This is a genomic window from Solemya velesiana gill symbiont (assembly GCF_002020805.1).
In the GTDB taxonomy this organism is placed as follows: domain Bacteria; phylum Pseudomonadota; class Gammaproteobacteria; order Chromatiales; family Chromatiaceae; genus Sedimenticola_A.
Map to the genome: position 1 here is coordinate 1 of NZ_MPRJ01000006.1, position 49,509 is coordinate 49,509.

The window sequence follows — 49,509 nt, forward strand, 5'->3', positions numbered from 1 at the left end:
CCCTCTAGCGTGCTGCGCACACGACGGGCAAGCAGTGCGGCCTCACGGCTACCGGGGACTAACCGCCTCGGCTTTCAGCCTTCCATGGCGGTCAGCGGAAGACCTGGACGCAGTGTCTTGGTATAGCGGCCAAAGCGCTCAACTGTGTACTCCATACCCTGGGGAATCCGTTTTACACCGAGCACCACCACCGTCACAGCAAGCACAACGACTACAACAGCAAATATCTCCGTCCCTCTACTCCTGTATTGGACATTTATTATCAGGGCAGTATACCCCGTTCATTTTGCTACATTAACCACAACTGCCCACTCTCCATAACCGGGGGATTGGAACAGCCAATCCCCCGGGAGTTTTCTGACCCAGACGTAAAGGAACTATAGCAATAGGAATTTCAGGCAGATGCCTGCCTTATGCCTCATCTTGAAATGGCAATAAAAATATATTAAATTAGATTTTTATTATATTCCGATTTATGGGTACCGGCATGATAAGCCGAATCACATTTCTATTGACCCTTGGCCTCTCCATGGCAGCCCAGGCAGGCACCGCGCTTGAAACCGCCACCGCAGAGAACAGAGAGACCCCAAGGGAGTACCGCCTCGACGGTGTCGTCGAAGCAGTGAACCAATCCACCGTCTCAGCCCAGACCCAGGGGCAGATTGAAGAGATCCTGTTCGATATTGACGACTACGTGAAGCGCGGCACCCTGATCGTGCGTCTCAAGGACACTGAGCAACGCGCACGCCTGGCCCAGGCCGAAGCGGACTTGAATGCCGCATCGGCCCAGCTCAAGGAAGCGCGGAACGAACACGCCCGCATAGAGGGCATTTTTGAGAAAAAGCTGGTATCCCGGTCCGCCATGGACAAGGCCAACTCGGCCCTGAAATCCGCCCGTGCGCGCCATGACGCGGCCAAGGCAGGCCAGGAACAGGCCCGGGAGCAGTTCGAATATACCCGGGTTCGCGCCCCCTACTCCGGTATCGTGACACACCGCCACATTGAGATCGGCGAGATGGCAAACCCCGGCCAGAAGCTGATGAGCGGCATCTCTCTTGACCAGTTGCGGGTCAACGTGGACGTACCACAGAGCCTGACCCCTGCCATTCGAAAAATCGGCAAGGCCAGCGTCCAGCAACCTGGCAACGGTTATATCCCCGCCTCGAAGATCACCATCTTTCCGTACGCACACCATGGCAGCAACACCTTCAAGGTACGCCTGGACCTCCCCGAGGGGAGCCAGGACATGTTCCCTGGAATGTTCGTCAAAACCGCGTTCATCACAGGCACCCGCAAGCAACTGCTGGTTCCCGCCAGTGCCGTTGTCTACCGCAGCGAAGTCACCGGCGTCTATGTCGTAAGTAATGACGGCAGGATCTCGTTGCGCCATGTTCGGGCAGGCCATCCGACCGATGATGACCGGATCGCCATACTCTCGGGACTGAGCGAGGGGGAAAAGGTTGCCCTGGATCCCATCGCCGCCGGTGCACGCCTGAAATCCCAGGTAAAGGGAGCCTCCCATGAATAAACTGGGCATCGCCGGCAGGATTGCGGAACGCTTTCTCAGTACAGAGATTACGCCTCTGCTGGCACTGATTGGCCTGCTGATGGGCCTGTTTGCGATTATCGTCACCCCGCGTGAAGAAGAGCCGCAGATCAACGTGACCTTCGCCAACGTGTTCATCCCATTCCCCGGCGCCACCGCTTCCGAGATCGAGCACCTCCTCTCCACGCCCGCCGAGCAGGTGCTTTCGGAGATCGAGGGGATCAAGCATGTCTACTCCATCTCCCAGCCCGGCATGTCGGTACTGACCATCCAGTACGAAGTGGGCGAGGGCCGCACGGATGCCATCGTGCGCCTCTACAACAAGATCTTCTCCAACCAGGACTGGTTACCCAGAAACCTTGGCGTAGGCCAGCCCATCATCAAGCCCAAGGGCATCGACGATGTTCCCATCGTTACCGCCACCCTCTGGTCCGAAAATGAGGGTTTCGGTGCCTATGAATTGGGCCAGGTGGCCCATGCCATCGAATCCGAACTGAAGCGCGTCCCCGGGACCCGTGACATCTACACCATCGGAAAGCCCGAGCAGATCACCTCTGTACAGCTCGATCCCCAGGCCCTGGCAGGCTACGGCATCGACTTCCAGAGCCTGAGAATGGCCCTGCAGTCCGGCAACACCACCCGGGACAACATCCACCTGACCGCTGACAACAGCGAGATCCTGGTCCAGGCGGGCACCTTCCTGACCAGCGCCGAGGAGATCGGCGACCTGGTGGTGGGCAGCATCGATGGCCGCCCCGTGTTCCTGCGTGATGTGGCAACCATCTACCAGGGCACGGAACAGCCCGAGCAATATGTCTGGATCGGCGCTGGCCCAGAGAGTGGAGTAAAGGGCATCGATCTTACAGGCACCACACCCGCCGTCACCATTGCCGTCGCCAAAAAGCCCGGCACCAACGCGGTGGATATCGCTGATGCGGTAGTTAGCCGCTTCGAACAGCTCGAAGGCACCTTCATCCCTGACGGGGTGCAGGTAACCATCACCCGTAATTACGGCGAAACCGCCGACAGCAAGGCCAAGAAACTGATCAGCAAACTGGCGTTTGCCACGCTCTCGGTCGTACTTCTGGTCCTCATTGCCCTGGGCTGGAGAGAAGCCTTCATTGTTGGCGCTGCTGTCGTGGTCACCCTGGCGATCACGCTCTTCGCCTCCTGGGCCTGGGGATTCACCCTCAACCGGGTATCGCTGTTCGCCCTGATCTTCTCCATCGGCATCCTGGTGGACGACGCCATCGTTGTGGTCGAGAACATCCACCGCCACCTGGCCCTGGGGGCAAAGCACCTGCTGGAAGCGATTCCCAAGGCTGTGGACGAAGTGGGGGGACCAACCATCCTGGCCACCTTCACCGTGATCGCGGCCCTGCTGCCCATGGCCTTCGTTTCCGGCTTGATGGGGCCCTACATGAGCCCGATCCCCATCAATGCCAGCATGGGCATGTTCATCTCCCTGGCGGTCGCTTTCGTCTTCACGCCGTGGATGACCAACCGGGCCCTGGCCAACACCACACCCCACCTGGCTGCCCATGCCGAAGGTGAGAGTGACGACAGCGCCCTGTTCCGCTTCTTCAACCGGGTGATGAAACCTTTCCTGACCGGCCGATCCGGCCGCATCAACCGCTGGATTCTCCTGGCCACCATCCTGGTTCTGATCGCAGGATCAGTGAGCCTCATGGCCACCAAGTCAGTTGTTTTGAAGATGTTGCCCTTCGACAACAAGTCCGAGTTCCAGGTTGTGCTCGACATGCCCGAGGGCACAAGCCTCGAACAGACGGCCCGGGTGCTCAGCGAGATGGGCGACTACCTCTCGGGTGTACCCGAGGTAACGGACTACGAAGTCTACGCCGGTACAGCCGCCCCTATCAGTTTCAACGGCCTGGTAAGGCAGTACTACCTGCGCGAAGGCGCAAACCTCGGTGATATCCAGGTCAACCTGGTGGACAAAGCGGAGCGGGTGCGCAAGAGCCACGAAATCGCACTTGCCGTGCGCCCCCCCTTGCAGGCGATCGCCAACAAGTACGACGGCAACGCCAAGATCGTGGAAGTGCCCCCAGGCCCACCGGTGATGTCGCCCCTGGTTGCCGAGGTATACGGCATCGACTACGCAGGCCAGATTGCAGCCGCCAAGCGCCTGCGCGAGATATTCAATGGCACTGACGACATCATCGATGTGGATGACTCGGTGGAGTTCCCATCCAGCAAGGTGGTTCTGAAAGTGGACCGTGCCAAGGCAGCCCGGCTGGGTGTATCACAGAGCAACGTGGTACAGGCCCTCTCCACGGTACTCGAAGGGGAGGACACCAGTTTTCTGCATGGAGAAAACAGAAAATACCCGGTACCTATCCGCCTGGAGTATTCCGAGGCTGATAAGGTCGATCTGGAACAGGTCCTGGCCCTGAAAATACTCAGCCGGAGCGGTAACCTGGTACCGCTGTCGGAGATCGTCGAGCGCGTGGACAGCACAAGGGAACATGCCACCTACCACAAGGACATGCTTCCCGTGGTCTATGTCACTGGCGACATGGCAGGCGAGACCGACAGCCCGCTTTACGGCCTGTTCGACATCTCCGGCCAGCTCGAGAAGCAGGGAGAGATCGAGCAGTGGTTCCTCAGCCAGCCCGACAACCCCTATGTCTACAGCATGAAGTGGGACGGGGAGTGGCAGGTCACCTACGACACCTTCCGCGACATGGGCATCGCCTACTCCGTTGGCCTGGTGCTCATCTACCTGCTGGTGGTGGCACAGTTCCGCTCCTACCTGGTACCCCTGGTGATCATGGCGCCCATCCCCCTGACCGTGATCGGCATCCTGCCTGGCCACGCGCTGCTGGGCGCCCAGTTCACCGCAACCTCGATGATCGGCATGATCGCCCTCGCCGGCATCATTGTTCGCAACTCGATCCTGCTGGTGGATTTCATCAACCAGCAGGTACGTACCGGTGAACGATTCGAAACCGCGGTGATCCGCTCGGCTGCCGTGCGCTCCAAGCCCATTGCCCTGACAGCTCTTGCAGCCATGGCGGGGGCCTTCTTCATCCTGGATGACCCGATCTTCAGTGGACTGGCAGTCTCGCTGATCTTCGGCCTGTTCGTCTCGACGGTATTGACCCTGGTGGTGATCCCCGTGGTCTACTATGCCGCCATGCTGAACCGTGTCGACTTCATCAGGGCCAGCGATTAGCCTGCCGGACTATTAACCCGGCACTATGATGAAAGCCCCGCAGCAGCGGGGCTTTTTTGGTTCTTCGCAGATTTGCGGGAGCGTAAGTCAATAGCGTAGGAGCGCTGTCCTCAGCGCGATCAGGTATCAAATGCACAATCGCGCTGAGGACAGCGCTCCTACAATCATCATTCAATCTCCCGGAAACTGCGAAGGCCCTTTTTTTATTGCTACGTCTTATAATGTGTCGCAGGATACAGGCGAACAGGGTCGCGCCGACAAGCTCCAGGGAGGGATCGATTTCGGTTCTGGAGGCATTGAATGTTGCATGCAGCAATCAACCGGACAACCAGGCTGCTGGTAATTACCGGCCTGCTCTCTCTTTTACTTGGGTGCGTCACCACGCAACCCGTCACAACAACCGAACACTCGGCAGCCTCGGCTTGCCACACAAGCGACAACCCGAAACGGCAATTGGTCATCGATACCGCCATTGCCATGATCGGCAAACCATACCGCTATGGCGGCACATCGCCCGGACAAGGGTTCGACTGCAGCGGTCTTGTCCGCTTCAGCCACAACCAGGCAGGCATCCATGTACCTCGGACCGCTTCACAGCAGTTGAAGCACGCGAGGCGTATCCGCTATGAACAACTGGAGCCCAGAGATCTGCTCTTTTTCCGTATCGATGAGAAACCCAGCCACGTAACCATCTATCTCGGCGAAGGGGAATTCATACACGCCCCATCCAGCGGTGGACGGGTGCGTACCGAGCAACTTGCCCAGCCCTACTGGAATGACCGACTCTACGGGATCGGCAGTTACTTTTATTAATTGACCAAGCGTTCGAAGATCCGAAAGCCGGCCAGGTAGGTTCCCACCGCGGAACCCAAGGTACTGAACAGGAAAACCAGGAGCGTGCGTGATACACGGTTTTTCCACCACCCCTTGAGCTGGGTTGTGTCATGCCGCAATTCGCTGAAATCACCCACCCTGGGCTTGCGCAGAAAGATCTCCATCGCGGCGGTAACCATTCCCGCCCCAACAGTCGGATTCAGAGATGTAACGGGAGCCGCCAGAAATGCGGTAACCACCGTCAAGGGATGCGCCGCCGCTATCAATGCACCCAGGGCAGACAGGCTGCCGTTGATCAGTACCCAATCAATAACCAGCTGCCAGCCCAGGTCGGGGCTTCTCGAAAACCCTATTCCGAAGCCGAGCAATACCAGCCCCACGATGACCCAGGGAATCACCTTCGGCCAACGACTCGGCTTCGGCAGGCGATCGAGTTCCGTAATCTGTTCTACCGGCCGATCCAGCCCTTGCTCCAGGTAGGATTTGATACCCTTCAGATGACCCGCCCCGATAACCGCCAGCACGTTCTCATGTTCATGCTCGGCCACCTCCTGGAGCAGCCTCGCCGCCATGTAGCGATCCCGCTCATCGATGAGCGGTTCATAGAGGTCACGCCGATCCTCCGCAAACTCGGCAAAAGTGGTCTCCAGCATGTCACCCTCCTTGAGGGCTTCAATCTCCTCTTCGCTGACCTCATCCCTGGATATGACACTGGTCAGCAGGCCGCCAAACAGCCCGAACCTTTTCCACCAGCTAACGCTGTGCAGCACCCGCTTGAGGGTGACACCGATCTCCCGGTCGATCAGCAGCACAGGTTTATGGTGCTCTTGGGCATGGTCGATGGCGGCGCGCTGCTCTGCACCCGGCTCAATGCCGAACTGCTCCGCAAGACGCTGCTGATAGGCACCCAATGCGAGACTGGCTGCCACCATGCTGGCCTTGCCATCTTTCAGCACCTTGAACAGATCCATTCGCGCAAAGGCGTCGGGGTCGATTATTGCGTTATAGCGGCTGGGACAGAGCTCCACAGCCACGGCGTCGTAGCCACCTGACTGAAGCAGGGTCTCCACCATCTCGGCACTCGCCCGGGACACGTGCGCAGTACCCAGCAGAACGATGGTGCTGCTGCCTATCCTGACTTCCGCCAGCGGTTCCTGTTCCTGGTATTCACTCATACGTACTCTCCATGCCCGCGGAGACGATTCACCACGGGCAGACGCATCATAACAACTGCTTCACCCCAGAGACACTAGCTTGTAGAGGGAGAGTCGCTTAACATGCCTCTCAAATTGGTACAAAAAGGCGGAATTCGTGGTTACACACAAGACACAATTCACTTTTCTCCTGCTGCTCATGTTGACCCTAGCATACACAGGCTGCAGAAGCCTGGGTATTGACCTGGGCAAGATGTCAGAAACTGATGCAGAGAAAACGCTCACAAAGGCACTCCGGACCTACGGGGCAACCATACGCTGGGGGCTCATTGGCCAGGCTTACAACTTCCTTGAGCCTGAGCTGAAAGCGGTAACCAAAATCCCTGACAACCTCGACAATATCAAGGTCGCCCACTACCAGGTTCTCCAATCTCCCATAATGACCGGTGAGGGCGAGGCCAAAACCGCAACCCAGTCCGCCGTAATCCTCTACGTCTTCAAGGATCGCCAGGTTGAGCGCAAACTCCTCGACGAGCAGGCATGGAGATACATCCCTGAAGAGAAAATCTGGGTACGCACGAACCCCATTCCAGAGTTCAAGTAAATCCCCCACATGGACCATTCTGCACAAGGAAACCGTAGCGGGCTGATGCTCACCCTGGCCGCTTTCGTGATCGTAGTGGCCGGGATGCGCGAGGCCCAGGACATCCTTGTACCGTTTCTGCTCTCCGGGTTTATCGCCATTATTGCAGCGCCTGCCCTCTTTTTTCTCAAGGACCACAAAATCCCCACCGGCATTGCGCTGATTCTGGTTATCCTCAGCATCGTCGGTATCGGTGTACTATTGGGCGCCCTGGTAGGCAGTTCCGTGGATGATTTCTCGGCCCTGCTGCCGAGTTACCAGGAGAAACTAAAACTTCAAATCGGTGGCCTGCTCGAATGGCTCTCCGGTATGGGCATACCGGTTCCCGAGCCCACACTGTACAAGTACCTGGATCCGTCAAAAGCGATGCAGATGGCCGCCCAGGGACTGAGCAGCCTGGGAAGCCTGCTCACCAACACCTTCCTGATCCTGCTGACTGTCATCTTCATACTGCTGGAGGCATCCAGCTTCCCAACCAAGCTGCACCGCATTCTGCCCGACCCGGAAGACTCGTTCAGCCACTTCCAGCAGTTCGCCGAGAACATCAAACGTTACATGGCCATCAAGGGGGCCACCAGCCTGCTGACAGGTGTCGCTGTCTCCATCTGGCTCTGGGCCGTGGGCGTGGATTATCCCCTGCTGTGGGGCGTACTCGCCTTTTTCCTCAATTTCGTCCCCAACATCGGCTCTATCATCGCAGCCATACCTGCCGTGCTTCTGGCCCTGGTCCAACTGGGAAGCGGAGGAGCACTCTGGAGCCTGGCGGGCTTCGTGATCATCAACAATGTCGTCGGCAACATGATCGAACCCCGCTTCATGGGCAAGGGACTGGGCCTTTCCAGCCTGGTGGTTTTCCTCTCCCTGGTGTTTTGGGGCTGGGTTCTTGGCACCGTGGGCATGTTCCTGTCGGTCCCCTTGACCATGACCATCAAGATCGCCCTGGACAGCAGCGAAGAGACCCGCTGGCTGGCAGTACTGCTTGGCCCCGACATCAAGGACGAAGAAGGCGGAGACAGTATGTTAAAATGGCTGCCCGATAAAACCTCCGAAGAAAGCAACGGATCACAGCAGTAGCCTATGACTCTCCTATTCAGCACAAAGCCCGGACGACGGGAGCGCCACCTTCTGCGCAAGCGCAACAACCCCCTGTTTCAGGAAACCCAGCGACAGATCTCCACCGCTGACCTGCAGGAGGCCCAACGCCTGGACCACGAGGAACTGGCGGATTTCATAACGGAGTTTCGCAAGCTGGTCCACCAGGCCGTGTCCCTCCAGCCCAGTGAAGAGAGCGAAGTGGTCCTCAAGCTCAAGGAGAGCCTGGACAAGGCCTACGAGCAGGCCTGTGGTCTGGCGGACGATCAGACCGAAACCAAGGATGCAATTAAAAAGCTGGTGGCGGTGATCATGAATGCAGTGCGCTCAGGCGCCGAAAACGACCCGGTAGCCCTGGGCGAACTGCAGCAGGAGAGTACCGCACGGGATGCTCACTTTGAACTGCTCGAGCACCCCCTGATTGCAGACATCCTCTACCCGGAATCGGTCATCAGCGAGGAGGATCTCGTACCCACCCTGCTCTCCTCACCACCCGAGGAGTTCGCATCCGCACTGACCCTGTTCGATACGAACCAACTGCAACTGCTCATCGAGGGCGCAGAATCTTACCTGGGTGAACAGGCAGGATTGAGCGACGAAATTGCAAACTCCGCCTCCGAGCGTATCAGCGTAATGCGCTCACTGATGGACGATCTGCTCTCAGATTAAACTGCTTCTACTCCACGTCCAGGGCACGCATCAACGGCCCGAGATGGTTCTCGTAGTTCCGCCAGCGCTCCACGGACTTGGTATAGATCGGCTGGCGGGCCTGCCAGATACTGGCCGTCTTCACAACACGCTCTGTCTTGTGGAATTCAAGACAGGCATCTTCCCACTCAAGGCCCACGAAATCCACGAGCCTGCGACTCATCTCCTCCTGGTTTGCTACAAGCTCCTCGTAGTTTGAATCCAGCATGGGGTTGGGAAGCACCTGTCTCCAATGATCCATCAACCGCTGATACTGCTTGTAATAGAAGCCGAGGTTCTCAAGGTCATAGGCGTAGGGATGGTGGCCGCCGAAATCCTGGAAATAGATCGACAGGCAGGCATCCATCGGATTTCTCTGGCAGTGTATGATCTTCACATTGGGGAAGAGCAGGGCAATCAAACCGAGGTGCAGGAAGTTCCCAGGCATTTTATCGACCACCCTGAGAGCCGTTGCATCTTTCTCTGCCAGGTGGTCTAAGAAATCCGCTGCCAGTTCATCGGCCAACTCTCCACCTATCTGATCTAGACAGGAAGGATACGCCTCATCGCCACCTATCCTGGAACTGACATTGCGTTGAAGATTACCAAAATAATCCAACTCGCCAGCGCCGAAGACTTGGCTGTGACTTGCCAGAATCTGCTCTGTAAGTGTCGTACCGGAACGGGGGGTACCGACCACAAACACCGGGCGCTCTGAACAATTGCCAATCCCATTCCACTTCTCGAAGTACTCTGCGGAAAAGAATTCAATCATGTCAGTAATCAACTGTTCATAAGCTGGCTGATCAAAACTTGCATCCTTGAGGGCGTTACCATTGCCGTAATAACCAAAGGCCTTGTCGAATAACCCGGCTTTATCGCAAACCTCGCCGAGCGAGAATTGAATCCTCCTGGAGGTCTGGTCAGGTAAATCCGCTATCTCCAACATACTTTCTAACTGGGAAATAAGTTTTTCCGCGTCATTATTTCCCGAAATAGTCGACAAGCCGGCTAACGCATCTGTGAATGTCGGATCGATGCTAAGGACTTTATTGTAATAATCGGCAGCTTCTGAAAAACGCCCGAGACGGGAACATGCCCTGCCGAGCCCCAAATTCACGAGAACCTGGTCGCCTCCATGTTCAGCAGCTTTTTGAAAATACGTCATCGACTCATCAATGCGCCCTCTTTCCATCAACAGGTTTCCAAATATCATTTGGCAGCGGAAATCATTTGGCGCCTTCTTTTCAATCTCCCTTAGTGCCCTTTCGGCATCCTCAAATCTCCCCAATTCCATTCCGGAGACTGCGACATTGAAAAGAATACCCGTGTCATTCGGGGCAAGTTTCAACGCCTTGTGGTATTGCTCCATCGCCAACTCGGCATTTCCTGCCCGACTATAGGCGCTGCCCAGGTTTTTTACTGCCTGGACGAAACTTGGCTGCCTTTCAACTGCCACGGTCAGTTTTTCTATCGCTTCTTCGGTTCTGTCACACTCCAGCAACGCCAATCCCAGGTTGTTGTAGGCCGCCACGAAATCGGGATTCTTTGATATCTCCCGGTTGTAGAACGGTATCGCTTTTCCATGGAGTTTTCGTCCGCTCAAGGACATCCCGATACCGGAATTTGCGCTTGGCATCCCTGGCTGCAAATCGAGGGCTTTCCGAAATGCTTTCTCCGCCTCTTCGAACTCCCCCATTGTATTCATCAAGTTTCCGTAATTGAGCCACAGGTGGGAGTCGCGACGATTCAGGGCAAAGGCCTGCTCAAAAAATTGACGACTGTCTGGGTGATTGCCGGTCTGAAATGCTATGAGCGCGGAGAGGTGCAAGGCATGAAAATTCTTCGGATCACGCTTCAAAATGGACTTCAGCATCTGGTCAGCCTTGCCGACATTGCCGCTGCGCCACATCCTTTCGGCCTGTTGAATTTGAAACATTGCACTTTGATTCATCGCTATTCCATCACCAGCGGAAATTCACACACTCCGCCCCTTGTTCATACTCGATCGATATAACGCCACCTTAAGCGGCAGACCATCACTGTAGGCCAGGGTGCCTTATAAAATTACAACAACATCTGCTCTATCCCGCCCCTGGTAACCCGCTCCACGAAATCCTGCTGCCAGTTGATTCCGAAACGGTCGCGCACCAGCTCTTCGACGATGTAGCTCACCTCCAGGCCGGTGGCGTCCCTGTAGCGGTTCAGCCCCTGCTGGCAGGCCGGGCAGGACGTCAACATCTTCACCTCCCCAGCCGACACACTCTCCCTGCCGGTCACCTGGCTGATGCCACTGCGTAGCTCCTCCTCCTTGCGGAAACGAAGCTGGTTGGCGATATCCGGCCTTGAGGTACCGAGTGTGCCTGCCTCACCGCAGCAGCGGTCGGAGAGCAGCACGTCACTCTGTGTAAGCCGCGAGGCGACCTCCACCGGGTTGTGGTGCTTGATCGGGCTGTGGCAGGGGTCGTGGTAGAGGTACTTGCCCTTATCGCCATCACCAAGTTGCACGCCCTTCTCCATCAGGTACTCGTGAATATCCATCAGCCGACAGCCGGGAAAGATCTTCTCGAACTCGTACTTCAATAACTGGTCCATGCAGGTGCCGCATGAAACCACCACGGTCTTGATGTCCATGTAGTTGAGGGTATTGGCTACCCGGTGGAAGAGCACACGGTTCTCGGTGGTGATGCGATACCCCTTCTCGTAGTCTCCGGCTGCGTTCTGGGGATAGCCGCAGCAGAGATAACCCGGAGGCAAAACCACCTCGGCACCCAGGTCGTAGAGCATGGCAATGGAAGCCAGCCCGACGTCACTGAAGAGCCGTTCGGAGCCACAGCCGGGGAAATAGAAGACGGCGTCGCTATCGTCGCTTATCTTGGCCGGGTCGCGAAGGATCGGCACGGTGGTCCGGTCCTCGATACCCAGCAGGGCACGGGTGGTCTTCTTCGGCAATTCAACCCGAATGGGGCGGCGCACCAGTTCAACCACCTGGGCCTGCAGTTCCGGCTTGCCGGTGGTGCGGGCAGGGATGCGCTTGTTGCGCACCAGCAGCCCCGTCTTCTTGAACACTTCGTGGCCCAGGGTAAGCCCCTTGTAGCCCCACTCCAGCATGCTCTTACGCATGGCGCGGATGGTTCTCGGGTCGGTGGCGTTCAGGAAGGCCATTGCCGCCCAGGTGCCCGGGTTCTTGCGCTTGTGCCCCTGCTCGGAGAGGATCTTGCGCATACGCGTGGTCACGTCACCGAAGTCGATATTCACCGGGCAGGGCGTTTCGCACTTGTGGCAGACGGTGCAGTGATCCGAGACGTCGTTCATCTCTTCGAAATGGTGCAGGGAGATGCCTCGCCGGGTCTGTTCTTCGTAGAGAAAGGCCTCGATGATCAGGCCGGTACCCAGGATCTTGTTGCGAGGGGAATAGAGCAGGTTAGCTCGGGGCACGTGGGTCTGGCAGACCGGCTTGCACTTGCCGCAGCGCAGGCAGTGCTTCACATCGTCGTTGAGCTCACCCAACTCACTCGCCTCGAGAATGATCGCCTCCTGCTGAACCAGTCGCAGCGAGGGGGTGTAGGCCGTATCAAGGCCGGAGTCCGGCATCAGCTTGCCCCGGTTGAAAACGCTCTCCGGATCGACACGCCTCTTGTACTCCACGAACGCCTTGAGCTTCTCCTCTTCCAGGTACTGGATCTTGGTCAACCCGATGCCGTGCTCGCCGGAGATGACGCCATCCAGGGACTGGGCCAGTTCCATGATCTGGTCAACAACCCGGTCGGCCTCGTGGAGCATGGCATAGTTGTGTGAGTGGACAGGGATATTGGTGTGCACGTTGCCGTCGCCGGCGTGCATGTGCAGGGCAACGAAGAGACGACCGTCACGAATCTCGGCATGGATGGCATCCAGCCTGCTGCGCACAGGTTTCAGATCCTGTCCATCGAAGATCTCGTTCAGGCGGGTGGCGATCTCCTTGCGGTAGGAGTGCACCAGGTCCTGGCGCAACATCATGTCCAGCAGGCTGTCGCCGGGCTGCGCCTTGGGCTCCTCTTTCTCTCTTAGCAGGGTCACGTGATCCGCGACAGGTGCATCCAGGTTATCCAGGATCGTCTGCCAGCGTTCACGGGCTGTGTGAACCACCTCCCTGGCCGCATCCCGCTTCGCCTGCATGATGGCGGTGTTCTCTTCGGAGTCCTCGTACTCCTTGGCCTGGCGCAGCTCCGGCATGTCGCCCGCCAGGTAATCCAGCACCTCGTCCATGATCTGCAGCTTGTTGCTGATGGACTGCTCGATATTTATCCGCTCGATACCCCGGTTGTACTCCGCCAACCGCTCCAGGGGAATCACCACGTCCTCGTTGATCTTGAAGGCGTTGGTATGAGCCGAGATCGCTGCAGTACGGGCACGGTCCACCCAGAAGGTGCGGCGCGCCTCGGGGCTGACGGCAATAAATCCTTCCGCCTCCCTCGCATTGGCCAGCTTTACCACTGCAGAGGCAGCACTGCCCACAGCCAGTTCGTCGTCGGAGGCCAGGTCGGCGATCAGCACCATCTTCGGACGCTCCCGACGGGACGCCTTGGTGCTGTACTTCACCGCCTTGATATAGCGCTCGTCCAGGTGCTCGAGTCCGGACATCAGCACCCCTTCGCTCTGCTCGATGAAATCCTTGATCTCGACGATAGCGGGGACCGCCTTGGAGAGATCGGTGCCGAAAAACTCCAGGCAGACCGTACGCACATGCTTGGGCATCCGGTGGAGCACGAAGCGTGCGGATGTGATCAGGCCGTCGCACCCCTCCTTCTGCACTCCCGGCAAACCGGATAGAAACTTATCGGTGACATCCTTGCCAAGCCCCTGCTTGCGAAAGGCTGCGCCGGGCAGCTCCAGCAGTTCAGGCTCTCCAACTGGCGTAACACCATCCGCCTCGTAGCGGGAAATACGGAAGCTGACCAACTCCTGGTCGTGAATCTTTCCACGGTTGTGGTTGAGGCGCTCCACCTCCAGCCATTTTGCATCGGACATCACCATGCGCCAGGAGGCGAGGTTGTCCAGGGTGGTACCCCAGAGCACCGCTTTCTTGCCGCCGGCGTTCATGGCGATGTTGCCGCCGATGGTGGAGGCGTTCTGGGATGTAGGGTCAACGGCGAAAGCCAGACCATGCTCCGCCGCCAGGTCGGAGACCCGCTTGGTCACCACACCCGCGCCGGTAGGCACCGTGGGCACCTCACCCTCGACACCCGGCAGGGAGAGATACTCCACCTCCCCAAGCTGTTCCAGCTTCTCGGTGTTGATCACCGCACAGTGGGCATCCAGGGGAACAGCCGAACCGGTATAGCCGGTACCACCGCCACGGGGGATGATGGTCAGGCCGCACTCGATGCAGGTCTTGACGATGGAAACCACCTCTTCCTCGTGATCCGGACTGATCACCACGAAAGGCACTTCCACGCGCCAGTCGGTGGCATCGGTGGCGTGAGAGACCCGGGCCAGACCACCGAAATCAATATTGTCCCTGCGCGTGATTCGTGAGAGCTCACGGGTCACCCGCCGGCGCAGCTCGTTATTCTGCTCGAAGCAGGAAGCGAATTTCTCAACCGCCCCACGGGCCGCGTGAAGCAGATCGATGGCCTGCTGGTTGCCGTTGGTGCGCCCCTCGAACTGATCCAGTCGGTGGTGAAGCGCATCAACCAGCGCCTTGCGTCTGCCCTCGTCCGCCTGCAAATCATCCTGCAGGTAGGGATTGCGGGCAACCACCCACATGTCACCCAGCACCTCGAACAACATCCGAGCAGAACGACCAGTACGGCGGGTCCCCCTCAGCTCCTCGATGGTTTTCCACATCTGCTCACCGAGAAACCGTATGACGATTTCGCGGTCTGAGAAGGAGGTGTAGTTGTAGGGTATCTCGCGGATACGCTGGGCTTGTGTCGCGCTCATTACCGTCCGTTTCGCACCGAAACCAATTAAAAACGCCCGTGGGCAAGAACCCCGGGCTTGATGAAACAGGGATTTTATCCTAAACCGACCAAAAGCTGTATGACTTATGAACCAAAAACCACTAAAAATCAATAAATAAACCAAAGGAGCATGAGATGAGAGTATCAAATTTTGCGGTTGCTGCAATAGCACCCCTGGCTTTCGCCACACAAGTTGCAATTGCCGACAGTCACGGCAAGGCAGTGGAGTATCGCCAGGCGGTGATGACCACCTACGGCTGGAATTTCAAACCAATGGGCGCCATGGTAAACAACAAGGCGCCATACGATGCCGAAAAATTCAAACATCACGCAACGGACCTGGCTGCGGCCGCCCACCTCGACCTGCTCAGCGGCTTCCCGGAAGACTCGGAGCATGAAGAGAGCGACGTGAAGAGCGAGATCTGGCTGAACTGGGAAAACTTCGAGCAGAAGTATCGCAACTTCCAGGAGAAGGCGGCTGCACTCAACGCAGCCGCCGATAGCGCCGACCTGGACAAGATACGCCCCACCTTTGGCGCCACGGCCAAGACCTGCAAGGACTGCCACAAGGCGTTTCGCGAATAGAGCCGCCCCAGGGGTAGAATACGTTTTTTCACCTGATGGAATAGCCCAATGCCCAAAGCTGTATTTCTCGACCTGGACACCGTCAGCCGAGACGATATCGGCCTGTCGACCCTGAACGCCACGCCTTACGAGTGGCAGTATCACAACGCCACCGGGGCAGAAGAGGTCGGCAGCAGGATCGCAGGTGCGGAACTGGTGGTAAGCAACAAGGTAGTCCTCGACACAGCGGCACTGGAACAGTCTCCCGGTATCAGGCTGATCTGTATCGCCGCAACGGGCACCAACAACGTGGACCTGGCAAAGGCAGCCGAGTTGGGAATTGCCGTGACCAACGTGGCAGGCTACTCCACGCCGGCGGTGGTACAGCACGTCTTCGCCCTGATTCTCTCCCTCACCACCCGGCTGCAGGACTACCAGGCAGCCTTGCGTGGCGGCGCCTGGCAGCGTAGCGAGCAGTTCTGCCTGCTGGATTTTCCGATCAGGGATCTCCAGGGGAAGACCCTGGGAATCGTGGGCTATGGCGCCCTGGGCAGTGCCGTGGCCAAGGTGACCCAGGCATTCGGCATGGAGACCCTGATTGCCCAGCGACCGGGCGGCGAACCCACCGAGGGGCGCCTGCCGTTAACCGAGCTGCTGCCGCAGACGGACATCCTGAGTCTGCACTGCCCCCCTGACAGAGCACACACGGAACCTGGTCGGCGCACCGGAGCTCGCACTGATGAAACGCGACGCCCTGCTGATCAACACGGCGCGGGGAAGTATCGTGGATGAAGCTGCCCTGACAGAGGCACTCAGAGAGAGGCGACTGGGTGGCGCCGGTATCGATGTGCTGGCGGTGGAGCCGCCCAGGGACGGCAATCCGTTACTGGAGCCCGATGTGCCCAACCTGATCGTCACCCCCCACACCGCCTGGGCCAGTCGGGAGTCCCGCCAACGCCTGGTGGACGAGGTGGCGAAAAATATCGAAACCTTTCTCTTGGGAGAGGAGCGCAACAGGGTAGTTTAGTGCATGGATATTCCATAGGACCCAGCGCCAGCGCCTGAAACAATGTCCAGGCTGGAGATCAGGAGAAGTAGCTGGCCGCTTCCTCTTCAGTAAGCAGCTTCTCGATGGTGCAGGCGATTGAAAACGCCATCTCGCTGCCCTCTTCAAGAGGGGCGCAACGCACAACGTTGAGCAACGCATGAAACGGTGGCGTGATATCGGTGCCCGGCGGTATTTCAATCGCCATACTGTCAGCCGAGGCCATGGCCTCGTTGGCCCAGAGCAGAACCCCTGTTGCACTGAGATCCTTCACCCTGGCCTCTCTCGTCGCATCTTCGCCCTGCACCTTCAGCCGGGCAGAACCTTCAACTTCCATACGATAAAAATCACGCTTGTTCAGATATTCCAGCATTTTCGCTGCTCCAGGAGTCAGGTGTTGTACCAGGGCCTGATTACACTATGCATCGGTCGTACTAGCCGTTTCTTGAGTCATGCTCCAACCGGTCGGCCTGCTCCCGGGAAAGATAACGCCAGGGCAGTGGCATCAGGCCAGGGACGCGATCCATGTAACGGCGATAGATATCACCATGATAGGCGATCAGTTTCCGCTCTTCGAGGCGGGAGCCGAGAATGAAATAGAGGGTAGCCATGACTGCTGTTGCCAGGAACTCCTGGTTCATGTCCCGGGTCCAGATCAGCACCAAGCCCAGGCTATACCAGGGGTGCCTGACATAACGGTGCAGGGGGGATATATGGAAGTTCTCCTGGTCCTCCACGCACCGCTCACGCTCACGCCATTGGCGCAGCCCAAGGAACTCGCCTCCATCGTAATAACGCAGTGACAGGGCGAATCCGAAAACGGCCACCAGGGCCAAACCGTTGACCAACCACCAGCCAATCCCCGTCCACTGCCAGAGATAAGGTCCCGTTGCACTGAATATGAGATAGAGAGGCGGGATCAGCAGGATCAAGGCCAGCCCGTTGAAACCCAGGCGATAGGCAGGCATCAGCGTCGGCCAGCGCGCTGCGAACCACCGCTTCACAGCCAGTGAAGCAAGAATGGAGTGAATCACAAAATAGAGAAGCCAGACCCCGACCAGGATCAGGATCAGGATCCGGCTTTCAATACCGAACATGAGTTCGCGCTCCAGCGTGACTCAGCCCTGGAACTTGCCGCTTCTCAGACGCTGGGCCTCCATGGTTTCCAACTCGCGGGAACCGGAGACCACCACTTCAGGATCGGGCACAAAGTCCAGTTCCGGGTTGAGCCGCTCGTAGGGTACGGAGTTGAGAATCACCTTCATGACATTCAGCCTGGCTTGGTGCTTGTCGTTGGAGCGGATCATGGTCCAGGGCGCGTGAGTGGAGTGGGTCTTCTTCAGCATCTCGTACTTCACGTTGGTGAAATCGTCCCAGCGCTCCTGGGCCTGCACGTCCACCTCGCTCAGTTTCCACTGGCGCAGCGGGTCGTTCTTGCGGCGTTCGAACCGGCGATTCTGCTCCTCCTTGGTCACACTGAAATAGAGCTTGATCAGGATGGTGCCCTGGCGAACCAGGTCCTTCTCGAAACCGGTTACGCCGCGCATGAAGTTGCGGTACTCCTGGTCGGAACAGAAACCGAACACCGGCTCCACCATGGCGCGGTTGTACCAGCTGCGGTCGAACAGCACCACCTCACCTCCGCGGGGAAGCTGGCTGACATACTTCTGGAAGAACCACTGGGTACGCTGATCCTCTGTGGGTTTTCCGAGCGCCACCACGCGGTAGTGTTTTTCATTCATGTACCGAGTGACACGGCGGATGGTGCCGCCCTTGCCAGCAGCATCACGCCCTTCGAAAAGGATCACCATCTTGCTGCCGGTTGACTCGAGATACTGCTGCATCCGGATCAACTCCGCCTGGTAAGGCTTGAGCTCCTCTTCCCGGCGGTAGCGCCTGACCGCCTTGCAGTTGTCTTTCTTGAGCTGGGCATTCTGGTCCTGAAGCGCCTGGAAGGCAGCCATCATCTCATCCACGCTCATGTTTTCCCCGTTCAGCTCAAAGGCGTCACCAGCCGCCTCTTGGGCTTCATCCGCAACAGTTCCAAGGGTTTCGACATTTTGTCCGTCAGTCATTCCAGCCACCTTCTTAATCTAAACCGCGACTCTTCGAAAAGAGCCAGCGAACATCAACAAATCCCATTAATGTTACTCCCATATCGGAGCACCTGCATTGACGCATCGCAGTATATTTTCTTCTTTAATAACGATAGGCCGACTCCACCTGTTCCCGGGTCAGCACGCCATATATTCGTTGAATTCCGGGAGCGGTGGTGCGCTCGACATAGAGCGACTGAACACCACGACTCTCCAGCAACTCCATCGCCTCCTGCAGGGTTGCCTGTATATGAACCGGGGCCACTTCGTCCCTGCGGGCCGGAATCGCCATCAGGTCTATCTCCTGCACCTCCTGGTTTTCCTGAAGAAAGCGGGCAAGATCCAGCGCCGGCATCAGCGCCACAGGCCCTTCCTCTCCCTGCACCAGCAACCACTCCGGGCCCTTCTCCAGCAGCGTCTCCGCGTCTGAACGCTCCACCACACTGTCGGGGCGCTCAAAACTTTTACCCATCACACTGGCCACACCGATGCGACGCAGCGCCTGCATCACCGGGTTTGCGTTGTAGTCCAGGCCACTGGCCTTGAGCATGGTGATAAAGAGGGATTCCTTGCGGAACAGCTCACTGGCGGTCAGCGCCGCCACCACGATCACCAGCATCCCAGGCATGATAATCTGCGGACTGTGTGTCAACTCCATCATTGCGGTCAGCGCCGCCAGGGGCGCCTGGAGACTGGCCCCCATCATCGCCCCCATACCCAGCAGTGCGTAGAAACTGACATCGATCTGCATCTGCGGCAGTATCATCTGCACGGACAACCCCATGAGACTGCCCAGGGTCGCACCGATAAAAAGCGAGGGCCCAATCATGCCGCCAGGGATCCCCATACCGACACTGGCCACCGTGGCCAGCAACTTGGTAATCGTCAAAACGGCCAGCAGGGCAAGGCCAATCTCTCCAAGCAGCGCCGCATTGACCGTGTCGTAACCGATACCCATCACCTCGGGAACCACCATTGCAAACAGACCGACGATGACCCCTGCCAGGGTGGCGCGCCACCAGAAGGGGACATTCCGTGCCCGCACCGCCACGCTTTCAATCATCTGGTTGAAGAGGGATGAAAACATGCCGACAACCAACCCAAGCAACAGGACCAGGGGCATCTCTCCTAAAGAACCAAGTTGCATTTCAGGTACCGCAAAAGCCGGCTCGCCGCCGAATACGCTGTAGGAAACGGCAGTGGCACTCACAGCAGCCAGAATGACCGGAATGAAACTGGCCAGGGTGTACTCCATCATCACCACCTCCAGCGCGAAGATCACACCGGCCAGGGGCGTATTGAACGAAGCGGCAATGCCGGCAGCTGTACCGCAACCCACCATGGTGCGAATGCTGTTGTTGGGCAGGGTCAGGTACTGGCCCAGCAGGCTGCCGGAAGCAGCACCCAGGTAGATGTGAGACCCTTCACGCCCCACCGAGTGTCCGCTGATGATGGCTACTGCCGCACCAACAAACTGAAGCACGAATTCACGCAGGGTGAGGTGCCCCTGATGATAGGCCATACGCTCCATCACCCGCGCTACGCCCAGTACGTGAAGCCCGTTGGCGTGCCGATAGAAGATCCAGCCGATAATCGCCCCACCCACAACCGGCAGAAGGAAACGCGCCCACAGCGGCAGTGCCTCGTAGTTCTCTGAAAGGCCACCCGGAAGAAAACCGGCCTGGGCACCCTCCACCGCGACACGAAAAGCGACGATGATGCCTCCGGCCAGCAGTCCCGTGACCAGCCCCAGCAGGGCCAACTGGATCAGCGCATCGGGACGGGACAGGTGCAGACGCAACTCGTCCAGCCGTTCTGCCAGCCACTCCAGTGTCTTGTTCTTAATAATGCTTCATCCTGTATCAAGCTCTGTTCAAAAGCTTACGCGAAAGCTACATTAACGCCTTCCCGTCATTACCGAAAGTCAACCCATGCAGATCCACAATGCAAACGCCTACCGCGAAGCGAGCGAACTGGAGATCATCGAGCAGTACCTCCCCATAGAGGGCGGTGAAATCCTGGAACTGGGCTGCGGACGTGCCTGGATGACACGACAGATCGCCCAACGCTTCCACCCCGCACATGTTGTCGCTACCGAGGTGGACCGCATACAGCACGAAAAGAATCTGCAGATCGATGACCTGCCCAATGTCACCTTTGTCTACGGCGGCGCCGAGCAGATCGACCTTCCAGACAGCAGTATTGATATCGCCATCATGCTGAAATCCCTGCACCACGTTCCACGGGAACTGATGGACCAGGGCCTGTCCGAAGTCGCCAGGATTCTCAAGCCAGGGGGACTCGCCTACATATCCAAACCGGTATACCAGGGCGCATTCAACGATATCCTCAAACTCTTCAATGACGAAAAGGAGGTTCGGAAACTCGCCTTTTCAGCGGTCCGGCGGGCAGTGCAGAACGGCAGTCTGGAACTGGTGGAACAGATCTTTTTCAACTCGCCAGGCCACTATGCCGACTTTGCGGAGTTCGAAGCCCGCATGCTCAATGTGACCCATACCGAGCACCGGATTGACGAGCCGCTCTATCGTCAAATAAAGGCGGCCTTCGAAGCCCACATGACCCCTGGGGGCGCAGACTTTCTCAAACCGTCCCGGGTAGATCTGCTACGCAAGCCACATCAATAGCCTATCAGGATCTGGCCTTCTGAAGCTTTCGAAACAGGGTCCTCTCACTGATACCGAGCCGCTCAGCCAAAGCCTTGCGGTCACCACCGAATTGCTTGCTAGCCTGCTCAAGATAGCGCCGCTCAACTTCCTCCAGGGAGAGCAGGCCATCTTCCGCCTCTACTGAAAACTCCCCTGCCCCATACGGCCTACGGCACTCATCTGGAAGATGCTCCGGTCGGATCTCATCCCCATCGGCCATCAGCGCAGCACGCTCGAGGATGTTTCTCAGCTCTCGGATATTCCCGGGAAAGGCGTATCCCGAAAGACAGGCGATAGCGTCCGACGAGAGTCTCTTGCCTTCTGCCACCTTGATCCGCTTGAGCAGACTCGCAGCCAACAGCGGCAGGTCATCGATGCGCGCCTGAAGGGAGGGGAGTTCGATGGGAAAGGTACTTATCCTGTAGTAGAGATCCTGCCTGAAACGCCCTTCCTCGACCATCTGCTTGAGATCCCGGTGCGTGGCACAAACGAGACGGAAATCAGCCTGCTGCGGGTCAACGCTACCGACCCTACGGTAGGTGCCGGTTTCCAACAGGCGTAGCAACTTCACCTGCAGGGGCAGGGGAATGTCTCCTATCTCGTCCAGAAAGAGCGTACCCCCGCGAGCAGACTCCACAAGACCCGTCTTGGCTGCATGGGCACCGGTAAACGCTCCTTTTTCATGCCCGAACAGTTGGCTCTCGAACAGGGACTCCGTCAATCCTGAACACTCCACCGGCACAAACAATGCGCGGTTTCTCGGACTCAGATCGTGAATCGCCTGGGCCACCAGTTCCTTACCGGTCCCGGATTCCCCGAGCAGCAAGGCAGCCGTTTCACTGGGTGCAACACGTTGAACGAGTTCCAGCATCCGGTTGAAGGCCTCGGAACGGCCAACCATCCCTTCTTCGTCCACATGAGCACTAGCCGCCCTGGAATGCCGGATGATCTCGATGTAATAGAGCAGGTCTCCCGAATCCTCATCGAATATGGCTCTGCCTTCCACTTCCACATGCTCATCACCCCGGGGAGAGTGGTGTATATGCAGTACCCGCTGAGGCTCCCGCAATTCCAGACCCCCCTTCAACGGACAGATATCATGCACTCCTGAACAGGGCTTCGTGGAACCATGGGAGATTTCGTAGCAGTAGCGCCCGAGAACCTCACGACCCTCATAGTTCCGACGGTAACAGCGATTGGCGGCGAGCACACGATAATCGGGGGAAAGTAGGATTGCAGGCTCCTCAAGCGTGTCCAGCAGTTGAGCCATACCACTATCGATTAAACGGTCAGAACCGGGGATCGACATAATGAAAGACCACATGAATGTCATTAATGGCGGTCAGTATACCAAATAATGCCATTTTTGGCATTTTGCGAAGAAGATATCGTTTACCGATTGACTGGACATATCCTTCAAGGCGCTTTAATTACACGGACTTGGAAGCCATATTCGCAATTCACACCAAACTGGCACGCAATCTGCAGAATCAATATCGGCGAAAGGATACTCCATCCCTTTCGGGTCATGAGTTTTGACCATCCAACGCAGAACGGAGCAGCAGCCGAACCGCAGATTTGCGTTATGAACCTTCATATCGCATCTCCTCCACCTTCAGCCGCCCAAATATTGGGCGGCTTTTTTATGTACAGGATGTACGGTATGCCGCGGGCGCAGGGATGCGCAGGAGCGGCGCTGCACAGGGATGTGCTTATGCCGTGGAGCACATGGATGTGCGGGAACGGCGGGCCATGCATGGCACCACGCCCCATTTAATGCGCAGATGCACAGGAACGGCGCTGTACAGGGATGGCCTTATGCCGCGGGTGCAGGGATACACTGGAGCGGTCTTGATCCAATCACCAGCTGTGCAATGACCCCATTCGCCGCGAGGCACGGCTCCCACGGGGATAGGGACGAAGTAGGATGCCAAAGCCAGGGAGCGGCGATGCACGGTATACCGCGGAGATCATGTTTTCCCCGCACAAAAGACCATAACCACCCCAACATTAATAATAATCAATATTATTTCTATTCAGATAGAAGCAAATCAGTTGTCCCTGATATTTATAGGTGATATTCTTACAAATAGTAATCATTCACATTTGTGGTTGGCAGTAATGAATGCTCAAAAAGAAGTAACCCCCCTCGACCGTCTCGATGTAGGGACCCAGGCAAGAATCGCGGAAATCCATGGCGACCGCGCCATGGCAAGACGCCTGCTGAGTCTTGGCCTGAGAGTAGGCTCTGAGATCAGTGTCGTGCAGCACCGCAAACGCGGCGTGGTGGTCGCCAGTGCCGGCACCCGCGTCGCCCTCGGTGCCTGCATTGCCGACAAACTGCTGATGCAGACCATCGACAACCACTGACCGGAACCCAGAGCTCACACCCCGACCACTGCGCAATTTTCGGAGAATTACGTGATCAACATCGCCCTGGGGGGCAACCCCAACTGCGGCAAGTCCGCGATTTTTAATGCGTTAACCGGGATCCGGCAGAAAACCGGAAACTGGCCGGGCGTGACCGTTGATCGAAAAGAGGGCCGCTTCAGCCTGGAGGGTGACGAGTTCACTATTGTCGACCTGCCCGGCATCTACTCCCTCGACGCCTCCTCGCTAGACGAACAGGTAACCCGAGACTACCTGCTCTCCAGGGATGCCAGCCTCATCATCAACGTAATCGACGCATCGAACCTGGAGCGTAATCTCTACTTCACCGTGCAACTGCGAGAGATGGGCATCCCAATGGTGATCGCCCTCAATATGATGGACGTTGCCCGAAGCCGCGGCATCAAGGTCGATATTCAAAAGCTCAGTGAGGAACTAGGATGCCCGGTAGTACCCGTGGTGGCAACCACCGGCGAAGGCCTGCCGGCCCTGAAACAGCAGATCAGGCTGGTCGCCGGAGATGAGCACGCCGTCAACTTCGAGGTGGCACACGAAGATACTGTTGAGCAGGCTATCGTGGACCTGGAACCCCATTTCAGCGACAGCTCCGACAAGGCCAACCACCGCTGGCTCAGCCTGAAACTCCTGGAAGGTGACGAGCACGCCTGCTCCCTGGTGAATGAAGATATAGCCGGACTGGCACAGGGCTGGCGCAAGAAAATTGCAGACCGGGCCGGGGAAGAGGCCGACATCCATATCGCGGATGCACGCTACGGCCATGCACACGCCCTGACCCAGCGGGTCACAAGAGAACAGGGCAAACTGGGAAAAACATTGTCGGACCGTATCGACAAGGTGGTCCTCAACCGCATTGCCGGCATCCCCATCTTCCTCGCCGTGATGTACCTGATGTTCATGTTCACCATCAACATCGGCGGCGCTTTTATCGACTTTTTCGACATCGCCCTGGGCGCGGTTGCTGTTGACGGGCTCGGCGGCTGGATGCGCTCCATTGGCTCACCTGAATGGCTTACCGTGCTGATTGCAGAGGGCATCGGCGGGGGTATTCAGGTGGTCTCCACCTTCATCCCGATCATCGCCTGTCTCTACCTATTCCTCTCCATCCTGGAAGATACCGGCTACATGGCCCGCGCCGCCTTCGTCATGGACCGGGCGATGCGCACCATGGGCCTTCCCGGAAAGGCCTTCGCCCCCCTCATTGTGGGCTTTGGCTGCAATGTACCCGCCGTCATGGCAACCCGCACCCTGGAGAACCAGAGAGAGCGCAAACTCACCATCCTGATGAATCCGTTCATGTCCTGCGGTGCCCGGCTGCCGGTATATGCCCTATTCGTGGCCGCCTTTTTCCCGACTAACGGGCAGAACCTGGTTTTCCTGCTTTACCTCATCGGTATAGCCGTAGCCGTACTCACCGGCATGATCATGCGCCGCACCCTGCTTTCCGGAGACAGCACCGGCTTCATGATGGAGCTCCCCCCCTACCACCTGCCCACGGCCAAGGGGGTCGCCCTGCGCACCTGGGACCGCGTAAAGCTGTTCATCCGCGACGCAGGCAAGGTGATTATCGTCATGGTGGTGATCATCAATGTGCTTAACTCCATTGGCACCGATGGCTCCTTCGGCAACAACGACAGCGAAAACTCCGTTTTGAGCCATACCGCAAAAGCACTGACCCCCGCCCTCTCCCCCATGGGCATAGAGGAGGACAACTGGCCGGCCACCATTGGCATCTTCACCGGCGTCCTGGCAAAGGAGGTCGTGGTCGGCACCCTGGACACCCTCTACAGTCAGCTTGCAGAAGAGGCCCTGGGAGAGCGTCCTGAAGAAACACCACCCACCTTATGGGAGAGCCTTGCGGAGGCTGCAGCGACGGTCCCTGGGAACCTTGCCGCCCTGAGCGACACCCTACTCGACCCCTTGAGCCTTGATGTGGGCGACGTCAGCAGCCTGGAAGTCGCAGCTGAAGAACAGGAGGTAACCACCGGTACCTTCGGCGCCATGGCAGCCCGCTTCGATGGGCAGGCCGGCGCCTTTACCTACCTGCTGTTCATCCTGCTCTACTCCCCCTGTGTCGCAACAATGGGCGCCATCAAGCGGGAGTCGGGAGGACCCTGGACCCTTTTCGTAATCGCCTGGACCACCGGCATCGCCTTTACCCTCTCCACGGTCTTCTACCAGGGCGCCACCTTCGAACAGCATCCCGGCAGCTCCATGGCCTGGATTATCGGGCTCTCCCTGTTCGTAGCTATAGTGGTGGTTGGACTTCGTATATGGAGCAGGCAGGGCGAGGCGAGCCCCGCCCAACCCAGCGGAGCCCAGGCATGATCCTCTCGGATATCAGGCAGTACCTACTGCAGCGCGGCCATGCCAGCCTGTCAGATATCGCCACCCACTTCGATAGCAACCCGGACGCGGTACGCGGCATGCTCGAAACCTGGATTCGCAAAGGGAAGGTTCGTAAAAGGCTGGCCAACAGCGATTGCGGCAGCAGTTGCTGTCAGTGCGATGCGGCTGCAGTGGAAATCTATGAATGGATCGATGCTCAAAAGGTCGCTAGCGAACACCCATTGCCGCTACCCACATTCTGCAAGCACTGACATTTCTGCGCAGAAGCCCAGCACCCCCCCAGGCACAAGTCCCCAGGGGAGATAACACCTCGCATTCTCTAATCGACCGGAGGAACTGGCTCCTTGGGTTGTCGGTCAATTATGTAGGATTGTCTAGTGGGAGGGCCGCCCTCGGCCCGATAGCGGCAACATAATCAAGCATCAAATCTAAAACAGGCCCCATTCGCCGCGGAGGCGCGGCTCCTACTTCTTTAGCTTGATGACCAGGCTGTTGATATTGTTCTCTTTCAAACGGGCTCGCAGCGTATTGACCTGTTCACGGCCATAAGGGCCGCTGCGTACCCGGTGAAAGGTATCCGAACCGTTCACGTTGACGGTCTGAATCTCCGCCTCGATGCCGACCAGGGCCAGGCTCGCTTTCAGGCGATCGGCGTCTGAATGTTTTCTGAAAGAGCCCATCTGCAACATGTAGCCGGTATCCGGCCTGGGCTTGGCAACGGGTGCAGCACCTGCGACTACAGGGGCCTGAAGTTCGGGTTCCGGAACAACAACCTCCATCTCGGGGAGAATCGTGTAGAAGTCGAAGCGGGGCTTTTGCGCAGCAGGCTCAGGCGCTTTTTTCGGCTTGGGCTTCGGCTTGGGCTTCGGCTTTGCCTGCTGAGTCGGTTTGGCCGCAGGGGGCACACTGCGCTGGGTAAGCATGCCTTCACCCGCACCGAACTTGAGCCAGACCAAGCCACTGGCAAACAACCCTACCAGGAGTCCGCCGACAAACCAGACCCAGCCCGGCGTCTGATTCTTCTTCTTTCTCTGACCTGAAGCGCGGCTTTTGTAATCCCTTGGCATTTACATCCTCTCCGGCGCCGAAACCCCTATCAGGTTCAGGCCATTGCGCAGTACCTGGCGCACCGCCAGGATCAGCTTGATACGGGCATCACGCAACGCCGTGTCGTCCACCAGGAACTGGTGGGCGTTGTAGTAAGTATGGAAATCGTTTGCCAGTTCACGCAGGTAGTGTGTGAGCTGATGGGGCTCTTCATTCAGCGCAGAGGCTTCCACCACTTCAGGGTAGCGTGCCATGGTCTTCATCAGGACCAGTTCGTAACTCTCTTCCAGCCGCTCGAGGTTCTCAGCCCCCTGGGACACTTCGACATCCATACCCTTCTCGGCCGCCTGCTGCAGCACACTGCAGACCCGGGCATGGGCATACTGAACGTAGTAGACCGGGTTCTCATTCGACTGCGACTTGGCCAGGTCCAGGTCGAAATCCATGTGCTGTTCACACTTGCGCATGACATAGAAGAAACGCGCTGCGTCGGCACCGACCTCCTTGCGCAGCTCACGCAAAGTAACGAATTCACCGGAACGGGTGGACATCTGCACCTTCTCACCGCCGCGATAGAGCACGGCGAACTGAACCAGCAGCACATCCAGCTTGGATGCATCGTCGCCCAGTGCCTCCAGCGCTGCCTTCACCCGGGGCACATAACCGTGATGGTCTGCACCCCAGACATCGATCACCCGGTCGAAGCCGCGTTCCAGCTTGTCCATGTGATAGGCGATATCCGAAGCGAAGTAGGTGGTCTGACCGTTATCGCGCACGACCACGCGATCCTTCTCGTCGCCGAAGTCAGTGGAGCGGAACCACATGGCGCCACCCTTTTCGTAAAGGTAGCCGCTGTTGCGCAACCGCTCGATAGCCTTGTTGACGGCGCCAGACTCAGTGAGGCTGCGCTCGGAGTACCATTCCTCGTAGTTGACGCCGAACAGCCCCAGGTCATCACGGATATCGCCGAGGATGGTGTTGAGGGCCAGCTCGAAAACGAAGCGGTAGCGGTTGTCACCGAGCAGCTGTTTTGCCTGGCCGATCAGTCCATCGATATGCTTCTCCTTGTCTCCACCGGCGGGCTCATCAGCCGGAACACCAGCAAACACATCTTCGGCACGCTGCTTGTAGGCCTCTTCGTGCTCCCGGTGCAATGTGGCAGCGATATCCCAGATGTAGTCACCCTTGTAACCGTTGGCGGGGAAGGTCAGCTCCTCGTCACATAACTCCAGGTAGCGGAGCCAGACACTGGTGGCCAGGATATCCATCTGGCGGCCTGCATCATTGACGTAATACTCGCGATGCACATCGTAACCCACCGCTCCAAGCAGATCCGCAACCACCGCCCCGTAGGCGGCACCACGACCGTGCCCCACATGCAGGGGGCCAGTGGGATTGGCCGAGACGAACTCGACCTGTACCCGTTTGTCTTTTCCGATCTCGCTGCGGCCAAAACCATGGCCCTGCTCGATAATCCCGGGTACCAGTGAATGATAGGCGCCGGAGGCCAGGTAGAAATTGATGAACCCCGGACCTGCGATCTCAACCTTCTCGACCAGGGCAGAAGCCGGAATCGCCGCTATCAGCTTCTCGGCAAGGTCCCTCGGTTTGGCACGGGCCACCTTTGCCAACACCATCGCCACGTTGCAGGCGAAGTCGCCATGACGTTCGTCCCGGGCGCGCTCGATCACCGGCTGAGGAATCTGGTCGGCGGGAATGATCCCCTCGGCGGCTATCTGCTCTAGGGCCTGGAACATCAACTGCTGAATTTGGGCTTTCATTTTCTACCTAGGGCCTGTTGACGCGAAACCGGGAAGGATACCAGGAAACCATTAACCTTAGAATCCTGGCCAGGCCTCCTCGACACGGCATACCTGGCTGTCATGTCAAAAGACCTCCTGGGGATCGACGTCGATGGACCACCTCACCTGGCGGGCTGATTTCAAGCCCTGGAGCCGGGGCACCCAGGCGGAAAGCAGTTTCTGCAATCGCCCCCGATCAGCAGCCTGGAGCAGAAGGTGCGCACGATAACGTCCCGCCCGGCGCTCCATGGGTGCCGGTACCGGCCCCCAGTATTCGACCTTGTTATCCCCCTGCTCTCGGGCCAGTGAAAGCGCCTCATCCAAAAACCGCTGGGCCGCATCAGCTTTGGTCGCCTCGGACCGCAACAGCGCCTGGTAACTGAAGGGCGGCAACTCCGCCTCGCGCCGCTCATCCAGGGCTGCCGTGGCAAAGGCATCATATCCTTCCCGGATCAGGGTATGCAGCAAGGGGTGATCCGGGTGCCTGGTCTGAATCACCACGCGCCCCCGCTTCTCAGCCCTACCGGCCCGACCTGCCACCTGAATGATAAGCTGGGCCATGCGCTCAGCTGCCCGGTAATCTGCTCCGAACAGCCCCTGGTCCACATCCAGTATTGCCGCGAGGGTGACGTTCGGAAAGTGGTGCCCCTTTGCCAGCATCTGGGTTCCGATCAATAGTGAGTACTTACCTTCCCTGATCTCGCCCAGCAACGATTCGAGACTGCCTTTACGGCGTGTCGTATCCCGGTCGATACGGGCAATTCCCGCCTCCGGAAAATGCGCCCTGAGCACCTCTTCCAGGCGCTCTGTCCCCTGGCCCATAGGCTTCAGTTGATCACCGCCACACTCCGGGCACTTCGGTTCCAACCGGCGCTGGGATCCGCAGTGATGACACCAAAGCAGTTGACTCCCCATGTGCAACGTCATTCGCGCATCACACCGGCGACAGACTGATATCCAGCCGCAATCGTGACAGGTTACCACCGGCGCATAACCCCGCCGATTGAGAAACAGCAGTACCTGGTTTCCACTGTCCAACTGCTCTTTGAGCATACGCATCAGGGTGGGAGAGAGTCCCGCCTCCAATCGAACGGAGCGCACATCGATCAGGTCCATATCGGGTGATTGCGCCCCCCCTGCCCGTAGCGGCAGCTTCAAATGCTGGTAACGACCGGACAGCGCATTGTTCATGCTCTCCAACGATGGCGTGGCGGAGCCGAGCACCACAGGACAGTTTCCCCGCTGCCCCCGGATAACTGCCATGTCCCTCGCCGAGTAGCGAAAACCATCCTGTTGCTTGAACGACAGATCGTGCTCCTCGTCCACGATGATCAGCCCCAGTTCAGGCATTGGAGTATAGAGCGCCGAGCGTGTGCCAAGAACCACCCTGCCCCGGCCCAGGCGCGCCTCGTGCCAGGCCGCCTCCCGTTGGGTATCCGAAAGCCCTGAATGCATTAATGAGAGGGGCACGGCAAGCCTGCGCCGGAAACGTCGCAACAGTTGCGGGGTGAGTCCAATCTCCGGCACCAGCACCAGCACCTGCAGGCCCTGTGCAATCACCTGTTCAATCAGGCTCAAGTAGACCTCTGTCTTACCGCTGCCGGTCACCCCGTCCAGCAGATAGACTGCGAAGTGGCTCAACCCCCGCTGAATCTCATCCACCGCTGCCTGCTGCATGGGGTTGAGTTCGGGCGCCATGTTCCGGGTTGCAGAAAAACCGGAGACCTCGGCCACTGGCTCAATTTCACAAGGCTCTACCCACCCTTTCTTCTCCAACCTGCGCAGAACGTCACGGCATTCGTCACACTGTTCATAGAGTTCCTCCCTGGAGAGTCCACCGGGCGCCTCCCTGATTGCATGAAGAACCGCCAACTGTCTTGGCGCCCGATGAAGCGTCTCCGACCTTACGGCATCACCCTCGGTGGTCAGGCGCCAACCGGAACGCTTGCTGGTCACCGGCCGCTCGCCTTTTCTGAGACGAACGGGCAATGCGGTAGAGATCACCTCCCCCAGCGGATGGAGATAGTACTGGGCCGCCCAGCGAAGCAGCGCTAGGTCCTCCTGCTGAAACAGAGGCGCTTCATCCAATACCCTGACCACCCGTTTAAGACGTGACCGGGGTACGTCACTCTCTTCCACAACCGCCAGCAACACGCCACACCGCTCCCCCCTGCCAAATGGCACTACCACCCGAACCCCGGGAGAGCAGGTCTCCAATTGGGTTTCTCCGGGCGCAAGGTAATCGAAAACACCGTAAAGGGGAGCAGGGACTGCGACGCGAAAAAAGGAGGAATCAGACATGCACGCACTCTACCCCACTTACCGCTTTTCCTTAAGAGCCAAAATAATCAAATCACGGTAACTGCTTAATGCGAAGAGAGGTTTTTCTTTATCCACAATTTCTGTGGATAACTTTGTGGAGTAATTGCTGAAATTCCGTCCCAGGCCTGTAAATGATTGCATTTTTGTTAAATTGCCAATAAATCATACAGCAATACTAATTCCTTAAAATTCAGCGACATAAAGCATATTAACGACTTCTTATTGTGCAAGCGCGAAAAAATGTCCACTGAATTTTGAATAGCGCACTGATATTGTGCATAACAGTGGTTTTAACCCTATCTGCAGCCGGCTGCCGTCAACCCGGTCGTACCAATAATCAGCAAACGGTTCCAAGCTCCAGCGTAACTGCGTAAGATCCTGGGTATACGGCCAAGAGGCCCTATAGACCGGACATGAGGATAGTGGCGGATCTTCAGCAGCAGATACTGCGTACCGATGCAGCCGGCATACCCCTTGAATGGATCGATTACCGGAACGCGGTACGCCTCTATTTCCTCGACCAGGTCGCTTACAGTTGCGGCCAGGTACTCTACCGTATTCACGGCGGAATCAACGCCATCACCCGTCAGCGCAGCATTGTTGAAGTCAACACCATCATCGCCACCTACGGCAACAGCCAGGTCATGGATAAGATGCGACGGGATTACACCCCACCTCTCAACAACCACACCCTGTTCCAACGCGACGGTTACCTCTGCATGTATTGCGGGGAGCATTATTTAAAGCGCCAACTCTCCCGCGACCACGTCACTCCATTGTCAAAGGGCGGTCCCAATCACTGGAACAACGTGGTCACCCCCCCTCGGACAGCTGGATCGAATTCTGGCGGGAACAGCGCTTGGGATTCCAGCTTGGACTGGCTGCCGAAAATGGATTCGGCAGGGATTTCTATGCGGCCTACCGCGAGAGCCATCCCCTGGATCCGGGCTACAGCAGCCGAAAGCATCTCTACAACCTCTACCACATCCTGAATCATGCCAACATATTCGGGGCGGCTATGTCTCCCAGGCACAGGGCATGATCGACCGGCTACTCTCGGAGCTTGGCCACTAGTTTTCGTAAACAGTATGCGGATACTCGGCGTTGGCTCCCAAATGAGCGCCAGGCAAAGCGCTTAGTGTGTCAGGATCTGGCTCAGGAACAACTTGGTACGATCATGCTGAGGATTGTTGAAGAACGCCACAGGCTCATTCTCTTCAATGATCTCCCCACCATCCATGAAGATCACCCGGTTGGCCACGGTCTTGGCGAACCCCATCTCGTGGGTCACACAGAGCATGGTCATACCGGTCTCTGCCAGCTGCACCATGGTATCAAGCACCTCCTTGATCATCTCCGGATCAAGAGCGGAAGTCGGTTCATCGAAGAGCATGATGCTGGGGTTCATGCAGAGGCTGCGTGCAATGGCCACGCGTTGCTGCTGACCGCCTGAGAGCTGACCGGGGTACTTTTTCGCCTGTTCCGGGATTTTTACCTTCTCCAGGTATTTCATGGCAGCCTCTTCCGCCTCCTTGCGGGGCATTTTGCGCACCCAGATCGGCGCCAGGCAGCAGTTCTCCAGGACCGTCAGGTGTGGAAAGAGGTTGAAGTGCTGGAACACCATGCCCACCTCCTTGCGTACCTGGTCGATATGCTTGATATCGTCGGTCAACTCGGTACCGTCAACGATGATCTGCCCCCGCTGGTGCTCCTCCAGACGGTTGATGCAGCGGATCATGGTGGACTTGCCTGAACCTGAAGGGCCGCAGATCACGATGCGCTCCCCCTTGCGAACCTTCAGGCTGATATCCTTCAGCACATGGAATTCGCCATACCACTTGTGCATGCCGTTGATCTCGATCACCACGCCCTCGGATATGGACATGCCCTTGGTTGCGTTATCGGTTTCAGACATCACTTGTCTCCAGCAAAATTCATTTTTTAGCGGGCATGGCCCGTGTGCAGTTTGCGCTCCAGTGACTGGCTGTAACGTGACATGCCAAAGCAGAAGATCCAGAAGATCAGCGCGGCAAAGATATAGCCTTCGATGGAGAAGCCCAGCCAGTTGGAATCGGTTATCGCGGTCTGCACCATGCCCAACAGGTCGAACAGGCCGATAATCAATACCAGCGTGGTGTCCTTGAACAACGCGATGAAGGTATTGACGATACCGGGGATAACCAGCTTCAGCGCCTGGGGCAGGATAATCAACCCTATGCTCTTCCAATAATTGAGTCCCAGGGCCTCGGCCGCCTCGTACTGGCCTTTCGGGATCGCCGCCAGGCCACCCCGCACCACCTCGGCCATGTAGGCGGACTGAAACAGCACGATACCGATCATGGCCCGCAGCAGCTTGTCGAAGTGGCTCCCTTCGGGCAGAAACAGGGGCAGCATCACCGATACCATGAACAGCACCGTGATCAACGGCACGCCCCGCCAGAACTCGATAAACACCACGCATACCGACTTGACGATGGGCATCTTTGAACGGCGCCCAAGCGCAAGCACGATACCGATGGGCAGGGAAGCCACGATCCCGACGCCTGAAAGAACCAGGGTCAGGGTGAGACCGCCCCACCTGCTGGTATCAATAGCTTCAAGCCCAAAGCTGCCACCGGCGAAAAGGTAGTAAGCAACTATCGGGTAGATAAACAGGATGACTGCTGCCAGTATCCCTTTGTGATGAAAACGCTCGATAAACAGCGGTATCGCCAGCAGTACGAGCAGGCCGAAGGCGAGATTGATGCGCCAGTACTCTTCGGCTGGATAGAGCCCATACATGAACTGGTCGAAGCGCACATTGACGAAAACCCAACAGGCGCCACCACTGGTGCAGGCCTCGCGGGAATCGCCGAACCAATCCGCCTTGATAAAGGCCCAATCAATCAGTGGCGGTATGGTGAGGTAAATCAGATAGGCCGCCAGCAGTGTGAATCCCGCATTCAACCAGGTAGAGAACAGTTTGGTCCGAAGCCAACCGATGACACCCACGTTTGTGATCGGTGGCGGCAAGTCAGGATGTGGAACGTGTTCTTTCATTGCGCTATCTCTCCACCAGCTGCTTGCGCTTGTTATACCAGTTCATGAACAGCGAGATGGCTAGGCTGATGGTCAAATAGACCGCCATGGTCATGGCGATCACCTCCACAGCCTGCCCGGTCTGGTTGAGCGTGGTGCCGGCAAAAACCGCCACCAGGTCCGGGTATCCGATTGCTGTAGCAAGGGATGAGTTCTTGGTCAGGTTGAGATACTGGCTGGTCAGCTGGGGAATGATCACCCGCAGGGCCTGGGGAATAATGACCAGGCGCAGGGTAACACCAGGACGCAGCCCCAATGAGTAGGCTGCTTCGGTCTGACCATGGCTCACTGCCAGAATACCGGAGCGTACGGCCTCCGCAATAAATGCGCCGGTGTAGATACTCAAGGCCATCAAAAGAGCCGCCAGTTCCGGGATAATCACCATCCCGCCCTTGAAGTTGAATCCCTTAAGCGCCGGATAATCCCAGCTCAACGGCATACCCATGGCAAGGAAGGCCAGTAGCGGCAAACCGATCAGAATACCCAGGGAGACATAGACGGTGTGGAACTGCTGACCGGTTGCCTCCTGGCGACGGTGAGCCCAGCGCGCCAGGACAACCACTGTTACGATAGCAACCGCAATGGCCACCATAACCAGCCAGAACCCCTCCTCAAGGACCGGCGAGGGGAGATAGAAGCCGCGGTTGTTCAGGAAAAAAGATTCGCCGACGCTCAGGCTCTGCTTTGGCCTGGGCAGAGGTTGAAGTACTGCAAAGTACCAAAACATGATCTGCAGCAGCAGCGGAATATTGCGAAAAGTCTCGATGTAGACGGTAGCAATGCGGGCAATGAGCCAGTTGCGCGAGAGTCTTGCGACACCCATCACGAAACCGATCAAGGTGGCCAGGATGATACCCAGTCCGGATACCAGGATGGTGTTTAACAGGCCGACAAAAAAGGTGCGGCCATAAGTATGGGTTTCACTGTACTCGATCAGGGATTGAAGAATCCCGAACCCGGCCTCCAGGGAAAGAAATCCGAAACCGGTACTGATACCCCGCTCCTCGAGATTGTGCAGGGTATTGGTAAACAGGTAGTAGCCGACCATACAAAGGGCCAGCACGAGAAGCGCCTGAAAAACGACGGCCCGGAAAGCCGGTCGCCGCCAGAGTGCAGCTTGGGCAGGAGTACTCTCCTGCTGCTGTTCGTCTGCCATAGGAGATGACCTTATGGAGCGATGATTTGGAACAAGCCGCCGGGCAGCAACCCGGCGGCTCTCGTCATACAGCTAGACCGATATTAACGAATCGGCGGTGCGTACTGAAGACCGCCCTTGTTCCAGAGGGCGTTCTGGCCACGGGCAATCTTGAGCGGGCTGCTCATGCCCACGTTGCGCTCGAAGGCTTCGGAGTAGTTACCAACGTCCTTGATGATGCTGGCTGCCCAGCCATCTTGCAGGCCGAGCCCCTTGCCCTTGATGCCTTCCAGGCCGAGCAGACGGCGGATATTGGGATCCTTGCTCTCCATCATCTTGGCGACATTGCCGGAGTTCACACCCAGCTCTTCAGCGTTGAGCATGGCATGCAGTGACCAGCGAACGATATTGAACCACTCGTCGTCACCCTGTGCGACCACGGGACCCAGGGGCTCCTTGGAGATCACTTCAGGCAGTACCATGGCGCTGCCGGGATCCTTCAGCTGGATACGCAGTGCATAGAGCTGGGATTGGTCGGAGGTAAGCGCATCACAACGTCCGGCTTCGAACGCCTTCACGGTTTCGTCAGACTTGTCGAAGGTAATGGGGGTGTAGGACATCTTGTTTGCACGGAAGTAGTCCGCCAGGTTCAGTTCGGTGGTGGTACCGGCCTGGATACAGAAGGATGCACCATCCAGCTCCAGGGCACTCTTGACTCCCAGGTCCTTCGCAACCAGAAAGCCCTGACCGTCGTAGTAGTTCACACCGGCGAAGTTGAGACCCAGGGAGGTATCGCGGGTGAGTGTCCAGGTGGTATTGCGCGAGAGCATGTCCACCTCGCCGGACTGCAGGGCGGTAAAACGCTCCTTGGCAGTCAACGGACTGTACTTCACCTTGTCTGCACTACCAAACACTGCAGCAGCAACAGCACGGCAGATATCCACATCAAGGCCGGCCCAGTTGCCCTTGTCGTCAGCACTGGAGAATCCAGCCAGGCCTGTACTCACACCACACTGAACAAAACCTTTTTTCTTTACCGAGTCGAGGGTGGCACCTGCTTGTGCCGTGGTTGAAAAAGCAGTGGCCAGCGCCACGGCTGATGCGATTGCATAGATCTTCTTCATAATCTCCGTCATCCTTTCTTATAACTGCAAGTGAATGAGACCGGGCGACTCTGCCATTGCCTTAATTTTCACTGGCAATCGCTGGCGCACGGAAGCGACAAACATAAATGCAAATTTTATTCCTACTACTTCACGCCCCTAAACAGCACCCCATAAGGTCATTTCATTGGGAATTTAGGGTTGCAAGTTCTAGCACTCTAGCCCGACCCATAACGTCCTGCAAGTGCATCTTATGCATCTATCATCTTGAAATTCCACCCTATCTCAGTATATTATGTAGTATTCTCCATGCCTCACAATTTTATCCCGCAACAAACACAGTGAAGCCCCGCCTCTTTCCGCTTGCTGTTATCACGAAAGACAAGTGCGCCACAATGGCGTGCATACCCGCACCAAACATAGTCATATCAGGATGCCTGTTCTTAATATTCAGAACCCAGCTTCCCAAAAAGTAAAAAAAGGGGACAAAACCTGAAAATCAACTGTGAAACATCCACATCACTGGCTATTTTTAGAGTGGGGAACAATCAGATTCGCTACCGGAAAAAGACAATGGGCTCATCCAACTCACTGATTGATCGACTGCACCGTCTCAACGATATCGGCATCGCCCTGTCAGCAGAACGGGATACACCAAAACTGCTCGAGCGGATTCTCGAAAATGCGCGCTCCCTTACCCATGCAGACGGTGGCACCATCTATCTTGTGTCAGAAGAGGATAAGTGCCTCAACTTCAAAATAATGATGACCGACTCCCTGGGCATCCACTGGAGTGAAGCCCTGGACAGCTCTACCCAAAAATACCCGTGCCTGCCCCTCTACCAGGCAGACGGAAGCCCCAACGACCACCTTGTTGCCACCCACTGTGCCACCTCATGCAAATCCATCAATATCCCTGATGTCTATGCAACTGAAAACGGCTTCGACTTCACTGGCACCCACCAGTTCGACCAGCGCTTCGGCTACCGCTCAAAGTCTTTCATTGCCGTACCCATGGCCAACAACGACGGCGAGGTCATCGGTGTAGTACAACTCATCAATGCCCTGGATTCCAATACTGGTGAAGTGGTCCCTTTCAGCAAAGATGACCGGAAACTGGTCGAATCCCTGGCCTCCCAGGCCGCCGTCGCCGTGACCAACCAGCGCTTTATCGATGATCAGCGCCAGTTGTTCGAGTCCCTGGTCAAGATGATCAGTGACGTGATCGACGAGCGTTCACCCTTCACTGCCGGACACAGCAAACGTGTGTCAGCACTAACACTGCTTCTGGCTGAAGCGGCCAACAACAACAATGACCCAGAAACCCATTTCAAAATGGAGGATGAGGACCGATATGAACTGGAGATTGCAGGTTGGCTACACGACTGCGGGAAGATAACCACACCGGATCACCTGCTGGACAAGTCGACCAAGCTCCAGACCCGCTTCGACCGCATCAAGGTGGTTGAGCTGCGCACGGAGATTCTCAAGCGGGATGCCTACATCGACTACCTGAATCAGACCAACGACACCACCGACAGCAAGGAGCTAGACAGGATCAAACTACGGTACGAGGAGAAAAAACAGCGACTCGATGAAGACTTCAATTTTCTGCGCACGATGAACATCGGCGGCGAGTTTCTGCACGATAAAGCTATCGCGCGCATTCATGAAATAGGCGACCGCCACTGGCTCAACAGTGGCGGCGAATTAGAGAGCTTTCTCTCCCCGGAGGAAATTGAATACCTGTGCGTGCGCAAGGGCACGCTGAGCGACATAGAACGAAAGAAGATCAACAACCACATCAACGCGTCGATATTCATACTCAACGGACTACGCTTCCCCCCCTACCTGAAAAACGTACCGGAATACGCCGGCGGCCATCATGAGCATATCGACGGCACCGGGTACCCGAACGGGCTTAAAGGGGACCAGATGTCGATACCTGCCCGCATCATGGCCATTGCAGATGTTTTCGAAGCCATTACTGCCCACGACCGCCCTTATCGCGATCCAATCATGCTTTCCAATGCCCTGAAGATCCTGTGTCGCATGCGGCTCGATGGCCATCTGGACGGCAAGCTGGTGGATCTGTTCATAAAAGGGAAGGTTTACCTGCAATACGCCGAGAAGTTCCTGCATAAATCACAGATAGACGAAGTGGATGAAAGCCAACTGCCGGGCTACAACCCGGATTGAATAAGTGCATCTCTCAGCGCAAACCTCCTCAACAACAGGTTTGCACCCATGCACTTATCTAAGCCGCCCCCTCTGGCTTCTGTATCCTGCTATCGATCCATCCAGTGCCGGTGAATTGCCGAGGTCTCCGCTTGATAACGTTCCCGGAGAAACGGACCCTCTGCATAATCAGCCAGCGGATCCACCGTCACCTCCAGTTCATCCAATCGCTGACCAGGAGAGGGATGAGTCTTGAACATAAAGCTCAAAGAGCCGTCATCAGGATTGACCGTCGCTAGCCGCTGCATCACGTGGTGGAGACCGAAGGGCTCGTATCCGGCTCTTGCGGAAAGTACCGCACCCATTCGATCAGTCTCGTATTCGTCATCCTTGTCCAGGCCGCGGGCATACAACTCCCTGCTGCCGGCCAGCACCTTATTCAGGGTATCCTTGTGATCCGTTTTCACCGCCGCCGATACCAGGTTCGCAGAGAGATCCAGGCGTGCGTTTTTCTTGACCGCCGCAAGGTAATGACGCTGCACCACGTGGGCACACTCATGGGCCAGCACTGGTGCCAGTTCCGCCTCATTATCCAGCTGTAAGAGCAGCCCCTTGGTGACAAACACGAAACCACCCGGCGCCGCGAAAGAATTGATGTCATCAACATCCAGTACAGCGAAGCGCCACTCCAGGTCAGGGCGCTCCGTCTGCTGTGCGACCCAGTACCCGACACGGTTCACATAGTACTGAACCTTTGCATCCTGAAGCAGAGGAGCCGCCCCCAGGAGAACCGACGACGACTCGACACCAATGGCCCGCTCTTCTTTGGGGTCTACATCCCCAAACGCATCCTTGGCAGATTTGGCAGACTCTATAATGCTGGTGAGATCGATGCTTTGTGTATTACCACCCTTTTCTCCCTGGTTACCAAGCCTCCCGCCAAACATCGACTTGAACTGATCAAAAGGACCTGCCACCAGGTCTCCCGTGACTGCAATAAAAAGGGCAAGCGCCACAGATAAAATGCGCTGGTATCTCATTTTAATCTCCTCCACCCATTAATCTCCTCCACCCAGGCCTATAGGAAAAGGACTCTTTTTCTTGAACTCAGCCGACTCTTCCTGGGATTTTGCTCCTCCTGAAAAGAAGCCCCCACTCTTCTCTTCCTCCACATAGGCCACTTCTTTTGCTACCAATCCCCCTTCTGCAGCAAACTGCTTCGCCTCTTCGAGATCGGCCTTGAACCAGTCCAGGTCTCTCACAGCCTTGTGATTGGGAGTCGCATTCATGACATCTGCCGAATCCAGCCCACGAATCCCGGTGGCGGCTGTAACCCCGGTATACCCTGAGCGCCCGGTGGTTAGAAAGTTGAACGCTGCACTGACATCCTCACCTGCGGTGCTCTCGCTTTCCACGCCCTTGGCTTCGAAACGCAGCGCGGTCATCCGCACCCAGCCCTCCTGCTCGCCGAACTGGGCCTGGCACCAGCCACCTTTCCGGTTCACAACCATAAGTGAGGATTCGGACATCAGCTTGGCCACAACAGCCGCATCGCGATAGGGAGCATCTCTCAGCTCAGTCGCCCGTACCACCGTGGCCAACTGCCCCCCCCAAATGCTGAAGCAGATAGAAGCAATAACAACACAAGACACGCTATTGTCCTGTTAATCATCGGACTTCCCCTTCGGCTCGAACAGGTGAACCTGCTCGGTACGCCCCTTTACGCTAAACAGACCGTGATCGACAAAATCAAATTCATTGCCACAGCGCATTCGCGTAGCCTCGGATACCAGAATCCGCGCCAGCCCCTTGGTTTCCCCCTCGATTCGGCTGGCCAGATTCACGGTGTCTCCAATAGCAGTATAGTCAAAGCGATTCTCCGAACCGATGAAACCGACCACGGCGTCTCCGCTGTGAATACCGATCCCAACATCCAGCTTGCTGAATTCACCACCGTATTCCCGGCGAAACGCCATCAGCGCAGTCTCCATTGCCATGGCGGCCCGTACCGGGTTGACCGCCTGATTCTCGTCCGGAACCGGCGCGCCCCAGAAGGCCATGATCGCATCGCCGATAAACTTGTCCATGGTGCCGCCGTGATTGAAGATCACGTGAACCTGGCGGCTGAAGTAGTCATTCAAAAGCCTCACTACCTCCTCCGGCGTGTGGGCCTCTGAGAGGGTTGTAAAGCTGCGAATATCGGAGAAGAGGACGGTCAACTCCCTCGATTGCCCCTTTCCCTCGGACAGGGGTTCTTCGCTGTCCACCAGTTCCTTCACGACCCTGGGGTCGAGAAAGCGTTGAAACATGGCCACCGAACGCTCCCTGCTGCGATGCTCCTGCCAGTACCAGTAGGAGAGTGCAACAGATGCACCATAATAGAGCCAGGCAAAAACCAACGGCGTCGCCAGTGGCACAAAGCGACGCTGCTCCAGAAGCAGATAGCCCCCGATCGCCATCACGATACTCAGAAACAGCAGAATAATTCCGATAAACAGCGGCGAACTGCCGACACGCAGCAGCATGTAAAGAACAAGCAGCAACACGATGGCAATCACCAACCTAACGCCCTGGGGAATGTCGTGCAGATAATTGCCATTCTTGAGGTTGTCTATGGCTGTCGCCAGGATCTCCACCGCCGGCATCCGGCTGCTTATGGGCGTGGCCCGCAGGTCATGTAGTGCCGAGGCGGCGGAACCGACGATCACGATCTTGTCCCTGAACTCATCCTGCGGCCGTTGAGGAATGCGCCTTCCGAGATCCGTGAATACATCGGCATAGGAGACCCGGTTGTAGCTCAGGGCCGGCCCCCGCCAGTTGAGAAGAATATCCTGGGCAGCTGGCAGCCTGTAACCGAGCAGCTTGGCGACTTTTGCAGGCATTGATGGCAGACGCCAGCCATACGCATCGATAAACAGATCGTATCGCCGTCCCACACCATCCGAATCCTCGTTGAAATTGATGGTGCCGATTCGCCCGGTGAGTGCCAATCCGGAAATCGGCAGCAGCAGGGAAACATGCGCATCGGGATCAGCCGGGCCTGTCGCTTCGAATCCCAGCGCCTCGCCATATTTTGCCAAATCCAGGCCGAGGGAATCCTGCGCGCCCTGCAGCCGTTGAAAGGCAAAGAAAACATTGTCGTGAGCCTGGGCTGTTTCGACCAGGTAGTGATCCCCCTCCTGCTGAATCAGGTCGGGGTCACTGAACATGATATCGAAGACGACAACCTTCACACCCTGGCCGACCAACCCCTCGATCAGTTCAGCATGGACCGACCTTGGCCAGGGATAGCGCCCCAGTTCCGGGGCCAGTTCAGCGAGACTACGCTCATCGATATCCACAATCACGATATCCCGGTCCGGTTGCTGGGTGGTGGCATGATAACGATGAAACAGATCTCCCAAGCGCATGTCGAACCAGTTGAGACTGTGCAGCCAACCGACCTCAACCAGGACTGACAGCAGGAAAACCAGCGTCAGCCAGTGAAGAATCCCCTTGGCGCTTACTTTTTCAATCATTCGGATAGACTCTTTCGCATCCAGTCCCGTATGGTTCCGACAAGGTGCCGCTCCCTCCCCGTGAAGAAGTGATCTGCACCCACCACTTCGCGTTGTCGGTAATGGCTATTCCCACCCTCACGGGCTGCCTCCACACGGTCAACCGTACTTTCCAGAACGGAATCGATATCCCGGCTTCCGTACAGATCGAGTATCGGTATATTGATCTTTTTCAAGGCCTCCAGGGTGTTCGGAGCGCCCTGTGCAGGCAGTCCAACTGCAACAAACGCCTTGATCTCACCGGGTACACCAGCCCCCAGAAACTCGGCCCCCGCCCGTGCACCGAGACCATGCCCCAGCAGCACCAGGTCGGTGATTTTTCTCTGCTTGAAATACTCCACCGCAAACTTGATCCGGGGAAAAGATTCCGGAATCAGCTCCCGGTACAGCCACGGCGGCGCATCCTTCGCCGCCACCGGAAGCTGAATGGAGAGGGTCTCCCAACCGGATTCCGGCAGTTCCATGCGCAGAGGACTGATGACATACCTCCAGTCCGGATGCGCCTCCCTGTCGTGCAGCAAAATGACGCCGCCACGACGTGCCCCGGCGTCCACTTCAGAATGAATTGCCAGAAACGTCGTATCCCCTGTTTTCAGGCGAATGGGGTTTCCCCCGGCAATAGAATCCTCGATCTCGGAAGCGATGAGGTGCTCCCTCACCAGATCCGAAGCACTGGCAAGCACCCAGAAAATACAGAGCACAGAAAAGAAAAAAGCTTTCAGGTGCATGGAGTTATCCTTTTTATCCCCCACTCCCTAATGAAGAGTATAGGCGAGGTTAAGAGCGGCTCTCCGGAGCCACCCCCTGCCGGGTCCTAAGATTATCTTATGGAACCCATAAATAGACCTATTCAATCAAGAAGTTACTGGGTGAAAAAAGCCAACGCTTGGGGTAAAGTGCCTGCTCTAAAATTTTTTGGTTGCTGGCAATCCCCTTCCCGGGGCGGCTGAGGAGTATAAAAAATGTCTGACTATCTCATTGCACCGTCCATTCTCTCTGCCGACTTCGCCAAGCTGGGCGAAGAGGTGGACAACGTCCTGGCCTCGGGCGCCGATATCGTCCACTTCGACGTCATGGATAACCACTACGTGCCGAACCTGACCATCGGCCCCCTGGTCTGTGAAGCCCTGCGCAAGCACGGTGTCACCGCCGACATCGACGTGCACATGATGGTAAAGCCCGTTGACCGCATCACCCCTGACTTTGCAAAGGCCGGCGCTACCTACATCACTTTCCACCCCGAAGGCTCTGAACACATCGACCGCTCCCTGCAGCTGATTCGCGACCACGGCTGCAAATCCGGTCTGGTATTCAACCCTGCAACCCCACTCTCCCACCTGGACTATGTTCTGGACAAGGTCGATATGATCCTGATCATGTCCGTAAACCCCGGTTTCGGTGGCCAGAGCTTCATCCCTGCTGCCATGGATAAACTGCGCGCCTGCCGCAAGATGATCGACGATGCCGGCCTGGAGATCCGCCTGGAGATCGACGGTGGCGTCAAAGCAGAAAACATCGCAGAGATCGCCGCAGCGGGCGCCGATACCTTCGTGGCCGGTTCCGGTATCTTCGGCAAGGGCAAGGACAGCGACCCCAACCGCTACGACACCATCCTCGGCCAGATGCGCGAAAAACTCGCCAAGGTCTAAGATCGACCAAAACCTGTACCACAAGGGAAGATCTCTCCCCTGTGGTTACCATTGCAATGAAGTAAAACGTATGAACAAACCAAAAATGATTCTGATCGACCTTGACGGCACCCTGGTGGACAGCGTCCCCGACCTTGCCTACTGCGTCGATACCATGATGGAAAAGATCGGCCGCCCGCCCTACGGAGATGCCAAGGTACACGACTGGGTAGGCAATGGCGTAGAGCGCCTCACCCGCCGCGCCCTGATCGGCCAGCTCGAAGGCGAACCCACCGACGAGGAGTTCGAAAAGGCTTACCCGATCTTTCTGGGCCTCTACGACAAGCACAACGGCGAAAACTCCCACCTCTACCCGGGGGTGCGCGAAGGTCTCGACTACCTCAAGACCACAGGCATCCGCATGGGGTGTGTAACCAACAAGGCTGAACAGTTCACCGTACCCCTGCTCAAGGCACTGGAGGTCTACGATTACTTCGAGATCGTGATCAGCGGCGACAGCCTGCCCAAGAAGAAGCCGGACCCCATGCCACTGCTGCATGCTGCAGAGCACTTCGGCGTCAAATCTTCCGAGTCACTGATGTTGGGCGACTCGGTGAGCGACGTAAAGGCAGCCCGGGCTGCCGGGTTCGACATTGTCTGCATGAGCTACGGTTACAACCACGGCAACGACATCCGGGATGCCAACCCGGACCATGTTATCGACTCGTTCGTGGAACTCGAAGGCCTGCTGACCAAGGCGGCATAGGCTATCGACTGTTCGGTGGGCTGGGTGAAACCAACCCACCGACACCCACTGGATAGTTATTCCAAATTAGATTATCGTTAGCCCTTCTTTTATTAACCTGACTATCTGATACCTCGGGTTATTACAAAGGTGAATCATGTACCTTACGCACCACCACAAGACGTTGAAAACAGGCACGCGATGGCGCTGGTGACGCTCGTTCATCACCCAATCCTGTTTAATACCCTTGTGTAGAGAGGAACATGACTCCCGAACAGTTCGACACGCTGGCCGCGAAAGGCCACAACCGCATCCCCGTGATGTGCGAGGTCCTGGCAGATCTCGACACCCCGCTGAGCGTCTACCTCAAGCTCGCCGACGGCCCTCACTCCTACCTGTTCGAATCGGTACAGGGGGGCGAGAAATGGGGTCGCTACTCGATCATCGGCCTGCCCTGCCGCACGCTACTGCGCATCAAGGGACACACGATTACTGTCGAAACAGACGGCAAGGTGGTCGAGACCCACGCAGCGGATGACCCCCTGGCATTCATCGAGGGATTCCAACAGCGCTATCACGTGGCGGAGCACGAAAACCTGCCCCGTTTCACCGGCGGCCTAGTGGGCTACTTCGGATACGACACCATCCGCTATATCGAACCCAAGCTGGCCAACTGCCCCAACCCGGATCCCATCGACAACCCGGACATCATGCTGATGGTTTCCGATGAAGTGGTGGTGTTCGACAACCTGCGCGGGCGCCTCTATGTCATCGCCCACGAAGACCCCAGCAGCGGCGGCACCTTTGAGAAGGGACAACAGCGCCTGCGGGCCATCGCTGAACAGATGCGATCCGCCACGCCTGAACAGCCCCACAGGGAGCGCCGCACCATCGACGAATCCCACTTCGTCTCCGGTTTCTCCAAGGAGGGATTCAAGCAGGCGGTAGAGCGCACCAAGGAGTACATCCTGGACGGCGACTGCATGCAGACGGTGCTCTCCCAGCGCCTCTCCATTCCCTTCCATGCACCACCGCTGGATCTCTACCGCGCCCTGCGCGGACTCAACCCCAGCCCTCACATGTACTTTCTCAACATGGGCGATTTCCATATCGTGGGCTCATCCCCCGAGACCCTCACCCGGCTGGAAGATGGTGAAGTCACCGTGCGCCCCATCGCGGGAACCCGGCGCCGCGGCTACAGCGAAGAGGAAGACAAGGCCCTGGAGGAAGAGCTGCTGGCCGATCCCAAGGAGATTGCCGAGCACCTGATGCTGATCGACCTTGGCCGCAATGATACAGGCCGGGTCGCCAAAATCGGCAGCGTGAAACTCACTGACAAGATGGTGATCGAGCGCTACTCCCATGTCATGCACATCGTCTCCAACGTAATCGGCGAACTCAAGGAGGGCATGACCGCCATCGACGTGCTGCGCGCCACCTTCCCGGCAGGTACCGTGAGCGGCGCCCCCAAGATCCGCGCCATGGAGATAATCGACGAACTCGAACCGGTCAAGCGCGGCGTCTATGCCGGTGCCGTAGGCTACCTCTCCTGGAACGGCAACATGGATACCGCCATCGCCATTCGTACCGCGGTGATCAAGAACGGCACCCTGCATATCCAGGCCGGTGCCGGCGTGGTGGCCGACTCCAAGCCGGAACTGGAGTGGAAAGAGACCATGAACAAGGGACGCGCCGTCTTCCGCGCTGTCGCCCTGGCCGAGGCCGGCCTCACCGTCAACGACTGCACAGGAGCGTAATGTGCCCTACCTACCTGATAAGTGCATTTTCAGCGCCTCTGTTGTGTTTCGCAGCAAGGTGCAGGGCGCCGTTAATGGCAAGCCCTTAACAAGCACTGGAACGCAGCTGCGGAACACAACAAAGAGCGCCCTTCGGGTTCGCTTGTCAACGCCCACGGACTGCGTTGACAAGCGAACTGAAAACGCACTTATCACGTAGGTAGAGCACTATGCTGTTAATGATCGACAACTACGACTCCTTCACCTACAACCTGGTGCAGTACTTCGGCAAGCTGGGGGCTGATGTCCACGTCCACCGCAACGACGAGATCACGATCCGGCAGATCGAGGCGCTGAACCCTGAGCACCTGGTGATCTCACCCGGTCCCTGTACGCCCAACGAAGCTGGCATTTCAGTGGAGGCGATCAATACCTTCACCGGTCGCCTGCCGATCCTCGGCGTCTGCCTGGGTCACCAGTCCATTGGCCAGGCCTTCGGTGGCAAAATCGTCCATGCCCGCGAGGTGATGCACGGCAAGACCTCGCCCATCTTTCATGCCGACACCGGCATTTTCAGTGGGCTGAACAACCCCTACGAAGCGACCCGCTACCACTCACTGGTCATCGAGAAAGAGATCCTGCCAGAGTGCCTGGAGATCACCGCCTGGACCCAGAACGCCGACGGGGAGATGGACGAGATCATGGGCGTACGCCACAAGGAGTACAATGTCCAGGGCGTGCAGTACCACCCGGAGTCCATACTCACCGAGCACGGTCACGACCTTCTCAAAAACTTCCTTGAAGGGAAGTGAAAATACGGATAAGAGGTAGTCTTTGCATACCCTGCACCCGTAAATAAAGCATAAAAGGAGGTATCACAATGGAGATGCCACAAGCGATCAATCACGTCCTCGGGCACCACGACCTGAGCACTGAACAGATGACTGATGTGATGCGATCCATCATGACCGGCGGCGCCACACAGGCCCAGATCGGCGGCTTTCTGATCGGACTGCGCATGAAAGGGGAGACCGTCAGCGAGATTGCTGCAGCAGCCTCCGTAATGCGTGAACTGGCCACCAAGGTCGAGGTCAGCCCGGATAACCTGGTCGACACCTGTGGCACCGGCGGTGACGCCTCCGGTACCTTCAACATCTCCACTGCCAGTGCTTTCGTTACCGCCGCAGCCGGAGCCCGTGTCGCCAAACACGGCAACCGATCCATCTCCTCAAAGTCGGGCTCCGCCGATGTACTGGAAGCAGCTGGCGTAAACCTCAACCTCTCTCCTGAGCAGGTCGCTCAATGCGTTGAAGAGGTGGGCGTCGGCTTCATGTTCGCACCGGCACACCACGGCGCAATGAAACACGCCATCGCCCCCCGCAAGGAGATGGGCGCACGCACCATCTTCAACGTGCTCGGCCCCCTGACCAACCCGGCAAGCGCCCCCAACCAGGTACTTGGCGTCTTCAGTGATGAACTGCTCGACCCACTGGCCAACGTGCTCCAGAAGCTGGGTAGCCGCCATGTCATGGTGGTGCACGCCCGTGACGGCCTGGACGAAATCTCCGTCGGCGACAAGACCGAGGTGGCCGAACTGAAAGACGGACGGGTTCGCCGTTACGCTGTGCAGCCCGAAGATTTCGGTATGTCCCGCACACACATCGACGCGCTGAAAGCCGCCGACGCCACTGAAAGCCTGGGTATCATCCGCTCGGTGCTCGAAGACAACCCCGGCCCCGCCCGGGACATCGTCTGCCTCAACGCCGGCGCCGCCATCTACACCTCCGGCGTGGCGACGAGTCTCGCAGAAGGCGTGGAGAAAGCCAGCGAAGCGATCACCAGCGGGGAGGCCAGAAACCGTCTCGACAAGCTGATCATCCTGACCCAGAGCTTTGAGTAAAAACAAAGGCCGGGCCACAGCCCGGCTTGCCCCTTGACCTTTGGCTGAGCTGCCGCCGGACATCTTATGGTAACAGGATGGCAATAAACTCGCGGCCATGGCGTTGCAGCCCAACTACAACATCGTCATCACGACATTCAGGCTTGGCGTCATAGCCGCCATCTCGTTGCCCCTGGGCGCCCTGACCTCGCGGCTCTTGATACCCGAAGACCGCTAGAGGCTTCGTTTTATGCTTGATACTATGGAGACTCAAAACCGCTAAAACAATACAATGCCCCAGCTGTCTTCAGTAGTTTGACTGGGATAAACGAACATAACCTCTCAACTTGCAGCAACAATAGACGACACGTTAATTCCCTATACGGCCACACCCGAGATCGAGCACATTATCTCGGGCATGGAGCGCACCGAGGACATTAAATTTTCACCTGACTGTAAGTGGATGGCTGTTGCCGCTTCCAACCACAACAAAATCTTCCTTTATTCTGTCCAAGCGAGCCTTCGACCTCGTGAAAGATTTTGGGACATCCAAGTCCCCAAAATCGACTCGGCCTTCGACAACCTATTAGTGCCCCGGACGTTCTGGTCACCGACCGCTACGCGATAACATCGCAAGCTCGTTACCGCTCCACTGTCGCCTCCCAATGACTACACGCCGTGTTCGGATGCCTACTTTGCTTCATCCACCTCACGAACTGTATGATAATCAGTTCAAGCTGCCTTGATTACCCGCATGGCGTCTCTTTTCTCGATAACAGGCATATCCTGGTTGCGAATCGGGGCAGGTTCGTAAACATCTTCCCAATGCCGCAAGAGCTGAAAGAGAATGCGGAAATCAACATAGAGCCTATAGCAACGATCAAAGGAAACCGAAAGGTTCATGTCAAAAGCCCCGGCTCCATAGATTCATTCAAGACAGGCGACAACAGTTATCGTATTTTCGCCTGCAATAACTACAGGCGGTTTCAAGTAATAACTGCAATTCAATTACGCAGCAAGCAAATCTACTTGCCGCCCCATAAATAATTCATTCGGTGATCGATAGCCTCTTGTGG

General features: G+C 57.2%; 37 protein-coding genes and 4 pseudogenes. 20 read left to right on the forward strand and 21 right to left on the reverse strand.

Translation table 11 applies throughout. The annotated features are described in order from the left end of the window. Positions 1-98 precede the first annotated feature (98 nt). Positions 99-227, reverse strand: a pseudogene (locus BOW53_RS13465) (SPFH domain-containing protein); the annotation flags it as partial. Positions 228-487: 260 nt separating this feature from the next. Between BOW53_RS13465 and BOW53_RS01480 the strand changes: the two are divergent. The 3 genes from BOW53_RS01480 (at position 488) to BOW53_RS01490 (ending at position 5,555) form a co-directional block, all read left to right on the forward strand. Then, positions 488-1,528 carry an efflux RND transporter periplasmic adaptor subunit gene (locus BOW53_RS01480; RefSeq protein WP_078485787.1) on the forward strand — a complete coding sequence of 347 codons (1,041 nt, stop codon included), beginning with the start codon at positions 488-490 and terminating at the stop codon, positions 1,526-1,528. Next, complete coding sequence (locus BOW53_RS01485; RefSeq protein ID WP_078485753.1) at positions 1,521-4,742, forward strand: efflux RND transporter permease subunit; 3,222 nt, start codon at positions 1,521-1,523, stop codon at positions 4,740-4,742. Before BOW53_RS01480 ends, BOW53_RS01485 begins: the two co-directional genes overlap by 8 nt. Before the next feature lie 300 nt (positions 4,743-5,042). Continuing rightward, a complete protein-coding gene (locus tag BOW53_RS01490) occupies positions 5,043-5,555 on the forward strand; it encodes a C40 family peptidase (RefSeq protein ID WP_078485754.1) in 513 nt (170 codons plus the stop codon). On the opposite strand, the gene BOW53_RS01495 is transcribed toward BOW53_RS01490, so the two are convergent. Further along, a complete protein-coding gene (locus BOW53_RS01495) occupies positions 5,552-6,751 on the reverse strand; it encodes a TraB/GumN family protein (RefSeq protein WP_078485755.1) in 1,200 nt (399 codons plus the stop codon). The two genes, BOW53_RS01490 and BOW53_RS01495, sit on opposite strands and share 4 nt — an antisense overlap. A 136-nt stretch (positions 6,752-6,887) precedes the next feature. Here BOW53_RS01495 and BOW53_RS01500 point away from each other — a divergent pair, with 136 nt between their 5' ends. The 3 genes from BOW53_RS01500 to BOW53_RS01510 are packed head-to-tail and all read left to right on the forward strand — an operon-like array spanning position 6,888 to position 9,134. Then, complete coding sequence (locus tag BOW53_RS01500) at positions 6,888-7,334, forward strand: hypothetical protein (protein WP_078485756.1); 447 nt, start codon at positions 6,888-6,890, stop codon at positions 7,332-7,334. Between the two features lie 9 nt (positions 7,335-7,343). Next, positions 7,344-8,447, forward strand: a complete 1,104-nt coding sequence (locus BOW53_RS01505) for an AI-2E family transporter (protein WP_078485757.1) — start codon at positions 7,344-7,346, stop codon at positions 8,445-8,447. A 3-nt stretch (positions 8,448-8,450) separates the two neighbouring features. Beyond that, a complete protein-coding gene (locus BOW53_RS01510) occupies positions 8,451-9,134 on the forward strand; it encodes a hypothetical protein (protein ID WP_078485758.1) in 684 nt (227 codons plus the stop codon). A 7-nt stretch (positions 9,135-9,141) separates the two neighbouring features. On the opposite strand, the gene BOW53_RS01515 is transcribed toward BOW53_RS01510, so the two are convergent. Together BOW53_RS01515 and BOW53_RS01520 are read right to left on the reverse strand one after the other, a co-directional pair. Beyond that, entirely contained in the window at positions 9,142-11,106 is a 1,965-nt protein-coding gene (locus tag BOW53_RS01515; RefSeq protein WP_078485759.1) for a tetratricopeptide repeat-containing sulfotransferase family protein, read from the reverse strand. A 113-nt stretch (positions 11,107-11,219) separates the two neighbouring features. Then, positions 11,220-15,077, reverse strand: coding sequence for a DUF3683 domain-containing protein (locus tag BOW53_RS01520; protein WP_078485760.1), 3,858 nt, complete (start codon positions 15,075-15,077; stop codon positions 11,220-11,222). Positions 15,078-15,232: 155 nt separating this feature from the next. Between BOW53_RS01520 and BOW53_RS01525 the strand changes: the two genes are divergently transcribed. Next, on the forward strand, positions 15,233-15,682 hold the full coding sequence (locus BOW53_RS01525) for a c-type cytochrome (RefSeq protein WP_078485761.1): 450 nt from the start codon (positions 15,233-15,235) through the stop codon (positions 15,680-15,682). 48 nt (positions 15,683-15,730) lie between these two features. Further along, positions 15,731-16,688, forward strand: a pseudogene (locus BOW53_RS01530) (2-hydroxyacid dehydrogenase). A gap of 58 nt (positions 16,689-16,746) precedes the next feature. Here the strand turns inward: BOW53_RS01530 and BOW53_RS01535 are convergent. The 4 genes from BOW53_RS01535 to BOW53_RS01550 all read right to left on the reverse strand — a co-directional run bounded on the left by BOW53_RS01535 (position 16,747) and on the right by BOW53_RS01550 (position 20,603). Next, positions 16,747-17,079, reverse strand: a complete 333-nt coding sequence (locus BOW53_RS01535) for a PilZ domain-containing protein (protein ID WP_078485762.1) — start codon at positions 17,077-17,079, stop codon at positions 16,747-16,749. Positions 17,080-17,140: 61 nt separating this feature from the next. After that, positions 17,141-17,803 carry a methyltransferase family protein gene (locus BOW53_RS01540; protein ID WP_078485763.1) on the reverse strand — a complete coding sequence of 221 codons (663 nt, stop codon included), beginning with the start codon at positions 17,801-17,803 and terminating at the stop codon, positions 17,141-17,143. 21 nt (positions 17,804-17,824) lie between these two features. After that, entirely contained in the window at positions 17,825-18,688 is an 864-nt protein-coding gene (gene ppk2, locus BOW53_RS01545) for a polyphosphate kinase 2 (RefSeq protein WP_245831952.1), read from the reverse strand. A gap of 217 nt (positions 18,689-18,905) precedes the next feature. After that, entirely contained in the window at positions 18,906-20,603 is a 1,698-nt protein-coding gene (locus tag BOW53_RS01550) for a chloride channel protein (protein ID WP_245831947.1), read from the reverse strand. A gap of 130 nt (positions 20,604-20,733) precedes the next feature. Here BOW53_RS01550 and BOW53_RS01555 point away from each other — a divergent pair, with 130 nt between their 5' ends. After that, positions 20,734-21,447, forward strand: coding sequence for a class I SAM-dependent methyltransferase (locus BOW53_RS01555; protein WP_078485766.1), 714 nt, complete (start codon positions 20,734-20,736; stop codon positions 21,445-21,447). Positions 21,448-21,451: 4 nt separating this feature from the next. Here BOW53_RS01555 and BOW53_RS01560 read toward each other — a convergent pair whose 3' ends face one another. Further along, complete coding sequence (locus BOW53_RS01560; protein WP_245831949.1) at positions 21,452-22,738, reverse strand: sigma-54 interaction domain-containing protein; 1,287 nt, start codon at positions 22,736-22,738, stop codon at positions 21,452-21,454. An 851-nt stretch (positions 22,739-23,589) separates the two neighbouring features. Here BOW53_RS01560 and BOW53_RS01565 point away from each other — a divergent pair. Genes BOW53_RS01565 through BOW53_RS01575 form a run of 3 tightly spaced genes read left to right on the forward strand, consistent with a single transcriptional unit; the run spans position 23,590 to position 26,474 of the window. Continuing rightward, complete coding sequence (locus BOW53_RS01565) at positions 23,590-23,838, forward strand: FeoA family protein (RefSeq protein WP_078485767.1); 249 nt, start codon at positions 23,590-23,592, stop codon at positions 23,836-23,838. Positions 23,839-23,889: 51 nt separating this feature from the next. Beyond that, on the forward strand, positions 23,890-26,202 hold the full coding sequence (gene feoB / locus BOW53_RS01570) for a Fe(2+) transporter permease subunit FeoB (RefSeq protein WP_078485768.1): 2,313 nt from the start codon (positions 23,890-23,892) through the stop codon (positions 26,200-26,202). After that, entirely contained in the window at positions 26,199-26,474 is a 276-nt protein-coding gene (locus tag BOW53_RS01575; RefSeq protein ID WP_078485769.1) for a FeoC-like transcriptional regulator, read from the forward strand. The genes feoB and BOW53_RS01575 overlap by 4 nt, the downstream gene beginning before the upstream one ends. A 213-nt stretch (positions 26,475-26,687) precedes the next feature. On the opposite strand, the gene BOW53_RS01580 is transcribed toward BOW53_RS01575, so the two are convergent. The 3 genes from BOW53_RS01580 to BOW53_RS01590 all read right to left on the reverse strand — a co-directional run bounded on the left by BOW53_RS01580 (position 26,688) and on the right by BOW53_RS01590 (position 31,373). After that, positions 26,688-27,290 carry an SPOR domain-containing protein gene (locus tag BOW53_RS01580; RefSeq protein WP_078485770.1) on the reverse strand — a complete coding sequence of 201 codons (603 nt, stop codon included), beginning with the start codon at positions 27,288-27,290 and terminating at the stop codon, positions 26,688-26,690. Further along, positions 27,291-29,051: an arginine--tRNA ligase gene (argS, locus tag BOW53_RS01585; protein WP_078485771.1), complete on the reverse strand. Its 1,761-nt coding sequence runs from the start codon at positions 29,049-29,051 to the stop codon at positions 27,291-27,293. It lies immediately after the preceding gene. Positions 29,052-29,156: 105 nt separating this feature from the next. Then, a complete protein-coding gene (locus BOW53_RS01590; RefSeq protein WP_078485772.1) occupies positions 29,157-31,373 on the reverse strand; it encodes a primosomal protein N' in 2,217 nt (738 codons plus the stop codon). A 740-nt stretch (positions 31,374-32,113) separates the two neighbouring features. Between BOW53_RS01590 and BOW53_RS13785 the strand changes: the two are divergent. Next, positions 32,114-32,164 (forward strand): annotated as a pseudogene (locus tag BOW53_RS13785) (hypothetical protein); the annotation flags it as partial. A gap of 56 nt (positions 32,165-32,220) precedes the next feature. After that, positions 32,221-32,468, forward strand: a pseudogene (locus BOW53_RS13790) (fructosamine kinase family protein); the annotation flags it as partial. A gap of 61 nt (positions 32,469-32,529) precedes the next feature. On the opposite strand, the gene BOW53_RS01600 reads toward BOW53_RS13790, so the two are convergent. The 4 genes from BOW53_RS01600 to BOW53_RS01615 form a co-directional block, all read right to left on the reverse strand. Continuing rightward, on the reverse strand, positions 32,530-33,309 hold the full coding sequence (locus tag BOW53_RS01600) for an amino acid ABC transporter ATP-binding protein (RefSeq protein WP_078485774.1): 780 nt from the start codon (positions 33,307-33,309) through the stop codon (positions 32,530-32,532). Positions 33,310-33,335: 26 nt separating this feature from the next. Beyond that, the gene (locus BOW53_RS01605) at positions 33,336-34,433 is read right to left on the reverse strand and encodes an amino acid ABC transporter permease (protein WP_078485775.1); all 1,098 of its coding nucleotides are present in this window, start codon (positions 34,431-34,433) and stop codon (positions 33,336-33,338) included. A 4-nt stretch (positions 34,434-34,437) separates the two neighbouring features. Continuing rightward, positions 34,438-35,628: an amino acid ABC transporter permease gene (locus BOW53_RS01610; protein WP_078485776.1), complete on the reverse strand. Its 1,191-nt coding sequence runs from the start codon at positions 35,626-35,628 to the stop codon at positions 34,438-34,440. A gap of 83 nt (positions 35,629-35,711) precedes the next feature. Continuing rightward, a complete protein-coding gene (locus tag BOW53_RS01615; protein ID WP_078485789.1) occupies positions 35,712-36,731 on the reverse strand; it encodes an amino acid ABC transporter substrate-binding protein in 1,020 nt (339 codons plus the stop codon). A gap of 552 nt (positions 36,732-37,283) precedes the next feature. Here BOW53_RS01615 and BOW53_RS01620 point away from each other — a divergent pair. Beyond that, positions 37,284-38,909 carry a GAF and HD-GYP domain-containing protein gene (locus tag BOW53_RS01620; protein WP_078485777.1) on the forward strand — a complete coding sequence of 542 codons (1,626 nt, stop codon included), beginning with the start codon at positions 37,284-37,286 and terminating at the stop codon, positions 38,907-38,909. An 89-nt stretch (positions 38,910-38,998) separates the two neighbouring features. Here BOW53_RS01620 and BOW53_RS01625 read toward each other — a convergent pair whose 3' ends face one another. Genes BOW53_RS01625 through BOW53_RS01640 form a run of 4 tightly spaced genes read right to left on the reverse strand, consistent with a single transcriptional unit; the run spans position 38,999 to position 43,173 of the window. After that, the gene (locus tag BOW53_RS01625) at positions 38,999-39,928 is read right to left on the reverse strand and encodes a M48 family metalloprotease (protein ID WP_078485778.1); all 930 of its coding nucleotides are present in this window, start codon (positions 39,926-39,928) and stop codon (positions 38,999-39,001) included. 18 nt (positions 39,929-39,946) lie between these two features. Then, a complete protein-coding gene (locus BOW53_RS01630; RefSeq protein WP_135606953.1) occupies positions 39,947-40,540 on the reverse strand; it encodes an SH3 domain-containing protein in 594 nt (197 codons plus the stop codon). A 12-nt stretch (positions 40,541-40,552) separates the two neighbouring features. Then, a complete protein-coding gene (locus BOW53_RS01635; protein ID WP_078485780.1) occupies positions 40,553-42,406 on the reverse strand; it encodes a CHASE2 domain-containing protein in 1,854 nt (617 codons plus the stop codon). Then, a complete protein-coding gene (locus tag BOW53_RS01640) occupies positions 42,403-43,173 on the reverse strand; it encodes a DUF3530 family protein (protein WP_078485781.1) in 771 nt (256 codons plus the stop codon). Before BOW53_RS01640 ends, BOW53_RS01635 begins: the two co-directional genes overlap by 4 nt. A 234-nt stretch (positions 43,174-43,407) precedes the next feature. Between BOW53_RS01640 and rpe the strand changes: the two genes are divergently transcribed. From rpe to trpD, 5 genes are all read left to right on the forward strand, one after another. Continuing rightward, on the forward strand, positions 43,408-44,094 hold the full coding sequence (rpe, locus tag BOW53_RS01645) for a ribulose-phosphate 3-epimerase (protein ID WP_078485782.1): 687 nt from the start codon (positions 43,408-43,410) through the stop codon (positions 44,092-44,094). Between the two features lie 70 nt (positions 44,095-44,164). Further along, positions 44,165-44,839 (forward strand): phosphoglycolate phosphatase, encoded by a 675-nt coding sequence (locus tag BOW53_RS01650; RefSeq protein ID WP_078485783.1) that lies wholly within the window; start codon positions 44,165-44,167, stop codon positions 44,837-44,839. A 242-nt stretch (positions 44,840-45,081) separates the two neighbouring features. After that, a complete protein-coding gene (gene trpE / locus BOW53_RS01655) occupies positions 45,082-46,575 on the forward strand; it encodes an anthranilate synthase component I (protein WP_078485784.1) in 1,494 nt (497 codons plus the stop codon). A 209-nt stretch (positions 46,576-46,784) separates the two neighbouring features. Beyond that, on the forward strand, positions 46,785-47,366 hold the full coding sequence (locus BOW53_RS01660; RefSeq protein WP_078485785.1) for an anthranilate synthase component II: 582 nt from the start codon (positions 46,785-46,787) through the stop codon (positions 47,364-47,366). Between the two features lie 68 nt (positions 47,367-47,434). Then, complete coding sequence (trpD, locus tag BOW53_RS01665) at positions 47,435-48,454, forward strand: anthranilate phosphoribosyltransferase (protein ID WP_078485786.1); 1,020 nt, start codon at positions 47,435-47,437, stop codon at positions 48,452-48,454. A 711-nt stretch (positions 48,455-49,165) separates the two neighbouring features. Here trpD and BOW53_RS12895 read toward each other — a convergent pair. Further along, positions 49,166-49,336 carry a hypothetical protein gene (locus BOW53_RS12895; RefSeq protein ID WP_216641078.1) on the reverse strand — a complete coding sequence of 57 codons (171 nt, stop codon included), beginning with the start codon at positions 49,334-49,336 and terminating at the stop codon, positions 49,166-49,168. Positions 49,337-49,509 lie beyond the last annotated feature (173 nt).

Coding starts and splice junctions, on each gene's coding strand:
- BOW53_RS01610 (WP_078485776.1), bottom strand. CDS start 35,628: ATGGCAGACGAACAGCAGCAGGAGAGTACTCCTGCCCAAGCTGCACTC.
- rpe (WP_078485782.1), top strand. CDS start 43,408: ATGTCTGACTATCTCATTGCACCGTCCATTCTCTCTGCCGACTTCGCC.
- BOW53_RS01620 (WP_078485777.1), top strand. CDS start 37,284: ATGGGCTCATCCAACTCACTGATTGATCGACTGCACCGTCTCAACGAT.
- trpD (WP_078485786.1), top strand. CDS start 47,435: ATGGAGATGCCACAAGCGATCAATCACGTCCTCGGGCACCACGACCTG.
- trpE (WP_078485784.1), top strand. CDS start 45,082: ATGACTCCCGAACAGTTCGACACGCTGGCCGCGAAAGGCCACAACCGC.
- BOW53_RS01635 (WP_078485780.1), bottom strand. CDS start 42,406: ATGATTGAAAAAGTAAGCGCCAAGGGGATTCTTCACTGGCTGACGCTG.
- BOW53_RS01485 (WP_078485753.1), top strand. CDS start 1,521: ATGAATAAACTGGGCATCGCCGGCAGGATTGCGGAACGCTTTCTCAGT.
- ppk2 (WP_245831952.1), bottom strand. CDS start 18,688: ATGAGCGTGGATGAGATGATGGCTGCCTTCCAGGCGCTTCAGGACCAG.
- BOW53_RS01660 (WP_078485785.1), top strand. CDS start 46,785: ATGCTGTTAATGATCGACAACTACGACTCCTTCACCTACAACCTGGTG.
- BOW53_RS01625 (WP_078485778.1), bottom strand. CDS start 39,928: ATGAGATACCAGCGCATTTTATCTGTGGCGCTTGCCCTTTTTATTGCA.
- BOW53_RS01575 (WP_078485769.1), top strand. CDS start 26,199: ATGATCCTCTCGGATATCAGGCAGTACCTACTGCAGCGCGGCCATGCC.
- BOW53_RS01640 (WP_078485781.1), bottom strand. CDS start 43,173: ATGCACCTGAAAGCTTTTTTCTTTTCTGTGCTCTGTATTTTCTGGGTG.
- BOW53_RS01535 (WP_078485762.1), bottom strand. CDS start 17,079: ATGCTGGAATATCTGAACAAGCGTGATTTTTATCGTATGGAAGTTGAA.
- BOW53_RS01590 (WP_078485772.1), bottom strand. CDS start 31,373: ATGTCTGATTCCTCCTTTTTTCGCGTCGCAGTCCCTGCTCCCCTTTAC.
- BOW53_RS01520 (WP_078485760.1), bottom strand. CDS start 15,077: ATGAGCGCGACACAAGCCCAGCGTATCCGCGAGATACCCTACAACTAC.
- BOW53_RS01490 (WP_078485754.1), top strand. CDS start 5,043: ATGTTGCATGCAGCAATCAACCGGACAACCAGGCTGCTGGTAATTACC.
- BOW53_RS12895 (WP_216641078.1), bottom strand. CDS start 49,336: ATGAACCTTTCGGTTTCCTTTGATCGTTGCTATAGGCTCTATGTTGAT.
- BOW53_RS01615 (WP_078485789.1), bottom strand. CDS start 36,731: ATGAAGAAGATCTATGCAATCGCATCAGCCGTGGCGCTGGCCACTGCT.
- BOW53_RS01605 (WP_078485775.1), bottom strand. CDS start 34,433: ATGAAAGAACACGTTCCACATCCTGACTTGCCGCCACCGATCACAAAC.
- BOW53_RS01555 (WP_078485766.1), top strand. CDS start 20,734: ATGCAGATCCACAATGCAAACGCCTACCGCGAAGCGAGCGAACTGGAG.
- BOW53_RS01480 (WP_078485787.1), top strand. CDS start 488: ATGATAAGCCGAATCACATTTCTATTGACCCTTGGCCTCTCCATGGCA.
- BOW53_RS01495 (WP_078485755.1), bottom strand. CDS start 6,751: ATGAGTGAATACCAGGAACAGGAACCGCTGGCGGAAGTCAGGATAGGC.
- BOW53_RS01650 (WP_078485783.1), top strand. CDS start 44,165: ATGAACAAACCAAAAATGATTCTGATCGACCTTGACGGCACCCTGGTG.
- BOW53_RS01510 (WP_078485758.1), top strand. CDS start 8,451: ATGACTCTCCTATTCAGCACAAAGCCCGGACGACGGGAGCGCCACCTT.
- BOW53_RS01525 (WP_078485761.1), top strand. CDS start 15,233: ATGAGAGTATCAAATTTTGCGGTTGCTGCAATAGCACCCCTGGCTTTC.
- BOW53_RS01580 (WP_078485770.1), bottom strand. CDS start 27,290: ATGCCAAGGGATTACAAAAGCCGCGCTTCAGGTCAGAGAAAGAAGAAG.
- BOW53_RS01540 (WP_078485763.1), bottom strand. CDS start 17,803: ATGTTCGGTATTGAAAGCCGGATCCTGATCCTGATCCTGGTCGGGGTC.
- argS (WP_078485771.1), bottom strand. CDS start 29,051: ATGAAAGCCCAAATTCAGCAGTTGATGTTCCAGGCCCTAGAGCAGATA.
- BOW53_RS01565 (WP_078485767.1), top strand. CDS start 23,590: ATGAATGCTCAAAAAGAAGTAACCCCCCTCGACCGTCTCGATGTAGGG.
- BOW53_RS01560 (WP_245831949.1), bottom strand. CDS start 22,738: ATGGCTCAACTGCTGGACACGCTTGAGGAGCCTGCAATCCTACTTTCC.
- BOW53_RS01600 (WP_078485774.1), bottom strand. CDS start 33,309: ATGTCTGAAACCGATAACGCAACCAAGGGCATGTCCATATCCGAGGGC.
- BOW53_RS01515 (WP_078485759.1), bottom strand. CDS start 11,106: ATGAATCAAAGTGCAATGTTTCAAATTCAACAGGCCGAAAGGATGTGG.
- BOW53_RS01505 (WP_078485757.1), top strand. CDS start 7,344: ATGGACCATTCTGCACAAGGAAACCGTAGCGGGCTGATGCTCACCCTG.